44 protein-coding genes are annotated in these 45,581 nt (G+C 69.6%); all 44 read left to right on the plus strand.

The window, feature by feature from the left end; all coding sequences use genetic code 11:
* Positions 1–1,005, plus strand: a 1,005-nt coding sequence (locus tag IE075_RS14950; protein ID WP_229792563.1) for a flagellin N-terminal helical domain-containing protein, incomplete at its 5' end; no start/stop codon positions are given.
* Between the two features lie 155 nt (positions 1,006–1,160).
* Positions 1,161–1,532, plus strand: coding sequence for a flagellar protein FlaG (locus tag IE075_RS14955; RefSeq protein WP_189457907.1), 372 nt, complete (start codon positions 1,161–1,163; stop codon positions 1,530–1,532).
* Positions 1,533–1,728: 196 nt separating this feature from the next.
* On the plus strand, positions 1,729–3,072 hold the full coding sequence (gene fliD / locus IE075_RS14960) for a flagellar filament capping protein FliD (RefSeq protein ID WP_189457908.1): 1,344 nt from the start codon (positions 1,729–1,731) through the stop codon (positions 3,070–3,072).
* 5 nt (positions 3,073–3,077) lie between these two features.
* Entirely contained in the window at positions 3,078–3,494 is a 417-nt protein-coding gene (gene fliS / locus IE075_RS14965) for a flagellar export chaperone FliS (RefSeq protein ID WP_189457944.1), read from the plus strand.
* Positions 3,491–3,769 (plus strand): hypothetical protein, encoded by a 279-nt coding sequence (locus tag IE075_RS14970; protein WP_189457909.1) that lies wholly within the window; start codon positions 3,491–3,493, stop codon positions 3,767–3,769. The genes fliS and IE075_RS14970 overlap by 4 nt, the downstream gene beginning before the upstream one ends.
* Entirely contained in the window at positions 3,766–4,326 is a 561-nt protein-coding gene (locus tag IE075_RS14975) for a PilZ domain-containing protein (protein ID WP_189457910.1), read from the plus strand. Before IE075_RS14970 ends, IE075_RS14975 begins: the two co-directional genes overlap by 4 nt.
* 208 nt (positions 4,327–4,534) lie before the next feature.
* Complete coding sequence (locus IE075_RS14980; RefSeq protein WP_189457911.1) at positions 4,535–5,158, plus strand: response regulator; 624 nt, start codon at positions 4,535–4,537, stop codon at positions 5,156–5,158.
* A gap of 189 nt (positions 5,159–5,347) precedes the next feature.
* A complete protein-coding gene (gene rpoN / locus IE075_RS14985) occupies positions 5,348–6,745 on the plus strand; it encodes an RNA polymerase factor sigma-54 (protein WP_189457912.1) in 1,398 nt (465 codons plus the stop codon).
* 12 nt (positions 6,746–6,757) lie between these two features.
* Positions 6,758–7,150 carry a response regulator gene (locus IE075_RS14990; RefSeq protein WP_189457913.1) on the plus strand — a complete coding sequence of 131 codons (393 nt, stop codon included), beginning with the start codon at positions 6,758–6,760 and terminating at the stop codon, positions 7,148–7,150.
* Positions 7,147–8,571, plus strand: coding sequence for a sigma-54 dependent transcriptional regulator (locus IE075_RS14995; protein ID WP_189457914.1), 1,425 nt, complete (start codon positions 7,147–7,149; stop codon positions 8,569–8,571). Before IE075_RS14990 ends, IE075_RS14995 begins: the two co-directional genes overlap by 4 nt.
* 520 nt (positions 8,572–9,091) lie before the next feature.
* Positions 9,092–9,451, plus strand: coding sequence for a flagellar hook-basal body complex protein FliE (fliE, locus tag IE075_RS15000; protein WP_189457915.1), 360 nt, complete (start codon positions 9,092–9,094; stop codon positions 9,449–9,451).
* Between the two features lie 160 nt (positions 9,452–9,611).
* Complete coding sequence (gene fliF, locus IE075_RS15005) at positions 9,612–11,258, plus strand: flagellar basal-body MS-ring/collar protein FliF (protein WP_189457916.1); 1,647 nt, start codon at positions 9,612–9,614, stop codon at positions 11,256–11,258.
* Positions 11,259–11,265: 7 nt separating this feature from the next.
* Positions 11,266–12,252: a flagellar motor switch protein FliG gene (gene fliG / locus IE075_RS15010; protein WP_189457945.1), complete on the plus strand. Its 987-nt coding sequence runs from the start codon at positions 11,266–11,268 to the stop codon at positions 12,250–12,252.
* Positions 12,249–12,857: a FliH/SctL family protein gene (locus tag IE075_RS15015; RefSeq protein ID WP_189457917.1), complete on the plus strand. Its 609-nt coding sequence runs from the start codon at positions 12,249–12,251 to the stop codon at positions 12,855–12,857. The genes fliG and IE075_RS15015 overlap by 4 nt, the downstream gene beginning before the upstream one ends.
* Positions 12,858–12,913: 56 nt before the next feature.
* Complete coding sequence (fliI, locus tag IE075_RS15020) at positions 12,914–14,278, plus strand: flagellar protein export ATPase FliI (RefSeq protein ID WP_189457918.1); 1,365 nt, start codon at positions 12,914–12,916, stop codon at positions 14,276–14,278.
* 62 nt (positions 14,279–14,340) lie between these two features.
* On the plus strand, positions 14,341–14,799 hold the full coding sequence (gene fliJ, locus IE075_RS15025) for a flagellar export protein FliJ (RefSeq protein WP_189457919.1): 459 nt from the start codon (positions 14,341–14,343) through the stop codon (positions 14,797–14,799).
* Positions 14,796–15,869, plus strand: coding sequence for a flagellar hook-length control protein FliK (locus IE075_RS15030; RefSeq protein ID WP_189457920.1), 1,074 nt, complete (start codon positions 14,796–14,798; stop codon positions 15,867–15,869). Before fliJ ends, IE075_RS15030 begins: the two co-directional genes overlap by 4 nt.
* 359 nt (positions 15,870–16,228) lie before the next feature.
* Positions 16,229–16,708 carry a flagellar basal body-associated FliL family protein gene (locus IE075_RS15035; protein ID WP_229792564.1) on the plus strand — a complete coding sequence of 160 codons (480 nt, stop codon included), beginning with the start codon at positions 16,229–16,231 and terminating at the stop codon, positions 16,706–16,708.
* An 8-nt stretch (positions 16,709–16,716) separates the two neighbouring features.
* Entirely contained in the window at positions 16,717–17,721 is a 1,005-nt protein-coding gene (gene fliM / locus IE075_RS15040) for a flagellar motor switch protein FliM (protein WP_189457947.1), read from the plus strand.
* Complete coding sequence (fliN, locus tag IE075_RS15045) at positions 17,718–18,047, plus strand: flagellar motor switch protein FliN (RefSeq protein ID WP_189457921.1); 330 nt, start codon at positions 17,718–17,720, stop codon at positions 18,045–18,047. The genes fliM and fliN overlap by 4 nt, the downstream gene beginning before the upstream one ends.
* 322 nt (positions 18,048–18,369) lie before the next feature.
* Positions 18,370–18,777: a flagellar biosynthetic protein FliO gene (fliO, locus tag IE075_RS15860; RefSeq protein ID WP_425489389.1), complete on the plus strand. Its 408-nt coding sequence runs from the start codon at positions 18,370–18,372 to the stop codon at positions 18,775–18,777.
* Positions 18,774–19,664 (plus strand): flagellar type III secretion system pore protein FliP, encoded by an 891-nt coding sequence (gene fliP, locus IE075_RS15055; RefSeq protein ID WP_189457922.1) that lies wholly within the window; start codon positions 18,774–18,776, stop codon positions 19,662–19,664. The genes fliO and fliP overlap by 4 nt, the downstream gene beginning before the upstream one ends.
* Positions 19,665–19,674: 10 nt before the next feature.
* Positions 19,675–19,944, plus strand: coding sequence for a flagellar biosynthetic protein FliQ (locus IE075_RS15060; protein WP_189457923.1), 270 nt, complete (start codon positions 19,675–19,677; stop codon positions 19,942–19,944).
* Positions 19,945–19,948: 4 nt separating this feature from the next.
* Positions 19,949–20,737, plus strand: a complete 789-nt coding sequence (gene fliR, locus IE075_RS15065; protein ID WP_425489387.1) for a flagellar biosynthetic protein FliR — start codon at positions 19,949–19,951, stop codon at positions 20,735–20,737.
* 4 nt (positions 20,738–20,741) lie between these two features.
* Complete coding sequence (gene flhB, locus IE075_RS15070) at positions 20,742–21,884, plus strand: flagellar biosynthesis protein FlhB (RefSeq protein ID WP_189457924.1); 1,143 nt, start codon at positions 20,742–20,744, stop codon at positions 21,882–21,884.
* Complete coding sequence (flhA, locus tag IE075_RS15075; RefSeq protein ID WP_189457925.1) at positions 21,881–23,968, plus strand: flagellar biosynthesis protein FlhA; 2,088 nt, start codon at positions 21,881–21,883, stop codon at positions 23,966–23,968. The genes flhB and flhA overlap by 4 nt, the downstream gene beginning before the upstream one ends.
* A 1,055-nt stretch (positions 23,969–25,023) precedes the next feature.
* Positions 25,024–26,874: a flagellar biosynthesis GTPase FlhF gene (gene flhF / locus IE075_RS15080; protein WP_189457926.1), complete on the plus strand. Its 1,851-nt coding sequence runs from the start codon at positions 25,024–25,026 to the stop codon at positions 26,872–26,874.
* A 28-nt stretch (positions 26,875–26,902) separates the two neighbouring features.
* On the plus strand, positions 26,903–27,793 hold the full coding sequence (locus IE075_RS15085; RefSeq protein WP_189457927.1) for a MinD/ParA family protein: 891 nt from the start codon (positions 26,903–26,905) through the stop codon (positions 27,791–27,793).
* Positions 27,790–28,545 carry an RNA polymerase sigma factor FliA gene (locus IE075_RS15090; RefSeq protein WP_189457928.1) on the plus strand — a complete coding sequence of 252 codons (756 nt, stop codon included), beginning with the start codon at positions 27,790–27,792 and terminating at the stop codon, positions 28,543–28,545. Before IE075_RS15085 ends, IE075_RS15090 begins: the two co-directional genes overlap by 4 nt.
* A 146-nt stretch (positions 28,546–28,691) precedes the next feature.
* Positions 28,692–29,084: a chemotaxis response regulator CheY gene (gene cheY, locus IE075_RS15095; protein ID WP_189457929.1), complete on the plus strand. Its 393-nt coding sequence runs from the start codon at positions 28,692–28,694 to the stop codon at positions 29,082–29,084.
* Complete coding sequence (locus IE075_RS15100) at positions 29,084–29,728, plus strand: protein phosphatase CheZ (protein ID WP_189457930.1); 645 nt, start codon at positions 29,084–29,086, stop codon at positions 29,726–29,728. Before cheY ends, IE075_RS15100 begins: the two co-directional genes overlap by 1 nt.
* Before the next feature lies 1 nt (position 29,729).
* Complete coding sequence (locus IE075_RS15105; RefSeq protein ID WP_189457931.1) at positions 29,730–31,502, plus strand: chemotaxis protein CheA; 1,773 nt, start codon at positions 29,730–29,732, stop codon at positions 31,500–31,502.
* A gap of 187 nt (positions 31,503–31,689) precedes the next feature.
* Entirely contained in the window at positions 31,690–32,238 is a 549-nt protein-coding gene (locus IE075_RS15110) for a hypothetical protein (RefSeq protein WP_189457932.1), read from the plus strand.
* 135 nt (positions 32,239–32,373) lie between these two features.
* Positions 32,374–33,114, plus strand: a complete 741-nt coding sequence (locus IE075_RS15115; protein ID WP_189457933.1) for a flagellar motor protein — start codon at positions 32,374–32,376, stop codon at positions 33,112–33,114.
* A 4-nt stretch (positions 33,115–33,118) separates the two neighbouring features.
* Positions 33,119–34,009, plus strand: a complete 891-nt coding sequence (motD, locus tag IE075_RS15120) for a flagellar motor protein MotD (RefSeq protein ID WP_425489388.1) — start codon at positions 33,119–33,121, stop codon at positions 34,007–34,009.
* Entirely contained in the window at positions 34,009–34,779 is a 771-nt protein-coding gene (locus tag IE075_RS15125) for a ParA family protein (RefSeq protein WP_189457934.1), read from the plus strand. The genes motD and IE075_RS15125 overlap by 1 nt, the downstream gene beginning before the upstream one ends.
* Positions 34,776–35,951 (plus strand): chemotaxis protein CheW, encoded by a 1,176-nt coding sequence (locus IE075_RS15130; protein WP_189457935.1) that lies wholly within the window; start codon positions 34,776–34,778, stop codon positions 35,949–35,951. Before IE075_RS15125 ends, IE075_RS15130 begins: the two co-directional genes overlap by 4 nt.
* Before the next feature lie 1,213 nt (positions 35,952–37,164).
* Positions 37,165–37,467 carry an STAS domain-containing protein gene (locus IE075_RS15135; protein ID WP_189457936.1) on the plus strand — a complete coding sequence of 101 codons (303 nt, stop codon included), beginning with the start codon at positions 37,165–37,167 and terminating at the stop codon, positions 37,465–37,467.
* A complete protein-coding gene (locus tag IE075_RS15140; protein ID WP_189457937.1) occupies positions 37,464–37,829 on the plus strand; it encodes a response regulator in 366 nt (121 codons plus the stop codon). The genes IE075_RS15135 and IE075_RS15140 overlap by 4 nt, the downstream gene beginning before the upstream one ends.
* Positions 37,830–38,054: 225 nt before the next feature.
* Positions 38,055–40,040, plus strand: a complete 1,986-nt coding sequence (locus IE075_RS15145; protein ID WP_189457938.1) for a chemotaxis protein CheA — start codon at positions 38,055–38,057, stop codon at positions 40,038–40,040.
* A 53-nt stretch (positions 40,041–40,093) separates the two neighbouring features.
* The gene (locus IE075_RS15150) at positions 40,094–40,594 is read left to right on the plus strand and encodes a chemotaxis protein CheW (RefSeq protein ID WP_189457939.1); all 501 of its coding nucleotides are present in this window, start codon (positions 40,094–40,096) and stop codon (positions 40,592–40,594) included.
* Between the two features lie 284 nt (positions 40,595–40,878).
* Positions 40,879–43,074 (plus strand): methyl-accepting chemotaxis protein, encoded by a 2,196-nt coding sequence (locus IE075_RS15155; RefSeq protein WP_189457940.1) that lies wholly within the window; start codon positions 40,879–40,881, stop codon positions 43,072–43,074.
* Positions 43,075–43,122: 48 nt separating this feature from the next.
* Complete coding sequence (locus IE075_RS15160; RefSeq protein WP_189457941.1) at positions 43,123–44,196, plus strand: OprO/OprP family phosphate-selective porin; 1,074 nt, start codon at positions 43,123–43,125, stop codon at positions 44,194–44,196.
* Positions 44,197–44,463: 267 nt separating this feature from the next.
* Positions 44,464–45,581 (plus strand): HAMP domain-containing protein (locus tag IE075_RS15165; protein ID WP_189457942.1); only part of this gene is annotated, 1,118 nt, incomplete at its 3' end.

Here is a 45,581-nt window from a genome sequence, read left to right on the forward strand (position 1 = left end):
ATCCGCGGCATCAACCAGGCCGCCCGCAACGCGAACGACGGCATCTCGCTGGCCCAGACCGCCGAAGGCGCCCTGGGTGAAGTGTCCAACAACCTGCAGCGCATCCGTGAGCTGGCCGTGCAGTCGCGCAACGCGACGAACTCGGCCGACGATCGCCTCGCCCTGCAAAAGGAAGTCACGCAGCTGAAGTCGGAAATCGACCGCGTTGCCAACCAGACGTCCTTCAACGGCACGAAGCTGCTCGACGGTTCGTTCACCGACCAGGCGTTCCAGATCGGCGCGAACCAGGGCCAGACGATCACGGTCTCCGGCATCGCCGACGCCAACATCAACGCGCTCGGCAGCTGGACCTCGGTGACCGGCAACGCGTCGACCACCGGCACGGCTCCGACCGCGGGCGCGCTTGCCGCTGGCGACCTGACGATCAACGGCGTCGACATCGGCGCAGTGACTGCCGGCGCTACGGCAGCCGCCCAGGGTACTGCGGTCGCCACGGCGATCAACGCCCAGACGGCCCAGACCGGCGTCACCGCCACGGCCGATGCCAGCACCGGCGCGCTTACGCTCACCGCCGCTGAAGGCCGCGTCGTGACGGTCGGTGGCAACGCCACCAACGAAACGCAGACCGAAACCCGCACGGGCCTGACGTTCGGCACGCCGACGATGGCCGCAGTGGCCGGTACGGCCCAGACCGGCTTCGCCAGCCTGAACATCTCGACGATCAACGGCGCCGACAACGCGATCCTCGCGATGGACGCAGCGCTCAACTCGGTCAACGGTGCACGCGCCGACCTCGGTGCGATGCAGAACCGCTTCTCCTCGGTGGTCAGCAACCTCAACACCACCTCCGAGAACCTGACCGCTTCGCGCAGCCGTATCCGCGACGCCGACTACGCGAAGGAAACCGCCGAGCTGGCGCGTACGCAGATCCTCTCGCAGGCCGGCACGGCGATGCTCGCCCAGGCCAACCAGGCGACCCAGGGCGTCCTCAGCCTGCTCCGCTAAGCAACACTGCAATAACGCCGCGGTGATCCACCGCGGCGGCTTCAAAGGCCGGCTTAACAGCGCCGGCCCCAACCGGAACGGTGCATGGGCACCGTTCCGCCCCATTCCGGGAGGCGCGAAAGCGCCTCCCTTTGGCGTACTCACGGCAAACCGTCATGACCGAGATAGCGTCCATCGCCCCGTCCACTCCCTGGCTCGCGCCCGTCGATACGGCGGCGCCCGCCCCTGTGCCGGCCGCGTCCATTGCACCCTCGCCTGCCGTCGGGCAACCGGCCGCCGAGGCGGCGCCGCGCGATGCGCTGGAGCCCGCCGAGCGGTCAAAGAAAGCGCTGCAGGCGCAGATCGACCGGGTGCTCGCCGAGACCCAGACCACTTTGCGTTTCCGCGTGGACGAGGCGTCCGACCGCGTGGTGGTGTCCGTGCTCGACCGACGCGGCGAAGTGATTCTGCAGGTCCCGAACGAAACCGCACTGACCCTGGCGCGTCGCGTTGCGAGCACCGGCTCGCTCGTCGAAGCAAAAGCCTGACGTTCGCGGCTCCGCCTGCAAATGCGGCGCTGCAATTGCAGTGCTGCAACTGCGTAGCTGCGGCTGCGCGTGCACGCGGCGCCGAGTATCCGCGCCGATGACTCGGCACCGGCCCGGGCCGCGGTCCTAAAGCCGCAGCGCTTGCGGCCGTTAAACATGGCACGGCCGCGATGCGGCCAACGCGGGAACTCAGACCATGGCATCCATCTCCAGTGCAGGCATCGGTTCCGGAATTGACGTCCTCGGGCTGGTGAGCCAGCTCGTGGCCGCCGAACGCGCGCCGACCGACCAGCGCCTGGCGCGGTTCGAGAGCACGACCAAGGCCCGGATTTCCGCGTTCGGCGCGTTGCGCGGCGGGCTCTCCGGGCTCGAAAGCGCGATCAAGAAGTTCGACGGCACCGGCGCGGATCTCGGCCGCAAGGCCACGGTCGGTGACGGAGCGGGCTTCACCGCGACCGTCGGCACGACTGCAGCGCTCGGCACCTACCGCATCGGCGTCGAGGCGCTCGCCACCGCGCACAAGCTGCACTCGGCCGCTGGGGCGTCCACGACGCAGATCGGCTACGGCACGCTGTCGATCACGGTCGGCAGCGACGCGCCGATCGACGTCACGATCGCGCAGGGCAAAGGCACGCTGAGCGACATCCGTGACGCGATCAACGCCAAGACCGGCGGCCAGGGCGTGAGTGCGAGCGTGGTCCGCGGCGACGCGGGTGACGTGCTCGTCCTGAGCTCGACCAAGCCCGGCACCGCTGGCGCGCTCACGATCAGCGCGAGCGGCGGCGACGGCGGCCTCGGCGTGCTCGCCACGACCGGCGGCACGATGACCACGCAGACCGCCGCGGCCGACGCGAAAGTGGTCATCGACGGCATCACGCGCACGCACAGCGGCAACAAGCTCACCGACGCGATCAGCGGCGTCACGCTGGACCTGACGAAAGCCAAGCCGGGTGAAGTGTTTTCGCTCGAGGTGACCGCCGACCCCAGTCCGGTCAAGGCGAGCCTGCTGACGCTGATCAGCTCGTACAACACGGCGCTGAACGCGCTGCGCACACAAAGCGCATCCGGCGGCGAAGGCAAGGTCGCCGGACCGCTCGGAGGCGACTCCGCCCCGCGCGGCATCACCCAGTCACTGCGTGGCCTGGTCAGCAACAACTACAGCGAGCTTGCTGCGCTGGGCTTCAAGACCGCGGTCGACGGCTCGATCAGCATGGACGGGGCCGCGTTCGACAAGGCGATCGCCGCTGATCCGGGCGCGGTCGCGAGGATCTTCGGCAGCGAAGGCGCTCTCGGTAAACCGCTGCGTTCGACCCTGACGTCCTACATCGGGAACGACGGCCTGCTCACCGACCGCACCAAGGCGCTCGACAACCGGATCAAGCAGTTGTCGACCCAACGCGAGGCGTTCAACGCGCGCATGGGGCGGGTCGAAGAAGCCTACCGCCGCCAGTTCACCGCCCTCGATTCAATGATGTCGAAAATGCAGAGCACGAGCAGCTACCTGACCCAGCAGCTCGCCCAATTCAGCAAGCAATCGTGACCGCCATGTACAGCCGAAACCTCGCATCCCAGTACAAGCAGACCGGCGTCACGAGCGCCGTGCTCGACGCCGATCCGCACAAGCTGATCTCGCTGTTGTTCGCTGGCGTGCGCGAGCGTCTCAAGCTCGCGGCAGCCTGCATGCACAACGGCAACGTTTCACGCAAAGGCGAAGCGATCGGCCAGGTCAGCCTGATCATCGGCAACCTCGACGGCACGCTCGACCATCAGGCGGGCGGTGAAATTGCCGCCAACCTCGGCGCGCTGTACGAGTACGCGCAGCAGCGCCTGGTCGAAGCGAACCTGCGCAACGACCCGATGATCCTGCTCGAGATCGACGGCCTGTTCGCCGACATCGAAGCGGCCTGGAACTCGATCAATCCGCAGGCGGCCGCGCCGCAGAAGCTGGAGGTCGTGGGATGAGCCTGCAGCCCCCTTCCGATGCAGTGCGCTCGGCACTGGCAACGGACGCTTGGGACGCCGCGTTTGCGCTGATCGAACGCTACGACGCCGAGGTGCGCGCGGCGTTCGAATCGAAGGCCAACCGCCCCAGCCTGGCCGAAGCCGCCCAGCTGTTCAACGCCCATCAGGCGCTGGTCACCGAACTTTCAGCTGCGCGCGACCACGTGGCGGCGCAGCTGCGCCAGTTCCAGCGCGACAAGCGCGGCGTGCAGGCCTACCTCGGCAGCGGCACGTGACACCGGAGCAGGCCGCGGATGCGCTGTTCGGCGATGCGCTGACCTGCGTGCAACACCTGCCGGCCGCGTTCGTTCCGGCTGCGCCCGATGCGGTCGCGATCGCGTCGCTGTGCAGCCGCGCCGAAGCGTTCCTGCAGTCGGTGGCGGTGATCGAAGACAGCCGCAGCGAGGACTCCGAGGAGTTCGGTCCGGCTGCGCTGGCGCTGAACCGAATCGAGGCCCGGTTGGACCTGCTGACCGCGCTCGTTGCGCGGCTGGCGCAACGTGACAGCGGCGACGCCTGGCAATCGGTCCGCTGGTCGGCGGCCGGCGCGCACCTTCCACTCGCGGGCGCGGCCACGACGGGCGCCGGAGTGTTCCGCGTGCAGCCGTGTGACTGGTTGCCCGAGCCGCTTCAACTGCCTGCGACGGTCATCGCGTGCGACGACTCCGGCGCAGCCTGGCTGCGCTTCGAACCGCTGACGCCGGGCCTGGTGCTCGCGCTGGAGCGGCACCTGTTCCGCGTGCATCGGCGCGAAGTCGCTGGCCGGCGCGGGCGGCATCCCGGCGCGGCCTGATCGCGATCCCCGCGTGGGCGATGAACCCGCCCCCGAGGACATTACCGATCTGTCTCGCATCGCGCGCCCTGACGACGGTCGCGCCCTCCGTGTGCCCTGCCCCACGCCACAGAACCGGACACGCGTCGGAATCCTGACGCTCCCGTGTTGGCTCCTGTGACAGCCTTGGTTAAGGTGGCCCCAGCGGTCGACCGAGGACACACGGCAGGTGCGAGTACTGATCTGCGACGACCACACGCTCGTAAGGGCCGGATTGCGCCGGCTGCTGGAATCGTTCGATTCGTTCGAGGTCGTCGCCGAGGCCGCCAGCGCCGACGAGGTGGTGATCAAGGCCCGCCAGACCCTGCCTGATGCCGTCCTGCTCGATCTGTCGATGCCGGGCCGCAGCGGTTTCGACGCGCTCGATGAACTGCGCCGCGCCTGCCCCGACACCGCCGTGGTCATCATGTCGATGCACGACGATCCCGTGCACGTGCGTGCCGCGCTGTCGCGTGGGGCCAGTGGATTCGTGGTCAAGGAAGCCGCGCCGGCCGAGCTCGAGATTGCATTGCGCGCCGCGGTGAACGGCCGGACCTTCCTGAGCCCGCAGGTGTCGGCACCGCAGTTGCACGGCCACCGCAGCGTGCAGAACGACGCCGACCGGCTGCCACCGCGCCAGCGCGAAATCCTGCAGGCGCTCGGCGCCGGGCGCACCACCAAGCAGATCGCCGCCGACCTCGGCATCAGCGTGAAAACCGTTGAAACGCACCGCGCGCGGATCATGGAAACGCTCGGCTGTCGCAACGCGGTCGAACTGCTGCGCATGGCCATGCGGCTGCACGGCGGGCCCTAGACCGTACGCCTGCGAATGCGCGCCTTTGCGACCGCGTGCCGGGATTTCGGCGCTTTGTAAGGGTTTCCCCGACAAGTGCCCGGGTTTTTCCTGAAGCAGGCTCGGGTGTAGCCCGATTCGGTTTCCGTCACGCGCCGCTCACGATGGTGTTCAGGGTCGATTAACGGCTCGAGCATTCGAGGCAGTGCCATGAAAAACACGATGCGCGCGCAACTGGGGCAGTCGGTCAACCTGACCCCGCAACTGTTGCAGGCGATCCGCCTGTTGCAGCTCACGGCGCCGCAGCTCGAACTCGAAATGCGTCAGGCGCTCGAGCGCAATCCGCTGCTTGAGACCGAAGAGGACGAGATCGGCGAGACCGACGCCGAATCCGAGGCCGCAATCGAAGCGGCCACGGTCGAGGCCGCGGCATGGGACGAGTTGCCCGAGCCGTCCTTCCTCGCCGGTGGCGGCACGATCGGCGAAGACGACGCCACCGCGCGCATCGCAGCAGGCGAATCCACCGATGCCCGCGTGCGCCTGCTCGAGCAGTTGCGCCTGACCTGGGACGACGGCGAGCTCGCGATGGCCGTGTTCTGGCTGGATCGCTGCGACGATCGCGGCTACCTCGAACTCGATCGCGAAGCGCTGCTGGCCGAAGGCGCGGCCGCGCTCGACGTGGCGATCGACGGGCTCGAGGCGATCCGCCAGCGCCTGCTGCACGGCGAATGCCCGGGCCTGGCGGCGGCCGATCCGTCCGAGTGCCTGCGCGCGCAGCTCGCGGTGCTGCGTCCGAGCGCGGAGCGCACGCTCGCATTGCGGATCGTGCGCGAACACCTCGATGCGCTCGCGTCGCAGGATCATTCAGCGCTTGCGACAGCCCTCGGTGTCGACGGCGCGCAGTTGCGTTCGGCCATCGCGCTGATCCTGTCGCTGCGGGCGCATCCGCTGGAACGTGATGCGGACGAGCAGACCCACGTGGTGCCGGACGTGCTCGTCTGGCGCACCGGCGACGGCTGGCGGGTCGGGCTCAGCGCCGGCGCGATGCCGAAGCTGCGCGTTTCGCCGCACTGCGAGCAGGCCCTGGCCGGCGGCGGCAGCGATCACACCGCGCTGCGTGGCCTGCTGGACGAAGCGCGCTGGCTGGTGCGCGGCATCGCAATGCGCAACGAAACGCTGCTCAAGACCGCGCAGGTGCTCGTCGAGCGCCAGCGCGAATTCCTCGAGCGTGGCGAGGAAGCACTCGCGCCGCTGACGCTCAAGGAAGTCGCCGACGCGATCGGCATGCACGAATCCACCGTCTCGCGCATCACCAGCGGCAAGTACATCCAGACCCCGCGCGGCACGTTCGAACTCAAGCGCCTGTTTGCCGTGCGGCTCGAGGGCGCGACGGTCGGCGCGGCGGCCGTGAAGGCGATGGTCAAGCGCCTGATCGAGTCCGAACCGACGAACGCCCCGCTTGCCGACGACGCGATTGCGGGCCTGCTGGCGCGCCAAGGTGTGCGCATCGCGCGGCGTACGGTGGCCAAATACCGTGACCAAATGTCCATTGCGCCAGCCAATCTGAGACGCACGCAGCCACAAGCGCGCACAATGTCAGGGTTTTGACGGAGAGCTCCGATGCGCCATCTCAAGATTCTGCTCGTCGACGATCATCCGGGTTTCATCAACGCGGCTGTGCGCCACCTGCGCCGTCTGGAGTGGCTGACCGTGGTCGGCATGGCCGGCAATGGCATCGAGGCGATCACCCAGTGCGAGGCGCTGCGCCCGGACGTGGTGCTGATGGACCTCGCGATGCCCGAGATGGGCGGCCTGCAGGCGACCCGCCTGATCAAGGCCCAGGACGCCGCGCCGTACATCGTCATCGCCAGCCACTTCGATGACGGCGAGCACCGCGAGCATGCGATGCGCGCGGGCGCCGATGCGTTTGTCAGCAAGCTTGCCTACCTGCACGACGTCATGCCCCTGCTCGAACGGCTGGCCGGGGTCGGCGAGCAGGAACCGACCGAATGAGTGAGTCACGCATTCTGCTGCTCGACCGCGACAGCGCGCGGGCCGAGCGCATTGCGACGTTGTTGGAGTTCATGGACTTCACCCCGCGCATCGTCGACGAGGTCGCCGATGTCGACCTGACGCGTGCGCGTGCGAGCGACTGGGTTGCAGTGATCGCCGGCGACATTGGCGACGACCCGCAATGGCCGCGCTTCGTCAGCTGGCTGGCCGCACAGTCGCTGCACCCGCCGATGCTCGAGCTTCCGGGCCACGCCGCCGACGCGGCATGGCGCGCGGAGATTCACCCCGAGGCCGTCTGGCCGCTCGACTACCCGATCCGCCGCACCCAGTTGCAGGAAGCGCTTCGCCGCGCCAGCCTCAAGCGCATCGACGACGACGCGCAGCGCGAGCAGCCGCAGGCAGGGCCGACCGGCCGCAGCGGCGCCGTGCACCGGCTCAACCGGATGATCGACCAGGTCGCCTCGTTCGATACGACGGTGCTGATCCTCGGCGAGTCCGGCACCGGCAAGGAGGTCGTCGCGCGCGCCGTGCACGATCGCTCGCCGCGGCGGGCCAGGCCGTTCGTGGCGATCAACTGCGGCGCGATTCCGCCGGACCTGCTCGAAAGCGAACTGTTCGGCCATGAAAAAGGCGCATTCACGGGCGCACTGACCCAGCGCAAGGGCCGCTTCGAGATGGCCGAGGGCGGCACGCTGCTGCTCGACGAGATCGGCGACATGCCGATGCCGATGCAGGTCAAGCTGCTGCGCGTGCTGCAGGAGCGCACGTTCGAGCGCGTCGGCGGCGGCGCGGTCATCAAGTGCGACGTGCGCGTGGTTGCCGCGACGCACCGCAACCTCGAAGGGCATATCGCCGAAGGCAAGTTCCGCGAGGACCTGTTCTACCGGCTCAACGTGTTCCCGATCGAGATGCCCGCACTGCGCGAGCGCACCGAAGACCTGCCCGACCTCATCAACGCGATCACCCGCCAGCTGGCCGAAAGCGGCCGCGGCCGGGTGTCGCTGTCCGAAGACGCGATCGCCACGCTGCAGCACTACCCGTGGCCGGGCAACGTGCGCGAACTCAGCAACCTGCTCGAACGCCTCGCCGTGCTGCATCCGGGCGCCACGGTGCGCGCTGGCGACCTGCCTGCGCGCTACCGCGCCGGGATGCCGGAGGTCGAGCCCGAACCCGCCGCCAGCCGTGCGGCGCCCAGCGCAGCGCCGGCAACCGGTGAGCCGAGCGAGCTGTCGGCGCTCACGACGCTGCCGGCCGAAGGCATCGACCTGCGTGGGCACATCGCGAACATCGAACTCGAACTGATCCGCGCGGCACTCGCGCAGACCGGCGGCGTGGTCGCGCATGCGGCGCCGCTGCTTGGCCTGCGCCGCACGACGCTGGTCGAAAAACTGCGCAAATACGGCATCGATCGGGACGAGTAACCGCCCCGCTCCGGCGGCCCGCCGCGCATCGGGCATTCCCGTGCGATGGGCCGCGGCTCAACCGCTCAATGAGTCCGCCGCTGGACCCTCACCGCCTACGGCGGGCCAGCAAACTCGTCCTCGCGGAACGCCTCACTGATGTGCTGGGCGCTTCAGGCGCGCCGTTGCGCAGTGCCTGGTCGAGCCGCTGTGCACCGTCGGCCGAATGCGACACGCCTTTGCTTTGGTGAACCGCTGGCCGGTGCTCGGGGATCCGCCCCTTCCCCGCGAGTCATGAGATCCGCCGCCTGTCGGGCCTCCCCGCACAGGCGGCACGAGCCCCGCCAGCAGCGCTGATGCCGGTGCTCACGCACGCCATAAGCCTCGCCCGCCACCCGGACGCCGCGCCACCGTCGCGGATTGAGGAAAGTGGTCTTTGCTCGCAGGGGTTTCAGCCCAGCCGTAGCGACGGAATCCCGGCGGGCCAGTGGCACAGGACTTGCCTAGTCCCCGTAGACCCACCGCGACGACGCACGACGCCATGATTGACGCGATTTCCTCGATCCTTTCCCAGATCCGTGCCCACGAGAAGCGGACCCGTGCTGCGGATGTCGCGCCGAGCAATGAAATCGGCGGCCTGGGCGGCGGCGTCGCTGGAGTCGGCGGCGCACCGCAGGCGCCCGGCTTCCAGCAGACGCTCAGCAATGCGATCGACAAGGTCAGCGCGACCCAGCGCACCTCGGGCGAACTGCAGCAGGCATTCGAGCTCGGCGATCCCAAGGCCGACCTCGCCCGCGTGATGGTGGCGATGCAGCAGTCCCAGGTGGCGTTCAAGGCCACTGTCGAAGTTCGCAACCGCCTCGTCCAGGCCTATCAGGACGTCATGAACATGCCGATCTGATCCGGGCCGATCTGATCTGGGCCGGTTCGAATGACTCGCCCAGTCCGACCGGACCGGGCTTCGGAATCAAGGAGCGCCACATGAGCGCACCGAGCCGAAGCCGCTGTAGCGCTCCGCCCCCGAATTTCCCTGACTCCGCCTTCCGAGCCCCCGCCCCGCGATGAGCACTCTGGCACTCCCCAACTCCGAAGGACTGCGCAACCTCGGCCGCCTGCAGGACATCCCGGCCGTCCGCCAGCTTGCAATGCTCGGCGTTGTCGCGGTCGCGATCGCGCTCGGCCTGTGGCTGTTCTTCTGGACCCAGAAGCCCGACTACGTGCCGGTGTTCGCGGGTCTGGACCCGAAGGCGACCGGCGAGGCCTCCGACCTGCTCGGCACGGCGAAGATTCCGTTCCGCCTCGACCCGGGCACCGGCGCGCTGGCCGTGCCGGTCGAGCGCCTCGGCGACGCGAAGCTCGCGCTTGCCGCGGCCGGCCTGCCGGCCAGCGGCGAAAAGGGTTTCGAGACGATGCAGGGCGACCAGGGCTTCGGCACCAGCCAGTTCGTCGAGAACGCGCGCTACCAGCACGCGCTCGAAACCGAACTGGCGCGCACGATCTCCAACCTCAGCCCGGTGCGCGAGGCACGCGTTCACCTCGCGCTGCCCAAGCCGAGCGCGTTCACGCGCCAGAAGGAGCCGGCCAGCGCATCGGTCGTGCTGCAGCTGCGCAGCGGCGCAACGCTCGAGCAGAACCAGGTCAACGCGATCGTGCACCTGGTGGCCTCCAGCATTCCAGGCCTGCCGACCGCGAACGTCACCGTCGTCGACCAGTTCGGCCGCATGCTGTCCAACCCCGATCCGAACAGCGAAGACGCCATCGGCGCGAAGCAGTTCGACCAGCAGCGCCGTCAGGAAGCCGTCTACGTGCAGCGCATCCAGGAGCTGCTCGAGCCGATGACCGGCCCCGGCCGCGTCAGCGCGCAGGTCAGCGTCGACATGGACTTCAACGAGACCGAGCAGGCCCGCGAGACCTACGGCCCCGCCGAGTCGACGACCGGCACCATGGTGCGCAGTGAGCAGATCTCCGAGATGAACGGCGCCGGCGGCGCCGTCGCCCAGGGTGTGCCCGGCAGTGTGGCCAACACCCCGGGCGCCGTGCCCGAGCAGCCGCCGCAGACCGGCCCGAGCTCGCGCACCGCGGTGCGCAATTTCGAGGTCGACCGCACGCTGACCCACACCCGCCAGGCGCCGGGCCGCATCCGCCGAGTGACCGCCGCGGTGCTGGTCGACAACGTGGCCGCTGCCCCGGGCAAGGGCAAGGACGCGGCGCCGGGATCGCGCGCGCTGACCGATGCCGAGCTCAAGCGCATCGAGACGCTGGTGCAGCAGGCGATCGGTTTCGACGGGCAGCGCGGCGATGCGGTGTCGGTGGTCAATGCGCCGTTCGCGCGCGACGAACTCACGGCCGACGAGGCGCTGCCGTTCTGGGAGCACCCGCGTGCACGCGACCTGCTGCGCACGCTGCTCGGCGGCCTCGCGGTGCTGGCGGTGATCTTCTTCGTGATCCGCCCGACGTTCCGCCAGCTCGTGCAGCCGAAGGCGATCGAAAAGCCGCCGCAGACCGCCGACGTCGAAATGCTCGACGACGACGTGCAGGTGACGCTGAACCCGCAGGCGACGCTGCCGGGTCAGATGCCGGCACTGGGCTCGAGCACGCCGGGCGGGCCGACGTTTGACGACAAGGTACAGCTCGCACGCCAGGCGGTCAGTCAGGACCCGAAGCGTGTGGCGAATGTAATCCGGGAGTGGGTGGCAACCGATGGCTGAGGAAAAACTGACCGGCACGCAGCGGGCGGCCATCGTGCTGCTTTCGCTTGGCGAGGCCCAGGCCGCTGAAGTGCTCAAGCACATGAACGCGAAGGAAGTGCAGAAGCTCGGCCTTGCGATGACGTCCGTCGGCTCCGTGTCGCGCGAGCACGTCGCAGAGATCTTCGACGAATTCATCGACGTGCTGTCGCAGCCGTTCTCGATCGGTGCCGACGCAGACGACTACATCCGCGAAGTGCTGATGCAGGCGCTCGGCGAAGACCGCGCGAACGGCCTGATCGACCGCATCCTGATGGGCCGCAACACTTCGGGCCTGGACTCGCTGAAGTGGATGGAGCCGCGCGCGATTGCCGAGCTGGTCCGCAACGAGCATCCGCAGATCATCGCGATCGTGCTTGCGCACCTGGACGTCGACCACGCGGCCGAAGTGCTCAAGTGCTTCCCCGAGCGCGGCCGTGTCGACATTCTGCTGCGCCTGTCCACGCTCGACGGTATTCCGCCGAACGCGCTGAACGAGCTCAACGACGTGCTCGCACGGCAGTTCGCCGGCAGCGCGAACATGAAGTCCTCGTCGATCGGCGGCGTCAAGGTCGCGGCGAACATCCTGAACTTCATGGATTCGGGCCAGGACGAGAAGATCCTCACCTCGATGAGCGAGGTCGACGGCGCGCTGAGCACGAAGATCCGCGATCTGATGTTCGTGTTCGACAACCTGGCCGATATCGATGACCGCGCGATGCAAATGGTGTTGCGCGACATCCCGAACGACAAGCTCGCAATCGCGCTGCGCGGCGCGGACCAGAAGGTCAAGGACAAGATCCTCGGCAACATGTCGCAGCGCGCCGCCGAGAACCTCAAGGACGACATCGAAGCCCGCGGCCCGGTGCGCCTGGCCGATGTCGAGGCCGCGCAGAAGGAAATCCTCGCGCTGGTGCGCAAGATGGCCGATGCCGGCACGATCTCGCTGGCGGCCAAGGCTGAGGCGTTCGTATGACGTCCGCCGATGGGATCGTCCGCTGGATCGCACCGGGTTTCGACCCGCCCCCGGAGCCCGAGCCCGAGCTAGAACTGCCACCTCCGCCCACGCCGCCGAGCGTCGAGGAACTGCAGGCGATCGAGCAGGCCGCGTACGACGAAGGTTTCGAACGCGGCCATGCGGACGGTCTGGCGCAGGGCCAGGCCGAGATCCGCCGCGTCGTCGCGCAGATCGAAGGCATCCTCGACAGCTTCACCCGCCCGCTCGCGCGCCTTGATTCCGAAGTCGGCGACGCACTCGGCGACCTCGCCGTGCGCATCGCCGGCTCGCTGGTCGGCCGCGCGTACGCCGCCGACCCGACCCTGCTGGCCGAGCTCGTGCGCGAAGCGCTGGACTCCGTCGGCAGCAACGGCCGCGATGTCGAACTGCGGCTGCACCCGCACGATATTGGCGTGCTGACGCCGCACCTGCCGGCGATCGACGGCGTCCGCCTCACCGGGGACACCACGCTCGCGCGCGGCGAACTGCGCCTGCACAGCGAGAGCGTGCGCATCGACGGAACGCTTGCGACGCGCCTGCAGGCCTGCCTGCAGGCCACGCTGGATCGCGCGGCCGGCGCCTGAAGGCGCTTCAGGCCCGGCTCTTGCATGGACGGTTCGACTCCGACTCCACAACGCCGATGACCTCGATCGCTGCGACCTACTGGGAAGAAGCCCGCAACCTGCGCCTGGCCGGGCGGCTGCGCATGGCCGACCCGCAACCCGAAGCGCTGGGCCTGACGCGCGAAGGCGTGCTGCGCCGCGCGGTCGGCCTGACGCTGGAGGCCTCGGGCTGCACCTCCCCGATGGGCTCGCGCTGCCGCGTGGAAACCTCCGGCGGCCGCTGGGTCGAGGCTGAAGTCGTGGGGTTTTCCGGCGAACGCACGTACCTGATGCCCACCGCCCACCTCGATGGCCTGCTGCCGAATGCGCGCGTGGTGTCGATGCGCCAGAAAGGCGAGGTCGCAGTCGGCGAAGGCCTGCTCGGCCGCGTGATCGACTCCGACGGCGTACCGCTGGACGGCCGCGGCCCGATCCGCGCCGAAGGCTGGGTCGGGCTGGCGGGCGTCTCCATCAACCCACTGATGCGCGAGCCGATCACGCGCTCGCTCGACGTCGGCGTGCGCGCGATCAACGCGATGCTGCCGATCGGTCGCGGCCAGCGCGTCGGTCTGTTCGCGGGCTCGGGTGTCGGTAAGTCGACGCTGCTCGGCATGATGACGCGCTTCACCGCGGCCGACGTGATCGTGGTCGGCCTGATCGGCGAGCGCGGCCGCGAAGTCCGCGATTTCGTCGAAGCCACGCTGGGCGAGGAAGGCCTGCGCCGCGCGGTCGTCGTGGCTGCGCCGGCCGACCGGCCGCCGCTCGCACGCCTGCACGGCGCGCTGCGCGCCACGGCAATCGCCGAGTACTACCGCGACCAGGGCCTGCACGTGCTGCTGCTGATGGATTCGCTGACCCGCTACGCGCAGGCGCAGCGCGAGATCGGCCTGTCGGTCGGCGAGCCGCCGACCACCCGCGGCTACCCGCCCTCGGTGTTCGCCAAGCTGCCGGCCCTGGTCGAACGCGCCGGCAACGGCGCCGACGGTCGCGGCTCGATCACCGCGTTCTACACAGTGCTGACCGAAGGCGACGACCAGCAGGAGCCCATCGCCGACGCCTCGCGCGCGATCCTCGACGGCCACATCGTGCTGACCCGCCGCATTGCCGACTCGGGCCAGTACCCGGCGATCGACATCGAGGTGTCGGTCAGCCGCGTGATGCAGGACATCACCGACGCGCCGTGGCGCGAACGCATCCGCAAGCTCAAGCGGCTGATGTCGGCCTACAACGCGCAGCGTGACCTGATCGCGATCGGCGCCTACCAGCGCGGCAACGACCCCGTCGTCGACGAGGCGCTCGCGCGCTGGCCGGCGATCCAGCATTTCCTCGGACAGGACGTGCACGAGGGTGCCGACGTGGAAGCCAGCCGCGCCGCGCTGGCGCAGCTGCTCGACGGCGTATGACCCGAAGGACCTAAAGCCCCACCGCGTTTCCGCCCCGACGACCCTTCCAGCAGCGACGCCCAATGACCCGCTCGCAACGCCTCGACCCCCTGCTCCGCATCAAGCAGCAACGCCAGGACGAAGCCGCCCGCCAGGTGGCCGAGCGCGACCGTGCGCTGGCCGAACAACAGGCCCGGCTCGAAACGCTGCGCCGCTATGCGGACGAATACGCGATTGCCCCCGCGAACGCGACGATCGCCCCGGCCTTGCTCGCCAACCGGCTTGCGTTCCGCGAGAAGCTCGACGCCGCGGTGCAGCAGCAGGTGAGCATCGTCCACCACACCCACCAGAGCGCCGAGGTCGAGCGCGCCCGCCTGATGCTTGCGAGCCGCGACACCAAGGTGCTCGAGCAGCTGGCAGCCAGTTACCGCGCTGAGGAAGGCCGGATCGCCGAGAAGCGCACGCAGCGCGAACTCGACGATCTAGGCGGCCGACGCGCACGCGCGGCGCGCGTCGCCGCCGATGAAGGAGACACCGCATGAACAGCATCCAGGGAGCGCTTGCCCCCACGCCCGCCCCCGCACCGACCGCCAACGCGGCGGCCACGGGCCAGCCCACGTCCAAGCCGGGCGCGAGCGAGGGCACCGGTCAATCGTTCGACGACCTGCTCGCGTCCGACCCCGCAGCCGGCGCTGAAACCGCGGGCCTGCAGGGCGCAGGCGGTGACGCGGCCGCTGCGTCCGCATCGGCCCCGACGCCGTCCGCGCCGACGAACGACGCTGGCGCCGCAGCCGCCATCGCACCAGACGCGAGCCTGCCGGACCAGCTGCTCGCGATGCTCGGCGTCGCCATGGCGCCGCCCACCGTGAGCGCAGCTGCCACGCCGCCTCCGGTTCCTGCCGGCAGCCGGCCTGGCGTCGCCGCAGGCGGCGCGCCCACGGGCGCGCCCGTACTGCCGGGCGCGAACGCCTGGGCGTCGGCAGCGGGCACGACCGCAGCCGCGGCCACCGCAGCTGCGACCGCACCGATGGCCGTCGCGGCGGAAGCCGCCGCCGGCAAGGCCGATTTCGCCGCAATGCTGGGCGATGCCGCCGGCCCGACCGCAGCGGGGCCGTTCGAGGCCAGCACCGCGGGCAGCCCGTGGTCGACGGCGCCGGCATCCGGCACCGTGTCGCGCCTCGAAGCGGCCGTGACCGTCCCGGGCACGATCGCGCTGCCGGCCGACCCGGACGTGGGCTTCGACGACGGATTCGGCAGCCGCATCGTCTGGATGGCCGAGCAACGCCTCGGGCATGCGGATATCCGCATCACGCCCGAACACCTGGGCACGATCGACGTGCGCCTGCAGCTCGACGGCAGCAAGGTCAGCGCCGAGTTCTTCAGCGCGCAGCCCGAAGTCCGGCAGGCGCTGGAAGCCAGCTTCGGCCGCCTGCGCGACATGCTCGGCCAGCACGGCCTGCAGCTCGCACAGGCCGATGTCGGCCAGCAGCGATCCGATTCGCAACAGGGGGGTGCGGCTGCGCCGGCGAACGGCGAGCGCGACGAGCGGTCTGACGCTACCCCCGCCGCCACCGTGGTTCGCAGCCAGCGCCTGCTCGACGAAGTCGCCTGACCCGGCGCACGAACGCGCTGCGCGCCGCCGCGCAATCGCATAGGCGGCGCGACACCCGGCCGGGCATCGCTCTGACCCGACGGCCGTCGCTGCATGGCGCGGCGGCGGTCCAGCCACGTTGCCCGGCCCCACGGCACCGCCTGCCCGACCGCGCAAACGGGCCGGCCGGCCGCACATCAGTGCGGCTTGGCGCTGCCTGCAGCAGCACTGCAGGGCGCGCCGTTCCGGCCTGACGGCGGCGCTCGCCGGGATCCCGACGCCGGCTCGTTCAGCCAGGCGCCAATAGTCCGGCGCCCGCACGGCCTTGATCGCGGCACACCGCTTGCACAGCTCCGTCGACCCTGTCCGGAGTGCGTCGCGTGACCGCCCAAGCCGCTGCTGCTGTTGCTACCCCCATGCCGAAGAAAAAGAAAATGCTGCTGATCGCGGTCGGCGCCGTCGCGTTGCTCGCCGGCGGTGGCGCCGGCGGTTATTTCGTGTTCGCCAGCCGTGCCGAAGCAGCCGCCACCCCGGTCGTGCCGCCTGCGCTGTACCACGCGATGACGCCGGCGTTCGTCGTCAACCTGGCCGACAACGAATCCTCGCGCTACCTGCAGGCCGACGTGCAGCTGATGACGCGCGATCCCGAGACGGTGGCCGCGCTCGAGCTGCATGCGCCGGCGATCCGCAACCGGATGCTGTTCCTGCTCGGCAGCCAAGTGTCGGCAACGATCAATGACCGCGCCGGCAAGGAGAAGCTGCAGAAGCTCGCGCTTACCGAGGTGCGCGCGGTGCTGAAGGCCGAGAAGGCGCCCGACAAGGTCGACGCGCTGTACTTCACCAGCCTCGTGATCCAGTAAGGACTGCCCTGATGATGAGCGATCTGCTGTCACAGGACGAGATTGACGCCCTCCTCCACGGCGTCGACTCCGGCGTGGTCGAGGTCGAGGAGCCGCCACCGCCCACGGGCGAGGCCCGCAGCTACGACTTCGCAAGCCAGGACCGCATCGTCCGTGGCCGCCTGCCGACGCTGGAGATGATCAACGAGCGCTTCTCGCGCACGTGGCGCATCGGTCTGTTCAACCTGCTGCGCCGCTCGGCCGATCTGTCGGTGCGCGGCATCGACATGATCCGCTTCGGCGAATACATGCATTCGCTGCAGGTGCCGAACAACCTCAACCTGGTGAAGATGAAGCCGCTGCGCGGCACGGCGATGGTCGTGTTCGAGCCGCGTCTGGTGTTCACCGTCGTCGACAACTTCTTCGGCGGCTCGGGCAAGTACCACACGCGCATCGAAGGCCGCGAGTTCACGCCGACCGAAATGCGCGTGATCCAGCTGCTGCTGAAGCAGACGTTCACCGACCTCGCCGAGGCATGGGCGCCGCTGATGCCGGTGGAGTTCGAGTACCTCAACTCCGAGATCAACCCGCACTTCGCGAACGTCGTCGGCCCCCGCGAATACATCGTCGTCTGCCGCTTCCACGTTGAGCTCGAAGGCGGCGGTGGCGATGTGCACATCGCGATGCCGTGGTCGATGCTCGAGCCGATCCGCGAACTTCTCGATGCCGGCGTGCAGAGCGACCGCGTCGAAAAGGACGAAAGCTGGGAGCGCGCACTGCGCGCGCAGCTGCAGGACGCCGAGGTCGAACTCAGCAGCGCGCTGGCCAAGCGCACGATCACGTTGCGCGAGCTGTGCCGGCTTCGCGTCGGCGACGTGATCCCGATCGATCTGCCGCCTTCGGTCACGCTGGAAGTCGAGAAAACCGCGCTGTTCAGCGGTGAATTCGGATTCCACAACGGCCGCAACGCCATCAAGGTGACCTCGGTGCACCTGCCCCGCTCCAACCGTCCCGACTACGTGATCACGCCATGAATCCTTCTGACGCCGCGGCCCCCGCCACCTTCGATTCGCTGACCGCCGACACCAGCGGCGCTCCCGACCTCAACCTGGACGTCATCCTCGACGTGCCGGTCACGCTCTCGCTCGAGGTCGGCCGCGCCAAGCTGGCGATCCGCAACCTGTTGCAGCTCAACCAGGGTTCGGTCGTCGAGCTCGAGCGCGGTGCGGGCGAACCGCTCGACGTGTTCGTCAACGGCACCCTGATCGCCCAGGGCGAGGTGGTGGTCGTCAACGATCGTTTCGGCGTGCGCCTGACCGACGTGGTCAGCCCGTCCGAACGCATCAAGCGGCTGCGCTGAGACCGCACGCATGAGCGGAATCGGTCCGGCGATGGACGCGGCAATGGAGACTGCAGGCGACGAGCGTGCGGCCAACGTCGCACGCGCTGCAGCGCCCGTGTCTGCAGCGCAGGCAGGCGACGCCACGGCGCTCGTGGCCGACGGCGCCCGCCCGGCAACCGCTCCGCAACAGGCCGTGCAGGCCACACCGGCGGCCAGCAACGGCTTGGCGTCCGTCTATGGGCCGGATGCGGCAGCGACTGCCGCACCGGTGGACGTCACGACGGAGCCGCCGGTCGCCCCTGCGACGGCCACGACCGATGCCACGGCTGTAGCCGCGACGGTGACTCCCGCGGTGCCGGTTCCGGCCAAGACGTTCGCGACCACGCAGGCCGCAGCCCGGCCGCTGCCGGCCGCATCGCCGGCCGACGCCGGATCGCTGGGCGGCACCGTGTTCGCACTGCTGCTCGTCGTCGGCCTGATCCTCGGACTCGGCTGGCTGGCCAAGCGCATGCCCGGCTTCGGCCGCGGCGCACCCAGCAACGGCCTGCGCATGGTCGCTTCGCTGCCGATCGGCCCGCGCGAGCGCGTCGTGGTGGTCGAAGTCGGCGAGACCCAGCTGCTGCTCGGCGTGGGCCCGGGCGGCACGCGCACCCTGCACACCCTCGCTGAGCCGCTCCCCGAAGCGGGCCCCACACCGGGGCCGCAGTTCGCGCAGCTGCTCGCACAGCATTTCGGAAAGAAGGCATGACTCGGTTTTCAACCTGGGCCCAGCGCCTGATGCACGCGCTGCTGCTCGTGCTCGCGATGGCGCTGCTCGCGCCCGCCGCGGCGCAGACCGTCACGACGCGCCCGACCGCACCGGCCGCCACCGCGCCCGCGCAGCAACCGGCGCAGGCCGTGGCCACGCAGGCCACCGCGCCGCGCGCAACGCTGCCGACCGCGCAGGCGGCCCCGTCCGCCCAGCCGCTGCCCTCGGTGACCGTGGGCCGCATCGGCGGCGAGCCGGTCAGCATGCCGATGCAGGTGCTGCTGCTGATGACCGGCATCACGCTGCTGCCCGCGGCGCTGCTCGGCGTCACCGCATTCACTCGCATCATCATCGTGCTTGCGCTGTTGCGACAGGCACTGGGCACCGGCCAGACCCCGGGCAACCAGGTGCTGCTCGCGCTCGCGCTGTTTCTCACCTTCATGGTGATGATGCCGACGTTCGATCAGGCCTGGGCGTCCGGCATCGCGCCGTATCTCAACGATCAGATGGATTTCCGCACCGCGTGGGCGCAGGCCTCGCAGCCGTTCCGCGACTTCATGCTCGCGCAGGTGCGCGAAACCGACCTGATGACGTTCGCGGGGCTGTCCAGCTCCGGCCCGTATGCCACCGCGCAGGACATTCCGTTCGGCGTACTGGCTGCGTCGTTCCTGACCAGCGAGCTCAAGACCGCATTCGAGATCGCGTTCCTGATCTACATCCCGTTCGTGATCATCGACCTCGTCGTGGCCAGCGTGCTGATGTCGATGGGCATGATGATGCTCTCGCCGATGCTGATCTCCGCGCCGTTCAAGATCCTGCTGTTCGTGCTCGTCGACGGCTGGGTGCTCGTCGTCGGCTCGCTCGCGGCCAGCTTCAACCCCGCGTGAGGCGCACGACATGACCCCTGAAACCGCCCTCACCGAAATCGGCCGCGGCTTGCAGATGGCGCTGATGCTCGGCGCCCCTCCGTTGCTTGCGGTGCTCGCCGTCGGCGTGCTCGTCGGCATCATCCAGGCCGCGACGCAGATCAACGAGCAGACGATCGGCTTCGTCGTCAAAGCCGTCGCGCTGGCGGCGACGCTCGCGCTGACCGGGCATTTCCTGCTCGGCCGCCTGGTGTCGTTCACGATCGAACTGTTCCAGCGCATCCCGCACCTGATCGGCTGAAGCGGTGGATACGGTCACCCTGACCACCGTCGACGGGCTCAACCTGTTCGGCATGCTCGCCGCGGTGCTGTGGCACGCCCTGCGCATCGGCGCCGCGCTGCAGGTGCTGCCGATGATCGGCGGCCGGTCGATGCCGGCGCGCGCGCGGCTGATCACCACGGTGGCGATCGCCGCAGCGATGGCCACGCTGCTGCCGGTGCCGCCGGCGGCCGCGGTCGACGCGCAGACCGTGCTGTCGGTGCTACGCGAGTTCGCGATCGGCATTTCGATCGGGCTGGTGATCCGGATCGCGTTCGAAGCCGGTCAGCTGGCCGGTGAGCTGGTCAGCCAGGGCATGGGCCTGTCGTTCGCGACGATGGCCGACCCGCTCAGCGGCGCCTCCTCGCCGGTGCTCGCGCAGTGGTTCTACCTCAGCTTCGCGCTGATCTTCTTCGCCGTCGACGGTCACCTCGCGCTCGTGCGGCTGCTGTTCGAAAGCTACGCCGCGCTCCCGATCGGCCAGCCGATCGCGGACCTGCAGGAGTTCATCTCGCTGCTGCCGACGTTCTTTTCGACCGCGCTGCGCGCCGGCGTACTGCTCGCGCTGCCGGTGATGATGGCGCTGCTCGCGGTCAACCTCGCGTTCGGCGTGCTGTCCAAAGCGGCGCCGCAGCTCAACCCGATCCAGATCGGCCTGCCGGTCGCGCTGCTGGTCGGCCTGCTGCTGCTGTCGCTGCTGGCACGGGAGCTGCAGGGACCGGTCATGCGGCTGTTCGAGGAAGCGTTCCTCGCAGCCCGCGCATTGACCGGGTGAGTGGATGTCCGAGAGCGACCAGGAAGACAAAACCGAACAGCCATCAGAAAAACGACTGCGGGACGCGCGCGCCAAAGGCGACGTCCCGCAATCGCGAGAGCTGGCGAACGTGGCGGTGCTCGGCTGCGCCACGGTCGCGCTGATGGTGACCGGCCCCGGCATCGGCAGCGCGTCGCAGGGCTGGATGCGTGACGCGCTGCGCTTTGACCCCACGCTGATCGGCGAACCCGACCGCCTGCTCGGCCACGCGGCCACGCTGATGCTCAAGCTGATGCTGCCGATGCTGCCGCTGGTGCTTGCCGCGCTTGCGGCCTGCCTGATTGCACCGGCGATCATGGGCGGCCTGCGCTTTTCGAACCAGGCGCTGCAGCCGGACCTCAAGCGGCTGAGCCCGATGGCGGGCCTCAAGCGTATGTACGGCAAGGAAAGCCTCGCCGAACTCGTGCGTTCGCTGCTGCGCGTGGTGCTGCTCGGCGGCATCGGCGCGTTCGTCGTCTACCGCGCGTTCGACCGCCTGATCGCGATGCCGAAGCAATCGCTCGAAAGCTCGATCGCCTACGGCGTCGACCTGGCGGTGTTCGCGCTGCTGGCGATGGTCGGCGCGCTCGGCGTGCTGGCCGCGCTCGACATCCCGTACCAGCACTGGCACTGGCGCAACAAGCTCAAGATGACCAAGCAGGAGCTGCGCGACGAGCACAAGGAGCTCGAGGGCAATCCCGAGGTGAAGGCGCGCGTGCGCCAGGTCGCGCGCGAGATGAGCCAGCGCCGGATGATGGACGCGGTCCCGACCGCCGACGTCGTGATCACCAACCCGACCCACTACGCGGTCGCACTGAAATACGAAGCCGGCGCGATGCGCGCACCGAAGGTCGTCGCGATGGGCGTCGACGAACTCGCGCTGCGCATCCGCGAACTCGCCGGCCACCACAAGGTCACCCTGGTCGAAGCGCCGCCGCTGGCACGCGCCTTGTATCGGCAGGCGAAGGTCGATCAGGAGATTCCGGTGAAGCTGTATGCCGCCGTCGCACAGGTGTTGTCGTACGTCTACCAGCTCAAGCGCTGGCACCCGGCCCGTGGGCCGATGCCGGAGCTGAACCAGCTCGACGTCGGCCGTGACGGCGCACCTGACAGCGAGGCGCCGCGATGAGCGTGCCTGCCGGACGCCTGTCGGGCATCGCCAGCGCGGTGCGCGGGGGCGCCGCCGCGCCGGTCGCCGTGCTCGCGATGCTGGCGATGGTGCTGGTGCCGCTCGCGCCGATCGTGCTGGACGTGATGTTCACGCTCAACATCGCGCTGTCGCTGGTGGTGCTGCTCGCGGTCGTGTACGTCAAGCGGCCGCTCGAATTCTCGGTCTTCCCCAGCGTGCTGCTGCTGGTCACGCTGCTGCGGCTGGCGCTCAACGTGGCCTCCACGCGCGTGGTGCTGCTGCACGGCCATGAGGGCCCGGGCGCGGCCGGCCACGTCATCGAGGCCTTCGGCCAGTTCGTGATCGGCGGCAGTTATGCGGTCGGCTTCGTGGTGTTCGCGATCCTGACCGTCATCAACTTCGTGGTCGTCACCAAGGGCGCCGGCCGCATCGCGGAAGTCTCGGCGCGCTTCATCCTCGACGCGCTGCCCGGCAAGCAGATGGCGATCGACGCCGACCTCAACGCGGGCGTTCTGACCCGCGAGGAAGCCAAGGCCCGCCGCGAGGAAGTGCGCGAGGAAGCCGACTTCTACGGCTCGATGGACGGTGCGAACAAGTTCGTGCGCGGCGACGCGATCGCCGGCCTGCTGATCCTCGCGATCAACCTGATCGGCGGCATCATCATCGGCATCGCGCAGCACGGCATGGGCTTCAGCGAAGCGGCGAAGGTGTACTCGCTGCTCGCGATCGGCGATGGCCTGGTTGCGCAGCTGCCGGCGCTGCTGGTCTCGACCGCGGTCGCGATGCTCGTCACCCGCGCCACGCGCGAGCAGGAAATGGGCAAGGCGGTCGGCACACAGGTGTTCGGCCAGCAGCGTGCGCTGATCGTCACCGCCGCGGTGCTCGGCCTGATCGGCATCGTGCCGGGCATGCCGAACGTGCCGTTCCTGCTGTTCGCGTCGGCGTTCGGCTATGCCGCCTGGAAACTCAACCAGCGCGAGAAGGCCGCCCTGCTTGCAGCCGCAAACGCCGAAACCGCGCCGGGCAACGGCCTGTCGATGGCGCCGTCCCCGCAGGCCGAGCTGAGCTGGGACGAAGTGCGCCCGGTCGAACCGCTGGGCCTGGAGGTCGGCTACAAGCTGATCGCGATGGTCGACAAGAACCAGGGCGGCGAACTGCTCGCCCGCCTGAAGGGCGTGCGACGCAAGCTCACGCAGGATCTGGGCTTCCTTATCCCGGCCGTGCACGTGCGCGACAATCTCGAACTCGCCCCCGGCCAGTACCGCGTGCTCGTGCACGGCGTGCCGATCGCGGCCGGAGAGCTGCATCCCGACCGCGAGCTCGCGCTCGACCCGGGCCGCGTGTTCGGACCGGTGGAAGGCATCCCGGGCAAGGACCCGGCATTCGGACTGGACGCGGTCTGGATCTTGCCGAGTCAGCGCGCGCATGCCGAATCGCTGGGCTACACCGTCGTCGATGCGGCGACCGTGGTCGCCACGCACCTGTCGCACCTCGTGCGCGAACGCGCGTCCGAACTGCTGGGCCACGACGAAGTGCAGCAGCTGCTTGCCAGCGTCGGCAAGGCGACGCCGAAGCTCGTCGAGGATTTGACGCCGAAGCTGCTGCCGCTGTCGTCGGTCGTGCGCGTGCTGCAGTCGCTGCTCGCCGAGCGCGTACCGTTGCGACAGATGCGCCAGATCGTCGAAGCGCTGCTCGAGCACGGCGCCCACACGCAGGACCCGACCGTGCTCACCGCGGCGGTGCGCACGGCGCTGGGCCGGTTCATCGTGCAGGAGCTCACCGGCATGGGCACCGAACTGCCGGTCTACACGCTGGCCCCGCAGCTCGAACGCGTGCTGCAGGACTCGGTCAGCGGGCAGGCCGCGGCGCTGGAGCCGGGCCTGGCCGAGCGCCTGCACCAGAACCTCAGCGAATGCGTCGCGCGCCAGGAAAGCCTCGGCGAGCCCGCCGTGCTGCTGGTGCCCGGCCAGGTCCGTGCCGCGATCGCCCGCCTCGTGCGTCACAGCGTGCCGCAGCTTGCGGTGCTGGCGTATGGCGAAGTGCCGGAAGACAAGCGCCTGCGCCTGGTGGGATCGGTGGGGTGAGAGCGGCCGCTTGCGCGGCACTGCCGCGCGGTCGCTCGAACGCCCGGCGGCCGTGCCGACGGGCCGGGTGAGAGCGGCCGCTTGCGCGGCACTGCCGCGCGGTCGCTCGAACGCCCGGCGGCCGTGCCGACGGGCCGGGTGAGAGCGGCCGCTTGCGCGGCACTGCCGCGCGGTCGCTCGAACGCCCGGCAGCTGTGCTGACGGGCCGGATGAGCCGGGGCGCTCGCGCCACCGGCGCGCGGCCCTGGCGAACGCCGAGCGCCCGCGCGGGCCGGGCCGGGCCGGACACTCCGCCTACAACCGTCTCGCGCGGCCGAACGCCGGCATCGCATCGCTAGACAACCGCCCCATGACGATCTCGCGCGGCCGCCCCATTGCCCGACGGCCATCGAGGCGGGCGCGTAACCCGCACGCGCCTTCTGTTGCGAGCTGACGGACGCCTTGCCGAAACACGCGTACCGCCTGTCTGGAATAAGGCGTGCCGCGGAAGCGGCACGAGGAGCCTCGAAGCCCCTCAACGGCCCCGGCGGAACCTGCCACCCGCCCCGCCACACAACCGCCCGCCCATCGAACCGCAAGGCCGCCCCCCGATGCTTGGCGGTGATCCCGGCAACGAGCCGCGCCGCTCGCACGGCGTCGCCTTTGCTCCGCGGGAACAGCCGGCGCTGCCGAACCGTCGCGCATCGCCGAACACCCGCTCGCGGCGCGGCACCGAAGCGGACGCCTCAGAGCGCGGTCACCGCCGCCGGCGCACCCCGTCACCCGCACCCCGGACGGCCCCGGCTCGTTACTCGCCTCGAACCGCCTGCGGAGCCGGCGCCACGACGCCCCGCCGTCACCCGCCGCGCCCGTCGAAGCTGCGCACCCCGCTCCGGCGCGGCCCAACGCCCCAGCGACGGCAACCCGCCCCCCGCCCGCGGCCCCGACGGAAGCCCGTCGAATCGGAGCCCCGAGCGTAGGCACGGTTATTGCCTTGTCATCGGCAGGGAGCGGCCGCGGCCGTTCCAACCGATCCAACACCCCGTATTTCGCGCCCCACGTTCAAGGAGTCACTGATGAGAATCAAACGCTTCGTCGCCCCTGACATGCGCACTGCGCTGCGTATGGTTCGCGACGAGCAGGGCGCGGACGCGGTGATCCTCTCGAACCGCTCGATTCCGGAAGGCATCGAGGTGGTGGCCGCCACCGATTACGACGAGGCGCTGGTCCAGCAGGCGCTGCGCACCGCGGCTCCGGGCACGTTCGGGGCAGCCCCCCCGCCGCACGCCGCCCCGAACGCGGTGCAGATGCCGGCACCGACCGCGTACGCGCGTCAGGAAACCGCCGCCCGCGCCGCAGCCGGCGAACCGCAGGGGGCGCCTGCCGCACGGTCGCTGGGCACGCGCGCCGAGGCGATGATCGCCGCGATGTCCGGCACGACGCCGCGCGACTCGCTTGCGGCGCGGGCCCGCGCAGTGTTCCGCGTCGACGCGGCGGCCGCCGAGGCCGACGCCGCCTCGGCCCGACGCGCCGCGTCCCAGGCGGCCTCGCGCTCGCACCCACCGGCCCTCGCCTCGCTGCTGACGGCCGGCGTCGAGGAAGAAAGCGTTTTCAACCCGAATGATTTCGCGGCCGCGTCCTACCCGCCTGCTGCGCCTGCTGCGCCTGCTGCCGCACCGGCCACCCTGGCGCCCGGCGACGATTTCCGCGAACTGCTCGCGCGCCTGTCCGCCGCGGAACACGCCAACGAAATGCCGGCACCGGTGGCCGCATCGCCGTCGCCGGCCGCCCAGGCCGCCGAAGCGATGGCCGCGCCGGCCCCGGTGCTCGAAGTCGCGCCGATCGCGCCGGTCGTCAAGATCGAAGCCGCCCCGCCGGTGGCCGCCGCCCCGGTTGTTGAAGCGGCTCCGGCTCCGATTGCTGCGATCGACCCAGTGGCGGAGGTGACCCCCGCCGCTGCGCCGGCCGTCATCGCCGTGCCCGCCGAGCCCGTGCTGCAGGTGGTCGCGACGCCCGTCGAGGACCCGACGCTCGCAGCGATGCGCAACGAGCTGGCCTCGATGCGTGAGCTGATCGAGCGCCAGATGGACCACTACGCGATCGAACGCCTGCGCGGTTCGGCCGGCCGCGCGCATGTGTTCGACACGCTGCTGGCCTGGGGCTGCGACGAGAGCGTCGCGCAGAACGTCGCCGGCCGCATCGATGCGCAGCTCTCGCCTGAAGAAACCCGCGAGCCGATGCTCGCCGAGCTGGCGCGCATGATCATGACCCACAAAGCCGAGCCGATCGACGACGGCGGCGTGATCGCGCTCGTCGGCCCGACCGGTGCCGGCAAGACCACCACGATCGCCAAGCTCGCCGCGCGCTTCGCTGCCCGCCACCGCGCCCGCGACGTCGCGCTGGTCACCACGGACGTCAGCCGCGCCGGTGCGCGCGAACAGCTGCACGCGCACGGCCGCCGACTCGGCATCACCGTCTGCGAGGCCGAAGGCCCCGAAGCGCTGAACGCCACGCTCGACCAGCTGGCCGACTACCCGCTGGTGCTGGTCGACACCGCCGGCTACGCCGCCCGCGACCGCGCGCTGCTGAGCCAGATCCTGTGGCTGCGCACCGCGCGCCGCGTGCGCAGCCTGCTGGTGCTGCCCGCGAACGCCCACCCGCACGACCTCAGCGAAGTGATCCGCCGCTACCGCCCGGCGTCGCCGGAAGGCGTCGTGCTGACCAAGACCGACGAAACCGGCCGCCTCGGCGCCGCGCTGTCGGTGCTGGTCAAGCAGGACATGCACCTGGCCTACACCACTTCGGGGCAGCAGGTGCCGCACGACATCGAGGCCGCCGACCCCGTTCGCCTCGTCGCTTCAATCGAAAAACTGCGCCGCGCTGCCGACAACCCCTTGATGACCGAGGACCGCCATGCCGTCGCCTGACCCCAACGCATCCTGCCTCGGACACGACATGAACGGACACGACACCCCGGCCGCCGACCCGGCCCCCTGCGCCGAAGCCGCGCCCGCCACGCCGGCGAGCGTCGCGCCGGTTCGGGTCATCGCGGTGGCCAGCGGCAAGGGCGGCGTCGGCAAGACGTCGGTCTCGGTGAACCTGGCGATGTCACTGGTGATGGCCGGCCGCCGCACGCTGCTGCTCGACACCGATCTCGGTCTCGCCAACGTCGACGTGATGCTCGGCCTGTCGCCGCGCTTCACGCTGGCGGACGTGATCGCCGGACGCTGCGAACTGGCCGACACGATCATCGAAGGCCCCGGTGGCCTGTGGGTGGTCCCGGCCGCATCGGGCAAGCGCCACATGACCGAGCTCACCCCCGCGCAGCACGTCGGGCTGGTGCATGCCTTCAGCCAGCTCGACCTGCCGATCGACACGATGGTCGTCGACAACGCCGCCGGCATCGCCGATGGCGTGCTGACGTTCTGCCAGGCCGCGCAGGACGTGATCATCGTGGTCTGCGACGAGCCGGCCTCGGTCACCGACGCCTACGCGCTGGTCAAGGTGCTCAGCCGCGAACGCGGCGTGACCCGGGTGCAGGTGCTCGCAAACCAGGTCGGCAGCCCGCAGGAAGGCCGCCACCTGTTCGAGAAGCTCGAACGCGTCAGCGCGCGCTTCCTCGACGTCACGATGTCGTATCTCGGCGCAATCCCGCGCGACGAATGGCTGCGCCGCGCCGTGCAGCGCCAGGAAGCCGTCGTCGAGGCGTTCCCGTCCAGCCCGTCCGCGCTCGCGTTCCGCGACGTCGCGCGACGCGCGTCCCAGTGGCAGGTCCCGCAAGGCCCGCGCGGACACGTTGAATTTTTCCTTGAACGGCTGGTCACCCCAGCCAGGAGCGCCGCATGAATGCCATGGCCGCCGCCCACTACCGCGCCGCCCGCCCCCAGACCGACGCGGCCGCGATTGTCGAAAAGCACGCCGAACTCGTGCGCCGCATCGCCCACCACCTCGCGGCGAAGCTGCCTGCGAGCGTGGAGATCGATGACCTGATCCAGGCCGGCATGCTCGGCCTCATCGAGGCCGCGAAGAACTTCCAGTCCGACCAGGGCGCCGCGTTCGAGACGTATGCCTCGATCCGCATCCGCGGCGCGATGATCGACGAGATCCGTCGTGGGGACTGGGTGCCGCGTTCGGTGCACCGCCGCTACCGCGACGTCGTCGCCGCCACGCGCGCGGTCGAGCAGGCCACCGGCCGCGCTGCGACCTCACAGGAAGTTGCGCAGCAGCTCGGCGTCAGCATGACCGAGTACCACGCGATGCTCGAGGACGCTTCGCGCGGCCAACTGCTGAGCCTCGATGCGCACGCCGAAGAACACGACGGCGAGCCGCGCCTGGCGAGCACCGACGGCGCGACGCCCGCGCGTGCGCTCGAGCAATCCGAGTTCCGCGGCGCGCTCGGCGAGGCAATCGGCCTGCTGCCCGAGCGCGAGCAGCTCGTGCTGTCGCTGTACTACGAGCAGGAAATGAACCTGCGCGAGATCGGCGCGGTGCTGTCGATCAGCGAATCGCGCGTGTGCCAGATCCACGGCCAGGCGATGTTGCGCCTGCGCTCGCGCCTGGGCGAGTGGAACGGCATCGCCGCAACCAACGACGACTGATCGCGACGGCCGTCACCGAACCGCGCGCTGCACGCATCCACCGCTTCAGGACGCACGGGACCGGTCGATACCCGTTGCGAACGGTGCACCCCCACGGGGTTTCGTGCACCGCCTCCCCTTCACTGCACTGCCGCCGCGAGGCATCCATGGACAAGAACATCAAGATCCTCATCGTCGACGACTTCTCGACCATGCGCCGCATCGTCAAGAACCTGCTCAACGACCTCGGCTTCTCCAACACCGCCGAGGCCGACGACGGCCTCACCGCGCTCGAGGAACTCAAGCGCATGAAGTACGACCTGATCATCACCGACTGGAACATGCCCGGCATGACCGGCATGGAGCTGCTCAAGAACGTGCGCGCCGACGCCGCGCTGAGCAAGACCCCGGTGCTCATGGTCACGGCCGAAGCCAAGCGCGAACAGATCATCGAAGCCGCGCAGGCCGGCGTGAACGGCTATGTCATCAAGCCGTTCACTGCGGGCACGCTCGCTGAAAAGCTCGGCAAGATCTTCGAGCGCATCGAGGCCGCTGCGTAATGAGCGCGCAACTGGAGATCGACGCCGACACGGCGCTCAGCGCCGAGGGCCGCGAGGACATCATCCGCCGCGTGCGCGCGGCGCTGTGCGCGCTCGAGCACGACGACCAGTCCGGCTTCCGCGAGCACCTCGATACCCTCGTCGAATGGCGCAGCCAACCGCTGGTGCAGGGCCTCGTGCGCCTCGCACGCGAACTCGGCCAGGCGTTCGGCGACAACGCCTGCGGCACCGGCTCGCTGCCCGAGGCCTGCACGCGCCTCGAGCACGCCGTGCAGGTCAGCGAAGAAGCCAGCCATCGCACGATGGACATGATCGACCAGATCCGCGATCTGCTCGCCAAGATCCCGGCGCCGGGCGGCACTGATGCCGCCGAAGCCGTCACCGGCATCCGCATGCGGCTGTCCGAAATGACCGCGGCGCAGGGCTACCAGGACCTCACCGGCCAGATCATCAAGCGCGTCGTCGACATCGTGCGCTGCGTGCACACGGCGTCCGGCGGCGCGATGCCCGAGGCGGCGCCGCTCCAACTGCCCGCCGCGGCCTCCAATTCGTCGAAGGGCTTCGGCCCGTCCGTCGCGGGCGTCGATGCCGCGCCGGCCGGACAGGACGACGCCGACGATCTGCTGTCCTCGCTGGGGCTCTGACATGGGCGAATCCGCCGCCGAGATTTGCGCCGACTTCCTCGTCGAAGCGCGCGAAATCGTGGACCAGCTCGGCGAACAGCTCGTCGGGCTCGAACACGCGCCGAACGACCGCGACTGCCTCAATGCGGTGTTCCGCGGCTTCCACACGATCAAGGGCGGCGCGGGCTTTCTCGATTTCCCAGAGATGGTGACGCTCTGCCACGCCGTCGAAGACCGCTTCAGCGCCGCACGCAGCGGCGAAGCCGCACTGCATTCGGGCACGTTCGATGCCACGCAGCAGGCGATCGACCTGCTGTCGGGGATGCTCGACGCGATCGCGAACGGCGAGGCGCTCGAAGAACCGCCGGCCGAACTCATCGCCGAATTCCATTACGGCGCCAACGCGCCGGCGCCGGCGGTATCGGCCAAGCCGGTGCAGGCCGAAGACCTGCCCGAAGACCTCGAAAACCTCGATTTCGATGCGCTGCTCGACAGCCTGCACGGCGCCGGCGCATTGCCGGGCGCCGCGGCCGTCGCAGCGCCCGTGACGCCGAAACCCGTCGCAAAGAAGCCCGAGAGCAAGCCCAAGCCTGCATCGAGCCCGGAGCCCGGCGATGCGACCGTCCGCGTTGACGTGCGCCGCCTGGACGCGATGGTGAACCTCGTTGGCGAACTCGTGCTCGCGCGCAACCGCCTCAAGACGATCCGCCCGCGCATCGGCGACGAAGACCTCGACCGCGCGGTCACCGCGCTCGACGCAGCCACTTCGCGCCTGCAATCGGCGGTCATGACCGTGCGCATGCAGCCGGTCGGTCGCGTGTTCTCGCGCTTCCCTAAGCTCGTGCGCGACGTCTCGCGCCAGGTCGGCAAGAACGTCAACCTCGAGATCATCGGCGCTGAAACGGAACTCGATCGCAACCTCGTCGAAGCGCTGGCCGATCCGCTGGTGCACCTGATGCGCAACGCGATCGACCACGGCATCGAATCGCCCGAGACGCGCCGCGCGAGCAGCAAATCCGACACCGGCCTGGTGCGCCTGTCCGCGCAGCAGGAAGGCGACCACGTCGCGATCGAAGTGCGCGACGACGGCGGCGGCATCGACCCCGACAAGATCCGCCAGAGCGCGATCGGCAAGGGGCTGCTCGACATCGAGTCCGCGGCCCGCCTCACGCCGGACGAGTGCCTGCAGCTGATCTTCCTGCCCGGTTTTTCGACGAAGCAGCAGGTCAGCGACCTCTCCGGCCGCGGCGTCGGCATGGACGTGGTGCAGTCGAAGATCCGCGAGCTCTCGGGCCAGGTGCAGATCCAGTCCGAAGTCGGACGGGGCACGCGCTTCGTGATCCGCGTGCCGCTCACACTCGCGATCCTGCCGACACTGCTCATCGAGATCGACGACGACGTCTACGCACTGCCGCTCGTGCGCGTCGTCGAAGTGCTCTCGCACCGCCCCGAACGCTCGATGTGGATCGACGGCCAGCCCGTGCTCGACCTGCGCGAGCGACCGCTGCCGCTGCTCGATCTGCGCGCGTGGCTGGGTCTGGATCCGCTGCCGGCGCAGGAGACCACAGCGGTCGTGCTGCAGGCCGGCGAACAACGCTTCTGCCTCGTCGTCGACCGGGTCCGCGGCCGCGAAGAGGTCGTCATCAAGGCGCTTCCGCGCGCACTGCGCGGGCTGGCCGGCTATGCCGGCGCCAGCCTGATCGGCGACGGTCGCATGGCGTTGATCCTAGACGTCGATGCACTGCTCAGCACGGGGCTGCGCACGCAGCGCCGCCTCATCGCCGAGGTCGCCTGAGGTTTCGTTTCACCGTTTTATTTTCCGGTTGCAGGATTGCGCAACGGGGCGTCGGGGGACGCCCCTTTTTTTTGCGCGCGATTCCGCCCCGCCGGGCTTGCGCGCCGTCACGTTTGCCGGGCCCGGGCCTACAGGTCTGCGCATCGGCGCCGTCACCGGGTGCAGGTTCCCCTCGATACGCTCTGCCATGGCTCGCACGTCCGCACGCTTCCTGCTTCCGCTCGCCCTGCTCGTCGCACCGGCGGCGCACGCGGTCGAGATTGGCTACAACGTCGTCGAACTCGGTGTGATTGCCGTCGACGGCGTTTCGTCCGGGCCCACCGCCAGGGTGGCAGCCGAGTTCGGCGACAGCGGCTTCTACGGAAGCCTCGGCGCGACGCGCCAGTCGCTGCGCGACGGCGGCCACGTCGACGCCGCAAACGCGGGCCTCGGCTACGCGTACACGCTCGCCGACGGCCTGGATCTCAACACCGAGCTCGGCGTGCAGCGCAGCGAGGCGGACGGCGTCGCCGCCGATGCCTACCGCGCGTCGCTCGGGGTCACGAGCGCACCGTCGGCTGCGTGGCTCCTCACGGCGAGAGCGAACCGCTATTTCGGGGGCGACCTCGAGGCCGCGAGCACGAGCGCGGCGTTCGGCGCCGAGTACTTCCTCACGCCCCGATGGAGCGTGGCGACCGAAGTCGAGATCGCCGACGGTCCCGACGCCGCCCTGTTCGCACTGCACTGGGGTTTCTGACGCGGCTCGCATGCGTCGGCGTTCCGTCGGAGCGCCCCGCATGCGCCGGCCCGCTTCTTGCACAACGTCCGGATCCACCCCGTGCGCGACCGCGCGCGGCTCAAGAAACCGCTTCCGGACCCGATAAACGTCGTGATGGACAAGCTCAGCGTCATCGCCGTCGTGCTCGCGCTCGTCGCCCTCGTGGGCGGCAGCGTGCTCAAGGGCGCAGGCCTTTCGGGCCTGTGGTCGCCCGCGGCGTTCGCCATCGTGATCGTCGGCACGTTTGCCTCGATCATGCTGCAGACACCGATCGCCACCTTCCGCCATGCCTGGCGCATCGTGCGCTGGGTGTTCCAGCCGCCGGCGCTGCAGGGCGAGCAGCTCGTCGCGCGCTTCGTCGGCTGGAGCACCACCGCGCGCCGCCTGGGCTTGCTCGCGCTCGAGTCGGAAGTCGACCGGCAGCGCGACCCGCTGCTGCGCAAGGGCCTGCAGATGGTGGTCGACGGCGTCGAGCCCGAGCAGATCCGGCAGATGCTCGAAATCGAAGTCGACGGCCACAGCCGCCGCGACCTCGCCGCGGCGAAAGTCTTCGAAGGCATGGGCGTGTACGCGCCGACGCTCGGCATCATCGGCGCGGTGCTCGGCCTCATGGCCGTCATGAAGAACCTCGCCGACCCGAGCAAGCTCGGGCAAGGCATCGCCGCCGCGTTCACCGCGACGATCTACGGCATCGGCGCGGCGAACCTCATGTTCCTGCCGATGGCGGCCAAGCTCAGGAGCCTGATCCACGCGCAGACGAACGAGCGCGAGATGCTCGTCGAAGGCCTGATTGCAATCGCCCAGGGCGAAAACCCGCGCAACATCGCAGTGCGCCTCAGCGGCTTCCTGCACTGAGCACATGATGCGCAGGCGCCGGCACCACCACGAAGAGCACATGAACCACGAAGCCTGGGCGATCCCCTACGGCGATCTGGTGACGCTGCTGCTCGCGTTCTTCGTCGTGATGTATGCGATGTCGTCCGTCAACGAGGGCAAGTACCGCGTGATGGCCGATGCGATGTCGGTTGCGTTCGGCGGCCAGACGAACACGCTCACGCCGATCGAGCTCGGCGAAACGCCGCACGCGGCCGCGCCGCTCGATGCGGCGGGCACGCACCCCGTGCGCAGCGCGCATGCGCAGGCGCTGTTCGACCTGCCCGCCGTGCAGGCCACCGCGGGCGGCGACGACCGGCTGGACGCGATCGGCGCCCGCATCGAGCGCGCGCTGTCAGGCCTGGTGTCCCAGGGCATGGTCACCGTGCGCCGCAGCCGCACGCACATCGAAGTCGAAATCCAGAGCGATCTGCTGTTCGCGAGCGGCTCGGCGCGCCCAAGCGACGCCGCCCGCTCGGCGATCGAGCAACTCGCTGGGGCGCTGCGCGATGAACCCAACGGCATCCGCGTCGAGGGGTACACCGACAACGTACCGATCCGCACGGCCGCGTTCCGCTCCAACTGGGAGTTGTCGGCCGCGCGCTCGGCGAGCGTGGTGCACGCGCTCGGCGAGAGCGGCGTGGACGAATCGCGACTGGCGGTGGTCGGTTACGGCGAGCACCGCCCCGCCGCGGACAACGCGACCGACGCGGGCCGCAATCGCAACCGCCGCGTGCAGCTCGTGATCCTCGCCGCACCCGATGCGGCGCCCGTGCGTGCGCCTGAGCCCGCCACGCTGGCCACCGTTTCCGTATCCGATGCCACGCGGCTCACCGCGGCCGTCGGGCTTGCACCGTCCCCCGCCGGAGTTCCCTGATGCAGACCTGGGCCATTGCCAACCAGAAAGGCGGCGTCGGCAAGACGACGTCGACGCTCTGCCTCGGCCGCGCGCTCGCCGACTCGGGCGCGCGCGTGCTGCTCGTCGACCTCGACCCGCACGCGTCGCTCTCGCACGCGTTCGGCGTGCCGATCGAGCCTGCCCCGGCGGGCAGCCATGACCTGTTCGCGCTCGAGCCGCAGACCATCGCCGCGGTCGCGCGCGACACCGCGATCGACGGCCTGCAGATCGTCGCCGCGCATTCCGCGCTTGCGACGCTCGAGCGCCGTGGCGCGAACGAGCCGGGCCTGGGCCTCGCGCTCGCCCGCGCGCTGCAGGACGCGCGCACGCAGTACGACTACGCGCTGCTCGACTGCCCGCCGACCCTGGGCCTGCTGATGGTCAACGCGCTTGCCGGGGCTGACCGACTCGTCGCGCCGACGCAGACCGATCCGCTCGCGCTGCACGGCCTGGACGACATGCTGCGCACCGCCGACATGATCGAGCGCTCGCGCCGCCGGCCGCTGCCGCGCTTCATCCTCCCCACCCTGCACGACCGGCGCACGCGCGCCGGCACGCGCAGCCTCGAACTGCTGCACGAGCGCCACGGCCGACACGTCTGGCCGGGCACCGTGCCGATGGACACCCGCCTGCGCGACGCCGCGGCGTTGACCGCCGCCGCTGGTGTCCAGAGCCGGGGCACCGACGCCTATGCGCACGCAGCCTCGTGGCTGCTCGAATGCGCCATCGCCCATCAGGAAGCCGCATGAACCAGCCGCTGATCGACGCCTACCTCGACGAACTGCTCGGCCCCGCACCGCGCGAGCCTGCGCAGGCGGCGCCGGCCGTCGAGCCGCTCGCCGACGACGAGGCCGTGCATGCCGCTGTCGCGGACGCCGTCACCGACGCAACCCACGACGCGCTCGCGGTCGCACTGCTCGAGGACTACGACCGCCCGGCGAGCCCGTCAGCGACGGATGCGGATGCAGGCGTGGCCGATGCGATCGCCACGACCGATGTCGACGACGGTGTGCATGTCGCCGCGTGCGCGCAGGACGACGTCTCGGCGCCCGCAGCCGCGGCCGACGCGCCGGCGGATGCCTGCGTCATCGCCGAGGAGTCCATGCTCGACAACGCACGGGTCGCGCCCACGCCTGCATTCGACGCCGACGCGCTGGCGGCCGACCTGCTCGCGGAGTTCGACCGCGAGGCGGCCGCGATGGCCAAGCCCGCGGCACCGGCACCGAAGCCCGTCGTCGATGAAGACCTCGCCGCCGCCTTGCTCGCCGAGTTCGACCAGGAGTTCGCCGCGCCTGCCAGCGCGGCCAAGCCGCCGGTCGCGAAAGCCCCGGCCGCAACGCCGCCAGCCCCGGCCCCGGCCCCGGCCCCGGCCGAGCCTGAGCCGGTGGCGCGATCGAGCGCGCCGAAACGTTTCGAGTTGCCCGAGTCGTTCGCACCGGTGCCGCCCACGCGCAGGATCGACGCGCCCGCACCGGCGTTGCGTCCGAAGGGCGATAGCCGTCCGGGTCAGGCGCGGACCGGTCGCTGGTTGCGAGTCTGCGTCGATGCGGACCGGTATGCGGTCGAACTGCTGAGCGTGCAGGAGGTCGTGCGCGTTGCGCCGATCGTCTCGATGCGCGGCGCAGACTCCGCGGTGCTCGGCGTCATGAACCTGCGCGGCCGCATCGTGCCGGTGTACGACCTCGGCCTGTGGCTCGGCACCTGCGCGGTGCGACCGGGCGAGGATTCGCGCATCGTCGTGGTCGAACGCAACGACGAGCTCATCGGACTGCTCGTGACGGCGGTGCAGGACGTGGTCACTCTGGCCGAGGTGCACATCGAGCCGCCGCTAGGCGCGGGGATTCGAGGGGCGATCGTGGGCGTGGCGCGGGTGAACGATGCGCCGACAGTGTTGCTGGATGCGAACTGGTTGTTTGATTGATTCGGTGGGTGGGGCGCGTTGCGGCTTGATTGGTTGCGGAGCTGGGGTTTGTTGCTTGCGGAGTGGTAGCGGAGCTTCGGCCTTGCGGCGCAGTGGCGGAGCTTCCGCCTCGCGGTGTAACAGCAAAGCTTCCGCCTTGCGGCGGGTTACTTCTCTTTGCTGGCCCAAAGAGAAGTAACCAAGAGAAAAGGCCTTCCCCGACACACCTCCCGCTGCAACGTACGGTGCGCTGGGGATTTTCCGACTCGCCATCCTGGCTCGGTCGGAAAACGGCGGCCATCCATGGCCGCCGCCCTTTGGGTCTACGGATTACCTAGCTTCGGCAAACGCCGGCAAAGAGCGACGGCACGGGGACAGGCACGCGCACGCATAAGCGTGGCGTGGCGTGGGCGTGGCGTGGGCGTGGCGTGGGCGCGGGCGCGGGCGCGGGCGCGGGCGTAGGCGTAGGCGTAGGCGTAGGCGTAGGCAACGGTGCCACCTTTGCGACGTGCCGGCCTGTCTGTGACGCGCTGGGCTCCGGTGAAGCTGTGGCCTGCACAACTCGATGGTCGGCGAGCACCGAGCTGCGAAAGGCACTGGCGCTTTCAGGCCATCCGCTGCCCGTTGGCTCCGTCAGAACCAATTCATCTCGCGTGTCGCCACACGCGATGGGCACTGGAGCCTTGGCGGCAGCGGTAGGCAGAAGCGCTTCGCCCTGCCCTGGCCGCGGGCTCTGATCTCTGATCTCTGATCTCTGATCTCTGGGCTCTGGGCTCTGGGCTCTGGGCTCTACAGTCTTGCTGCCTGGCTCTTGGCGTCTGGTTCTAGCTTCTCGGTTCTTCGTATTCGGCTCCAAGCTCTCGGTTTTTTTACATCGGTCCAGACCGCCGAGCACATGACAGACCCAAAGGGCGGCGGGCATGGATGCCCGCCGTTTTCCGACCGAGCCAGGAGGGCGAGTCGGAAAATCGCGTCGTCGTATCCGCTGGTCGTTGAGCCCTGTCGGGGAAGGCCGTTTCTTTTGGTTACTTTTCTTTGGGCCAGCAAAGAAAAGTGACCCGCCTTCAGGCGGAAGCCTTGGCCTTGGCCTTGCCCGTAGCGCGCAGCGCGCAGCGATCAAATCGGCCCGCCAACCGCGACCCGCCGAAACCTTGCGCCCCATCACCCTGCCCCGCCCTCAAGTCACCCGCCGCGGCGCCGATAAACCGGTCGAACCACCGGCCGTGAGAGCGCCATGAGTGAACTAGCCCTACAACCCGACCTCGGCATCGAACGTGTTGGCGAACTCCAAGACGCGCTGATGCCGCACCTGGACGATGCCGAGCCGCTTGCGCTCGTCGGCGACCAGGTGACACGAGTGCACACCGCGGGCCTGCAGTTGCTCCACGCGTTCGTGCGCGAGCGCGCGGCGCGGGGCGGCAGCACGCGGGTCACTGCGGCGTCGCCTGCCCTCACTTCGGCCGCCCGCCAGCTCGCGCTGCTCGCGAGCCTCGGCCTTGAATCCCCCCAAGCTGATATTTCCGGAGACTCCGCGTGAGCGCCCAGCTGTTGATCGTCGACGATTCCACCTCCATGCGGCAGATGGTCGCGTTCGCCCTTTCGTCGGGCGGTTACAACGTGAGCGAGGCCGAGGACGGCCAGGCCGCGCTCGACATCGCCAAGACGCGTCGCTTCGATGCGGTCGTCACCGACGTCAACATGCCGCGCATGGACGGCATCGAGCTGATCCGTCACCTGCGCCAGCTGCCGGACTACAAGTTCACGCCGCTGCTCATGCTGACCACCGAGTCGGGCCCGGAGAAGAAGATGGAAGGCAAGCAGGCCGGCGCGACCGGCTGGCTCGTCAAGCCGTTCGACCCCGAGCAGCTGCTCAACACCGTGCGCAAGGTCCTCGGCTGAGCCGACGGACATGACAACGGAGCGCACGGCGCTGTTGTGGACCGCCAGCCAGCCGCTGCTGCGCGGCGCGTCGCCGGCCCTCGCGGCCGCTCCGCCACGCACGCGCCGGCGCCGATCGCGCCGGAGACCGCTGCTGCTCCGCATCGTCGCCGCGCTCGCGCGGCTCCTGATTTCCTCTGCCGCGCGCTCACCGCGCGGCGTGCTGCATCGCCGGGGTAGACCCTGATGGACATGTCCCAGTTCCACGCCGCGTTCTTCGAGGAGAGCCGTGAAGGGCTCGCCGCGATGGAGACCGGCCTGCTCGGGATGGAGGCCGGAAGCGGCGACGCCGAGACGATCAACGTCATCTTCCGCGCGGCCCACTCGATCAAGGGTGGCGCGGCGACGTTCGGCTTCAAGCACGTCACCCAGCTCACCCACGTGCTCGAGACGCTGCTCGACGAAGCGCGCTCCGGCAAGCGCACGCTCGACGTCGACTCCGTCGGCGCACTGCTCGGCTCGGTCGACGTGCTGCGCGACCTGCTCGAAGTCGCAGAGCACGGCGGCAACGTCGACGAACTGGCACTGGCCCACGCGCACGGCGCGCTCGAAGCCGTGCTCCAAGGCGCACCGCCCGCCGCTGCTGCCGCGAAGACCGCCGCCCCCGCGGCCGACGCCCTGCCCCAACACTGGCAGGTGACGTTCAAGCCGCACCCATCGCTGTTCATGAGCGGCAACGACCCGCTGCGCATCGTGCGCGAGCTCGCCGAACTCGGCCCGCTCACGGTCGAGATGAGCGACGAGACGCTGCCGAAGTTCGGCGAGTTCGACCCGCTGCAGGCCTATCTGTCGTGGCGCATACAGGTGCCCGGCACGGTCAAACGCGCGCTCGTCGCCGATGCGTTCGCATGGGTCGAAGACGAGTGCGACCTCACGATCGAAGGCGTGGGCCAGCAGGCTGCACCGCCGGCCGCCCCCGCCCCGGTCGAAGCCGCGGCGCCTGCCGCCGCCGCGCCCGCCGCCGCCGGCACACCGGCCGGCCAACGCGCATCGGACGCCGACGGCTCCATCCGCATCGCGACGTCGAAGATCGACGCGCTGATCAACCTCGTCGGCGAACTGGTCATCACCCAGTCGATGCTGCGCCAGCGCACCGAAGGCCTCGACCCGGGCCAGTTCGAGTCGCTGCTGACCGGCATCGACCAGCTCACCCGCAACACGCGCGACCTGCAGGAAGCGGTGATGAGCGTGCGCATGCTGCCGGTCGACTTCGCGTTCAGCCGCTTCCCGCGCATGGTCCGCGACCTCGCCGGCCGCCTGGGCAAGAAGGTCAAGCTGCGCACGTTCGGCGAAGCCACCGAGCTCGACAAGGGCATGATCGAAAAGATCGTCGACCCGCTCGTGCACCTGGTGCGCAACGCGATCGACCACGGCTTGGAAATGCCCGACGAGCGTAACGCCTCGGGCAAGGACGAGACCGGCACGATCACGCTCAGCGCCCAGCACCAGGGCGGCCACATCCTCATCGAGATCACCGACGACGGCCGCGGCATGAACCGCGAGCGCATCCTGTCCAAGGCGCGCGAAAAAGGCCTGCCGATGCCGGAAAACCCGACCGACGGGCAGATCTGGGATCTCGTGTTCGCACCAGGCTTCTCGACCGCCGATGCGCTCACCGACCTGTCCGGCCGCGGGGTGGGCATGGACGTGGTCAAGAAGAACATCCTCTCGCTCGGCGGCGCGGTGGAGATCCGCAGCGCCGCAGGCAAGGGCAGCACCATCTCGATCCGCCTGCCGCTTACGCTCGCGATCCTCGACGGCATGACCGTCGCGATCGGCGACGAGGTGTTCGTGGTGCCGCTCAACACGGTGATCGAATCGCTGCAGCCCGCAGCGGCCGACGTGCGCACCGTCGCGAACAAGACGCGCATGGTGCGCGTGCGCGACGACTACGTGCCGATGGTCGACCTCGCTTCGGAGTACGGCCTGCCGCAGACGGCCCGCCAGGCGCGCGGCGACGCGCCGATCGCCGTCGTCGTCGAGAGCGAGGGCAAGCGCCTCGCGCTCGAGGTCGATGACCTGCTCGGCCAGCAGCAGTTCGTGATCAAGAACCTCGAGTCGCACTACCGCCGCGTGCCGGGCGTGTCGGGCGCGACGATCCTCGGCGACGGCCGCGTCGCGCTGATCATCGATGCCAGCAGCCTCTCGCACGCTTCGCGCCTCGCCGCCTGACATCCGCCACTTTTTTCCAGCGCCACCGCGCTCCCCCGCTTCGAGACGCCGCCATGAACGACGCCCGCTCCGCCTCCTCCGACGCTGCCGCGCAGGCCGCCTCGCACGAATACCTGACCTTCGCGCTCGGTGACGAGGAGTACGGGGTCGACATCCTCTGCGTGCAGGAAATCCGCGGCTATGACACGGTCACGCGCCTGCCGGAAGCGCCTGCGTTCATCAAGGGCGTGATCAACCTGCGCGGCACGATCGTCCCGATCGTCGACATGCGCATCAAGTTCAAGCTGCCAAGCGTGATCTACGACGACACCACGGTGATGATCGTGCTCAACGTCGCCGATCGAATCGTCGGCGTCGTTGTCGATCGCGTGTCGGACGTGCTGAGCCTCGGCCCGGATCAGACGCGCCCGACGCCTGAGCTCGGCGCGGCGATCGACCGCAAGTTCGTTACCGGCCTGGGCGTCGTCGACGAGCGCATGCTGATCCTGCTCGACATCGAGCGGCTCATGACGAGCGTCGAGATGGGCCTTGTCGACGAGGCGATCGCGGCGTAACGCCGCATCCGACCTGCCGGCGTGGCCTGAACGCGCGACTTGCGTCGGCGTACGCGCCGGCCCCAACTCCGGCCGCCACCGCTGCTGACACCCCTCCAGCGACCGCGACGCGGTCGCCGCTGCTTCCTGCACGCGCGCCTGTCCGGGTATTCGCCGTTGGGCGCAATCGCGACCCGGTGGCCGACGTGATGTGACGCGGCGCCCGAGCCGCGACCTTGGCCTCAAGTCGCGTGCGCTGCAGTCGTTAGCGGACCCGTCCCCGTGGCCGTCGCACTGATCATTCCATGACAACCTTCTCGAAGCTCCGCCCCGCCGGCCTGCAGGCCAAGCTCCTGGGCGCGCTGTGCGCCGGGCTCGCGCTCGTGCTGCTCTGCGCACTCAGCGGCCTCGCATTCGGCTGGCGCAGCCTCGCCAGCGAGCTGCCGCCTGAAGTCGAACTCGCCGCGCAGAGCGCGACGATCAGCCAGGAGTTTTCCACCCAGGTGCAGGAGTGGAAGAACGTGCTGATCCGCGGTCACGACGCCGAGCAGCGCGACAAATACCTCAAGGCGTTCAACGCACAGCACGCAAAGGTGCAAGCGCTGTCCACCGAGCAGGCCGGTCGGATCCGTGACCCGGAGACGGCGGCGCTCGCCGAAACCTTCGCCCGTCAGCACCTCGAACTGCACGGCCGCTACCTCGAAGGCTTTGCCGCGTTCGAAGCGGCCGGCCATGTCACCGCAGCGGGCGACGCCGCGGTCAAGGGCATCGATCGTGAGCCGACCGCAACGCTTCGGAAGCTGGTCGATCGCAACCAGGCGCTTGCCGACGAAGCCGTACTGGAGCGTTCGCGCCAGGCGCAACAAGGCCTAGTTCTGGCCGCTGCGCTGACCTTGGCGCTCGCGATCGCGCTGGTGACGGCGATCGGCTTGTGGCTCCGCCGCGCCGTGCTGCGTCCGATCCACGCCGTCGTCGACGCCGCCCGCATGGTGTCGCGTGGCGAGCTGGAAGTGAACATCGATCTGCGCTCGCGCGACGAGATCGAAGTGCTCGGCCGCGCGATGTCGCAGGTGGCCCAGACGCTGCGCGAGGTGTCCGCCGCGCAGACGCGCATGGCCGAGCGGCACCAGGCCGGCCAGATGAGCTACCGGATTCCCGACGAGGCGTTCGAAGGCGCGTACCGCGCGATGGTCAGCAACACCAATGCGCTGGTCGGGTCGCAGACGGCACTGATCGAGTCGATGCTCGCCACCGTGCAGGCCTATGCCCGCGGCGACCTCGCCTCCGACATGCCGCGCCTGCCCGGCGAGAAGGCCGCGATCACCGACGCGCTGGACACCGCCAAGCGTAATCTGGGCGCCATCAATGCGGAGATCCGTCGGCTCGTCGAGGGCGCCGCCGCCGGCGACTTCTCACTTCGGGGGACCGAGGGCGCGTTCGAACATGACTTCCGCGCAATGGTCGTCGGGCTCAACGCCCTGATGGCCGGCACCGAAGACAGCCTGGCGCAGGTGTCGGCCGTGCTGCGATCGATCGCGGCCGGTGAGCTGGGCGCCCGCATGGACGGCGTGCACCGCGGCGTGTTCGCGCAGATCCAGAACGACGCGACTACCACCCTGGAAACGCTCGGTCGCATCGTCGCCGAGATCCGTCAGTCCAGCGACTCGATCAACTCCGCGGCGGGCGAAATCGCCTCGGGCAACAGCGACCTGTCGCAGCGCACCGAGCAGCAGGCCGCCGCGCTCGAAGAGACCACCAGCTCGATGGAGGAGCTCACCGCTACGGTCAAGCAGAACGCTGAGAACGCCAGGCGTGCGCGGGATCTGTCCTCGCAAGCGGCCGACGTCGCGACGCAAGGCGAGCGCGTGGTGAGTTCGGTGGTTACCACCATGGCGGACATCGACGCCGCGTCGCGCAAGGTCGCCGACATCATCTCGGTCATCGACGGCATCGCGTTTCAGACCAACATCCTCGCGCTCAACGCAGCGGTGGAGGCAGCGCGCGCCGGTGAGCAGGGCCGCGGCTTCGCAGTCGTGGCGGCCGAGGTTCGCTCGCTTGCGCAGCGCAGCGCGAACGCGGCCAAGGAGATCAAGCAGCTCATCGCCGACTCGACCGTGAAGACGGTGCAAGGCAACGAGCTCGTGCAACGCGCCGGAAAGACGATGAGCGAAGTGCTCACCAGCGTGCGCAGCGTCTCCGAGCTGGTGTCCGGCATCAGCGCGGCCAGTGCTGAGCAGACCGCGGGCATCGAGCAGGTCAACCAGGCGATCACGCACATGGACGAGGGCACGCAACAGAACGCGGCGCTCGTCGAAGAGGCTTCGGCTTCAGCGCGTGCGCTCGAGCAGCAGGCCGAGCAGCTGGTGCAGACGGTGGCGGTGTTCCGCCTCGCGCAGCAGGCGCAGGCCGCGGGTCCGACGGTGGCCAAGGCGGCAGCGAAGGCCGCTCCGGCCCGCAGGCCGGCACCGGCCCCGCCGATGCGGGCGCTCCCGCTTCATTGACGCATGCGCGTCGCCCCCCACGGCTCTACACGACACGATTCCGATCCGATGAAGCGCACTCTGCTCCACCTCGCGCCGCTTTCGAGCGTGCTGCTCCTCGCCTCGCCCACCGCACTGGCCGGCGAGCTCGATCTTTCCCCGACCGCAAACGTCCAGTACGACCTCGTGCGCTTCGACAGCGACGATGCGCGCCTGCACGACGACCACGCGTTTCGCCGCGCGCGGCTGGGCTTCAAGCTCAAGGGCGATGCGTGGCAGTTCGTCGCCGAGCACGATCTCGCCGACCGCACGCCGCCCGACGCCTACGTCGAGTGGACGCCCGCGAAAGGCCACAGCCTGCGCGTCGGGCAGTTCAAGCAGCCGTTCCTGCTCGAGGATGCGATCAGCGACAAGCAGTCGCCGTTTCTCGAACAGGCGCCGATCGGTGCGTTTGGCATCAGCCGCCGGCTCGGCGTCGAGTACGCGCGTCAAGCCGGCTGGGGAACGGTCAACGCCGCGGTCATCGGCCAGCGCCTGGACGGCACGAACGAAGGCCTCGGTGTCGCGACGCGCGCAACCTGGAAGCTTCGCGGCCGCGACGGTGAGGTGCTGCACATCGGCGGTGGGCTTGCGAGCGAATCGCCCGAGGCCGGACGTGCCGCATTCTCGACGCATCCGGGCACCACGATGACCGACGTGCGGCTTGCACGCACGGGCGCGCTCCGCCGCGTGGACCGCCTCGATCGCGCGGCGATCGAGGCGCTGTGGATCCGAGGCGCGTGGTCGGTGCAGGGCGAGCACGCGCAGGTCGCCGTCGCGCGCGACGCCAGTGCTGATGCGGACGGGCACGCGCAGTCGGTGCTCGCCACGTGGTCACCCACCGGCCACGCCCGCAGCTACAAGCGCGGCGTGCCCGGCGCACCGTCGGGCGAGGGCCGGGCCTGGGAACTGGCGGCCCGCTGGAGCGCGATCGACCTCGACAGCCGCGCAGTCGCGGGAGGCAGCATGCAGCAGTTCGCCGTCGCTGCCACGTGTTACGTCAACGATCACCTGCGTGTTGGCGCAAACCTCGTGCGCAGCGAGCGCAACGGAGTCACTGACGAGCCGTTGCTCGCCGCGATGCGCGTGCAGCTCACGTATTGATCTGACGCCCGGCGACCTTCTTGCGGGGAACGGGCGCGACCCGCGCTCCGGGCCTTGATGCATCGACCGCGACGCCTTCGCAGCTCAGGTTCAACCGTCTCGCGTCGGAGTCGAACGGCCCGCTGCGCAGCGACGATCGGCAGTGCCTATGGATGTGATCGTTACAAACGATCGCGCTGGCTATTCAGATCCCACATGCGCGGCCGTTGTTGAGAGGCCTCTGCGCCGACGTCTGTCTGCGGGAGTTTCCCTTCTAACGGACCCGTCATGAAACTCCGGCATCTCAGTATTGGTCAGCGTCTGGCTGTTGGGTTCTCCCTCATCATCGCCCTGCTCGTCGTGCTCACGGCCACGGGTGTGCAGCGCGTGCGCCTGATTGACGCCGAACTTACGACGATCAACCAGATCAACAGCGTCAAGCAGCGTTACGCGATCAACTTCCGCGGCAGCGTTCACGATCGCGCGATTGAGCTGCGTGATGTCGTACTGCTCGATTCGCCCGAGACCGTGGCGAAAGCCGAGCAGCAGATCGACACGCTTGCAGCTGCGTATGCACGTTCAGCCGGTCCACTGGACACTCTGGTCGAAGATCCCGCCAGTCCGGACGCCACCGAGCGCTCGATCCTGGCGGACATCAAGGCGATCGAGGCGCGCACGCTGCCGTTGATCGAGCAGGTCCGCGCGCTGCGCGCGTCGGGGCAGCGCGAGGCGGCCCGCACCGTACTGATCGAGCAAGCCAAGCCGGCATTCGTCGATTGGCTTGCCGCGATCAATCGCTTCATCGATCTGGAAGAAGCCAAGAACAAGCGGGAGACCGCGATCGCCATGGAGGCGGCGCGCGGGTTTGCGTGGTTGATGGTCGCGCTGTGCGGCATCGCAATCGTCCTCGGCACGGCCATCGCGTGGATCATCACGAGGACCATCACGCAACCGCTGACGCACGCCACCCAGGTTGCACAGGCGATCGCAGCCGGTGACGTCGACAACACGATCGATGCCACCGGGCGGGACGAAGTGGCGGCGCTGCTCACGTCGATGCAGACGATGCAGGCCGCCCTGCAGGTGTTCGTTCGCGCCCAGGACGAGACCCGCGAGGCGCACGACGCGGGGCGCATCGACCATCGCATGGACGAGGCGGCGTTCCCAGGCGCCTATGGCCGCATGGCCGGCGGCATCAATGCCCTGCTCGCCTCGCACATCGGAACGCAGATGCACCTCATCGAGGTCGTGCGCCAGTACGCACGGGGCGACCTCTCCGCGCAGATCGAGCGTTACCCCGGCAAGAAGGCCGAGATCACTGCAGCAGTCGATGCGGTCAAGGCCGGCATGCAGTCGATCAACGCCGAGATCAAGGCACTCGTCGATGCCGGCGTGGCCGGCGACCT

It is taken from the genome of Cognatilysobacter bugurensis, from assembly GCF_014652095.1.
In the GTDB taxonomy this organism is placed as follows: Bacteria; Pseudomonadota; Gammaproteobacteria; order Xanthomonadales; family Xanthomonadaceae; genus Cognatilysobacter; species Cognatilysobacter bugurensis.

Excerpts from the sequence above, each read along its gene's own strand:
- IE075_RS14955 (WP_189457907.1), top strand. The coding sequence starts at position 1,161 with ATGACCGAGATAGCGTCCATCGCCCCGTCCACTCCCTGGCTCGCGCCC.
- fliD (WP_189457908.1), top strand. The coding sequence starts at position 1,729 with ATGGCATCCATCTCCAGTGCAGGCATCGGTTCCGGAATTGACGTCCTC.
- fliS (WP_189457944.1), top strand. The coding sequence starts at position 3,078 with ATGTACAGCCGAAACCTCGCATCCCAGTACAAGCAGACCGGCGTCACG.
- IE075_RS14970 (WP_189457909.1), top strand. The coding sequence starts at position 3,491 with ATGAGCCTGCAGCCCCCTTCCGATGCAGTGCGCTCGGCACTGGCAACG.
- rpoN (WP_189457912.1), top strand. The coding sequence starts at position 5,348 with ATGAAAAACACGATGCGCGCGCAACTGGGGCAGTCGGTCAACCTGACC.
- IE075_RS14990 (WP_189457913.1), top strand. The coding sequence starts at position 6,758 with ATGCGCCATCTCAAGATTCTGCTCGTCGACGATCATCCGGGTTTCATC.
- IE075_RS14995 (WP_189457914.1), top strand. The coding sequence starts at position 7,147 with ATGAGTGAGTCACGCATTCTGCTGCTCGACCGCGACAGCGCGCGGGCC.
- fliE (WP_189457915.1), top strand. The coding sequence starts at position 9,092 with ATGATTGACGCGATTTCCTCGATCCTTTCCCAGATCCGTGCCCACGAG.
- fliF (WP_189457916.1), top strand. The coding sequence starts at position 9,612 with ATGAGCACTCTGGCACTCCCCAACTCCGAAGGACTGCGCAACCTCGGC.
- IE075_RS15015 (WP_189457917.1), top strand. The coding sequence starts at position 12,249 with ATGACGTCCGCCGATGGGATCGTCCGCTGGATCGCACCGGGTTTCGAC.
- fliI (WP_189457918.1), top strand. The coding sequence starts at position 12,914 with ATGACCTCGATCGCTGCGACCTACTGGGAAGAAGCCCGCAACCTGCGC.
- fliJ (WP_189457919.1), top strand. The coding sequence starts at position 14,341 with ATGACCCGCTCGCAACGCCTCGACCCCCTGCTCCGCATCAAGCAGCAA.
- IE075_RS15030 (WP_189457920.1), top strand. The coding sequence starts at position 14,796 with ATGAACAGCATCCAGGGAGCGCTTGCCCCCACGCCCGCCCCCGCACCG.
- fliN (WP_189457921.1), top strand. The coding sequence starts at position 17,718 with ATGAATCCTTCTGACGCCGCGGCCCCCGCCACCTTCGATTCGCTGACC.
- fliP (WP_189457922.1), top strand. The coding sequence starts at position 18,774 with ATGACTCGGTTTTCAACCTGGGCCCAGCGCCTGATGCACGCGCTGCTG.
- IE075_RS15060 (WP_189457923.1), top strand. The coding sequence starts at position 19,675 with ATGACCCCTGAAACCGCCCTCACCGAAATCGGCCGCGGCTTGCAGATG.
- flhB (WP_189457924.1), top strand. The coding sequence starts at position 20,742 with ATGTCCGAGAGCGACCAGGAAGACAAAACCGAACAGCCATCAGAAAAA.
- flhA (WP_189457925.1), top strand. The coding sequence starts at position 21,881 with ATGAGCGTGCCTGCCGGACGCCTGTCGGGCATCGCCAGCGCGGTGCGC.
- flhF (WP_189457926.1), top strand. The coding sequence starts at position 25,024 with ATGAGAATCAAACGCTTCGTCGCCCCTGACATGCGCACTGCGCTGCGT.
- IE075_RS15085 (WP_189457927.1), top strand. The coding sequence starts at position 26,903 with ATGAACGGACACGACACCCCGGCCGCCGACCCGGCCCCCTGCGCCGAA.
- IE075_RS15090 (WP_189457928.1), top strand. The coding sequence starts at position 27,790 with ATGAATGCCATGGCCGCCGCCCACTACCGCGCCGCCCGCCCCCAGACC.
- cheY (WP_189457929.1), top strand. The coding sequence starts at position 28,692 with ATGGACAAGAACATCAAGATCCTCATCGTCGACGACTTCTCGACCATG.
- IE075_RS15100 (WP_189457930.1), top strand. The coding sequence starts at position 29,084 with ATGAGCGCGCAACTGGAGATCGACGCCGACACGGCGCTCAGCGCCGAG.
- IE075_RS15105 (WP_189457931.1), top strand. The coding sequence starts at position 29,730 with ATGGGCGAATCCGCCGCCGAGATTTGCGCCGACTTCCTCGTCGAAGCG.
- IE075_RS15110 (WP_189457932.1), top strand. The coding sequence starts at position 31,690 with ATGGCTCGCACGTCCGCACGCTTCCTGCTTCCGCTCGCCCTGCTCGTC.
- IE075_RS15115 (WP_189457933.1), top strand. The coding sequence starts at position 32,374 with ATGGACAAGCTCAGCGTCATCGCCGTCGTGCTCGCGCTCGTCGCCCTC.
- motD (WP_425489388.1), top strand. The coding sequence starts at position 33,119 with ATGATGCGCAGGCGCCGGCACCACCACGAAGAGCACATGAACCACGAA.
- IE075_RS15125 (WP_189457934.1), top strand. The coding sequence starts at position 34,009 with ATGCAGACCTGGGCCATTGCCAACCAGAAAGGCGGCGTCGGCAAGACG.
- IE075_RS15130 (WP_189457935.1), top strand. The coding sequence starts at position 34,776 with ATGAACCAGCCGCTGATCGACGCCTACCTCGACGAACTGCTCGGCCCC.
- IE075_RS15135 (WP_189457936.1), top strand. The coding sequence starts at position 37,165 with ATGAGTGAACTAGCCCTACAACCCGACCTCGGCATCGAACGTGTTGGC.
- IE075_RS15145 (WP_189457938.1), top strand. The coding sequence starts at position 38,055 with ATGGACATGTCCCAGTTCCACGCCGCGTTCTTCGAGGAGAGCCGTGAA.
- IE075_RS15150 (WP_189457939.1), top strand. The coding sequence starts at position 40,094 with ATGAACGACGCCCGCTCCGCCTCCTCCGACGCTGCCGCGCAGGCCGCC.
- IE075_RS15155 (WP_189457940.1), top strand. The coding sequence starts at position 40,879 with ATGACAACCTTCTCGAAGCTCCGCCCCGCCGGCCTGCAGGCCAAGCTC.
- IE075_RS15160 (WP_189457941.1), top strand. The coding sequence starts at position 43,123 with ATGAAGCGCACTCTGCTCCACCTCGCGCCGCTTTCGAGCGTGCTGCTC.